General features: G+C 51.6%; 45 protein-coding genes (1 of these 45 only partly in view). 13 read left to right on the forward strand and 32 right to left on the reverse strand.

The features are described from left to right. The 5 genes from PsAD37_RS27130 to PsAD37_RS27150 form a co-directional block, all read right to left on the reverse strand. Positions 1 to 2125: the 5' portion of a HEAT repeat domain-containing protein gene (locus tag PsAD37_RS27130; protein ID WP_063298729.1), read on the reverse strand. The gene continues 242 nt to the left of window position 1, outside the view; the window shows 2125 of its 2367 coding nt (coding positions 1-2125); it begins with the start codon at positions 2123 to 2125; its stop codon lies beyond the left edge, outside the window. A gap of 196 nt (positions 2126 to 2321) precedes the next feature. Beyond that, positions 2322 to 4997, reverse strand: coding sequence for an arsenate reductase (azurin) large subunit (locus PsAD37_RS27135; RefSeq protein WP_063298730.1), 2676 nt, complete (start codon positions 4995 to 4997; stop codon positions 2322 to 2324). A 10-nt stretch (positions 4998 to 5007) separates the two neighbouring features. Then, complete coding sequence (locus PsAD37_RS27140) at positions 5008 to 5604, reverse strand: arsenate reductase (azurin) small subunit (RefSeq protein ID WP_208992118.1); 597 nt, start codon at positions 5602 to 5604, stop codon at positions 5008 to 5010. Between the two features lie 12 nt (positions 5605 to 5616). Next, complete coding sequence (locus PsAD37_RS27145) at positions 5617 to 6759, reverse strand: cytochrome-c peroxidase (protein WP_063298731.1); 1143 nt, start codon at positions 6757 to 6759, stop codon at positions 5617 to 5619. Positions 6760 to 6771: 12 nt separating this feature from the next. Beyond that, positions 6772 to 7845 (reverse strand): cytochrome-c peroxidase, encoded by a 1074-nt coding sequence (locus PsAD37_RS27150; protein ID WP_063298732.1) that lies wholly within the window; start codon positions 7843 to 7845, stop codon positions 6772 to 6774. Between the two features lie 273 nt (positions 7846 to 8118). Here PsAD37_RS27150 and PsAD37_RS27155 point away from each other — a divergent pair, with 273 nt between their 5' ends. Continuing rightward, the gene (locus PsAD37_RS27155; RefSeq protein ID WP_208992119.1) at positions 8119 to 8886 is read left to right on the forward strand and encodes a Crp/Fnr family transcriptional regulator; all 768 of its coding nucleotides are present in this window, start codon (positions 8119 to 8121) and stop codon (positions 8884 to 8886) included. 53 nt (positions 8887 to 8939) lie between these two features. On the opposite strand, the gene PsAD37_RS27160 is transcribed toward PsAD37_RS27155, so the two are convergent. The 3 genes from PsAD37_RS27160 to PsAD37_RS27170 form a co-directional block, all read right to left on the reverse strand. After that, a complete protein-coding gene (locus PsAD37_RS27160) occupies positions 8940 to 9797 on the reverse strand; it encodes an ABC transporter six-transmembrane domain-containing protein (RefSeq protein ID WP_063298734.1) in 858 nt (285 codons plus the stop codon). 81 nt (positions 9798 to 9878) lie between these two features. Beyond that, a complete protein-coding gene (locus PsAD37_RS27165) occupies positions 9879 to 11027 on the reverse strand; it encodes a DNA alkylation repair protein (protein WP_063298735.1) in 1149 nt (382 codons plus the stop codon). Continuing rightward, positions 11020 to 11412, reverse strand: a complete 393-nt coding sequence (locus PsAD37_RS27170; RefSeq protein WP_153039872.1) for a hypothetical protein — start codon at positions 11410 to 11412, stop codon at positions 11020 to 11022. The genes PsAD37_RS27165 and PsAD37_RS27170 overlap by 8 nt, the downstream gene beginning before the upstream one ends. 9 nt (positions 11413 to 11421) lie before the next feature. On the opposite strand from PsAD37_RS27170, the gene PsAD37_RS27175 reads away from it, so the two are divergent. The 3 genes from PsAD37_RS27175 (at position 11422) to PsAD37_RS27185 (ending at position 15737) form a co-directional block, all read left to right on the forward strand. Further along, a complete protein-coding gene (locus PsAD37_RS27175; protein ID WP_063298737.1) occupies positions 11422 to 12180 on the forward strand; it encodes a YafY family protein in 759 nt (252 codons plus the stop codon). Positions 12181 to 12290: 110 nt separating this feature from the next. After that, positions 12291 to 14513 carry an esterase-like activity of phytase family protein gene (locus tag PsAD37_RS27180; RefSeq protein ID WP_063298738.1) on the forward strand — a complete coding sequence of 741 codons (2223 nt, stop codon included), beginning with the start codon at positions 12291 to 12293 and terminating at the stop codon, positions 14511 to 14513. A gap of 477 nt (positions 14514 to 14990) precedes the next feature. Then, entirely contained in the window at positions 14991 to 15737 is a 747-nt protein-coding gene (locus tag PsAD37_RS27185; protein WP_208992120.1) for a hypothetical protein, read from the forward strand. A 71-nt stretch (positions 15738 to 15808) separates the two neighbouring features. Here PsAD37_RS27185 and PsAD37_RS27190 read toward each other — a convergent pair whose 3' ends face one another. After that, positions 15809 to 16666: an alpha/beta fold hydrolase gene (locus tag PsAD37_RS27190; RefSeq protein ID WP_063298739.1), complete on the reverse strand. Its 858-nt coding sequence runs from the start codon at positions 16664 to 16666 to the stop codon at positions 15809 to 15811. Between the two features lie 42 nt (positions 16667 to 16708). Here PsAD37_RS27190 and PsAD37_RS27195 point away from each other — a divergent pair, with 42 nt between their 5' ends. Next, the gene (locus PsAD37_RS27195) at positions 16709 to 16921 is read left to right on the forward strand and encodes a helix-turn-helix domain-containing protein (RefSeq protein ID WP_275078353.1); all 213 of its coding nucleotides are present in this window, start codon (positions 16709 to 16711) and stop codon (positions 16919 to 16921) included. Here the strand turns inward: PsAD37_RS27195 and PsAD37_RS27200 are convergent. From PsAD37_RS27200 to PsAD37_RS27245, 11 genes are all read right to left on the reverse strand, one after another. Further along, complete coding sequence (locus PsAD37_RS27200; protein ID WP_152986835.1) at positions 16918 to 17124, reverse strand: hypothetical protein; 207 nt, start codon at positions 17122 to 17124, stop codon at positions 16918 to 16920. The two genes, PsAD37_RS27195 and PsAD37_RS27200, sit on opposite strands and share 4 nt — an antisense overlap. A 154-nt stretch (positions 17125 to 17278) precedes the next feature. Continuing rightward, positions 17279 to 19432 (reverse strand): 3-hydroxyacyl-CoA dehydrogenase NAD-binding domain-containing protein, encoded by a 2154-nt coding sequence (locus PsAD37_RS27205; protein ID WP_063298740.1) that lies wholly within the window; start codon positions 19430 to 19432, stop codon positions 17279 to 17281. Positions 19433 to 19580: 148 nt separating this feature from the next. Then, on the reverse strand, positions 19581 to 19967 hold the full coding sequence (locus PsAD37_RS27210; protein WP_063298768.1) for a hypothetical protein: 387 nt from the start codon (positions 19965 to 19967) through the stop codon (positions 19581 to 19583). Positions 19968 to 20194: 227 nt separating this feature from the next. After that, on the reverse strand, positions 20195 to 20776 hold the full coding sequence (locus tag PsAD37_RS27215) for a Fic family protein (protein ID WP_063298741.1): 582 nt from the start codon (positions 20774 to 20776) through the stop codon (positions 20195 to 20197). Further along, positions 20776 to 20991 carry a hypothetical protein gene (locus PsAD37_RS28235; protein ID WP_152986836.1) on the reverse strand — a complete coding sequence of 72 codons (216 nt, stop codon included), beginning with the start codon at positions 20989 to 20991 and terminating at the stop codon, positions 20776 to 20778. The genes PsAD37_RS27215 and PsAD37_RS28235 overlap by 1 nt, the downstream gene beginning before the upstream one ends. Positions 20992 to 21242: 251 nt before the next feature. After that, positions 21243 to 22961 (reverse strand): ABC transporter substrate-binding protein, encoded by a 1719-nt coding sequence (locus tag PsAD37_RS27220; RefSeq protein WP_063298742.1) that lies wholly within the window; start codon positions 22959 to 22961, stop codon positions 21243 to 21245. A gap of 74 nt (positions 22962 to 23035) precedes the next feature. Continuing rightward, complete coding sequence (locus PsAD37_RS27225) at positions 23036 to 23317, reverse strand: DUF2160 domain-containing protein (RefSeq protein ID WP_057465479.1); 282 nt, start codon at positions 23315 to 23317, stop codon at positions 23036 to 23038. A gap of 13 nt (positions 23318 to 23330) precedes the next feature. After that, a complete protein-coding gene (locus PsAD37_RS27230; RefSeq protein ID WP_063298743.1) occupies positions 23331 to 24227 on the reverse strand; it encodes a carbohydrate ABC transporter permease in 897 nt (298 codons plus the stop codon). 5 nt (positions 24228 to 24232) lie between these two features. Continuing rightward, complete coding sequence (locus PsAD37_RS27235; RefSeq protein ID WP_057465481.1) at positions 24233 to 25120, reverse strand: carbohydrate ABC transporter permease; 888 nt, start codon at positions 25118 to 25120, stop codon at positions 24233 to 24235. Between the two features lie 3 nt (positions 25121 to 25123). Then, entirely contained in the window at positions 25124 to 26203 is a 1080-nt protein-coding gene (locus PsAD37_RS27240) for an ABC transporter ATP-binding protein (protein ID WP_063298769.1), read from the reverse strand. 10 nt (positions 26204 to 26213) lie between these two features. Then, positions 26214 to 27296, reverse strand: a complete 1083-nt coding sequence (locus tag PsAD37_RS27245) for an ABC transporter ATP-binding protein (RefSeq protein WP_063298744.1) — start codon at positions 27294 to 27296, stop codon at positions 26214 to 26216. A gap of 779 nt (positions 27297 to 28075) precedes the next feature. Here PsAD37_RS27245 and PsAD37_RS27250 point away from each other — a divergent pair. Further along, positions 28076 to 28840, forward strand: a complete 765-nt coding sequence (locus PsAD37_RS27250) for a sugar phosphate isomerase/epimerase (protein ID WP_063298745.1) — start codon at positions 28076 to 28078, stop codon at positions 28838 to 28840. Positions 28841 to 28924: 84 nt separating this feature from the next. Beyond that, positions 28925 to 29956, forward strand: a complete 1032-nt coding sequence (locus tag PsAD37_RS27255; RefSeq protein ID WP_063298746.1) for a hypothetical protein — start codon at positions 28925 to 28927, stop codon at positions 29954 to 29956. 50 nt (positions 29957 to 30006) lie between these two features. On the opposite strand, the gene PsAD37_RS27260 is transcribed toward PsAD37_RS27255, so the two are convergent. The 4 genes from PsAD37_RS27260 to PsAD37_RS27275 all read right to left on the reverse strand — a co-directional run bounded on the left by PsAD37_RS27260 (position 30007) and on the right by PsAD37_RS27275 (position 32720). Further along, on the reverse strand, positions 30007 to 30540 hold the full coding sequence (locus PsAD37_RS27260; protein ID WP_063298747.1) for a methylated-DNA--[protein]-cysteine S-methyltransferase: 534 nt from the start codon (positions 30538 to 30540) through the stop codon (positions 30007 to 30009). A 55-nt stretch (positions 30541 to 30595) separates the two neighbouring features. Continuing rightward, positions 30596 to 30835, reverse strand: coding sequence for a hypothetical protein (locus PsAD37_RS27265; RefSeq protein WP_063298748.1), 240 nt, complete (start codon positions 30833 to 30835; stop codon positions 30596 to 30598). 286 nt (positions 30836 to 31121) lie between these two features. Next, positions 31122 to 31967, reverse strand: coding sequence for a fumarylacetoacetate hydrolase family protein (locus tag PsAD37_RS27270; RefSeq protein WP_063298749.1), 846 nt, complete (start codon positions 31965 to 31967; stop codon positions 31122 to 31124). Positions 31968 to 31982: 15 nt separating this feature from the next. Beyond that, the gene (locus PsAD37_RS27275) at positions 31983 to 32720 is read right to left on the reverse strand and encodes an SDR family oxidoreductase (protein WP_063298750.1); all 738 of its coding nucleotides are present in this window, start codon (positions 32718 to 32720) and stop codon (positions 31983 to 31985) included. Between the two features lie 268 nt (positions 32721 to 32988). Between PsAD37_RS27275 and PsAD37_RS27280 the strand changes: the two genes are divergently transcribed. From PsAD37_RS27280 to PsAD37_RS27295, 4 genes are read left to right on the forward strand one after another with little or no spacing between them, the layout of a single operon-like run. Next, positions 32989 to 33786 carry an IclR family transcriptional regulator gene (locus tag PsAD37_RS27280; RefSeq protein WP_063298751.1) on the forward strand — a complete coding sequence of 266 codons (798 nt, stop codon included), beginning with the start codon at positions 32989 to 32991 and terminating at the stop codon, positions 33784 to 33786. A gap of 10 nt (positions 33787 to 33796) precedes the next feature. Beyond that, on the forward strand, positions 33797 to 34837 hold the full coding sequence (locus PsAD37_RS27285) for an aldo/keto reductase (protein WP_063298752.1): 1041 nt from the start codon (positions 33797 to 33799) through the stop codon (positions 34835 to 34837). Next, positions 34830 to 35675 carry an amidohydrolase gene (locus PsAD37_RS27290; protein ID WP_063298753.1) on the forward strand — a complete coding sequence of 282 codons (846 nt, stop codon included), beginning with the start codon at positions 34830 to 34832 and terminating at the stop codon, positions 35673 to 35675. The genes PsAD37_RS27285 and PsAD37_RS27290 overlap by 8 nt, the downstream gene beginning before the upstream one ends. A gap of 1 nt (position 35676) precedes the next feature. Beyond that, positions 35677 to 37200: a UxaA family hydrolase gene (locus PsAD37_RS27295; RefSeq protein WP_063298754.1), complete on the forward strand. Its 1524-nt coding sequence runs from the start codon at positions 35677 to 35679 to the stop codon at positions 37198 to 37200. 8 nt (positions 37201 to 37208) lie between these two features. On the opposite strand, the gene PsAD37_RS27300 is transcribed toward PsAD37_RS27295, so the two are convergent. Next, positions 37209 to 38069, reverse strand: a complete 861-nt coding sequence (locus tag PsAD37_RS27300; protein WP_063298755.1) for an AraC family transcriptional regulator — start codon at positions 38067 to 38069, stop codon at positions 37209 to 37211. Between the two features lie 117 nt (positions 38070 to 38186). Between PsAD37_RS27300 and PsAD37_RS27305 the strand changes: the two genes are divergently transcribed. After that, positions 38187 to 39122, forward strand: coding sequence for a phytanoyl-CoA dioxygenase family protein (locus PsAD37_RS27305; RefSeq protein ID WP_063298756.1), 936 nt, complete (start codon positions 38187 to 38189; stop codon positions 39120 to 39122). Positions 39123 to 39183: 61 nt separating this feature from the next. Here PsAD37_RS27305 and PsAD37_RS27310 read toward each other — a convergent pair whose 3' ends face one another. After that, positions 39184 to 39567: a VOC family protein gene (locus PsAD37_RS27310; protein WP_063298757.1), complete on the reverse strand. Its 384-nt coding sequence runs from the start codon at positions 39565 to 39567 to the stop codon at positions 39184 to 39186. An 86-nt stretch (positions 39568 to 39653) separates the two neighbouring features. Here PsAD37_RS27310 and soxR point away from each other — a divergent pair, with 86 nt between their 5' ends. Next, on the forward strand, positions 39654 to 40118 hold the full coding sequence (gene soxR / locus PsAD37_RS27315; RefSeq protein ID WP_063298758.1) for a redox-sensitive transcriptional activator SoxR: 465 nt from the start codon (positions 39654 to 39656) through the stop codon (positions 40116 to 40118). A 384-nt stretch (positions 40119 to 40502) separates the two neighbouring features. Here the strand turns inward: soxR and PsAD37_RS27320 are convergent, their stop codons facing one another. The 6 genes from PsAD37_RS27320 to PsAD37_RS28495 form a co-directional block, all read right to left on the reverse strand. Continuing rightward, a complete protein-coding gene (locus PsAD37_RS27320; protein WP_084408150.1) occupies positions 40503 to 40883 on the reverse strand; it encodes a hypothetical protein in 381 nt (126 codons plus the stop codon). Further along, on the reverse strand, positions 40873 to 41163 hold the full coding sequence (locus PsAD37_RS27960) for a PAAR domain-containing protein (protein WP_063288927.1): 291 nt from the start codon (positions 41161 to 41163) through the stop codon (positions 40873 to 40875). Before PsAD37_RS27960 ends, PsAD37_RS27320 begins: the two co-directional genes overlap by 11 nt. A gap of 27 nt (positions 41164 to 41190) precedes the next feature. Beyond that, positions 41191 to 41823: a hypothetical protein gene (locus tag PsAD37_RS27325; RefSeq protein WP_063298760.1), complete on the reverse strand. Its 633-nt coding sequence runs from the start codon at positions 41821 to 41823 to the stop codon at positions 41191 to 41193. 13 nt (positions 41824 to 41836) lie between these two features. Beyond that, the gene (locus PsAD37_RS27330; RefSeq protein WP_063298761.1) at positions 41837 to 43234 is read right to left on the reverse strand and encodes a hypothetical protein; all 1398 of its coding nucleotides are present in this window, start codon (positions 43232 to 43234) and stop codon (positions 41837 to 41839) included. Then, positions 43227 to 43592, reverse strand: a complete 366-nt coding sequence (locus PsAD37_RS27335; protein ID WP_063298762.1) for a hypothetical protein — start codon at positions 43590 to 43592, stop codon at positions 43227 to 43229. Before PsAD37_RS27335 ends, PsAD37_RS27330 begins: the two co-directional genes overlap by 8 nt. 10 nt (positions 43593 to 43602) lie before the next feature. Continuing rightward, a partial coding sequence (locus tag PsAD37_RS28495) for a phage baseplate assembly protein V (protein ID WP_342633610.1) occupies positions 43603 to 44432 on the reverse strand: 830 nt, incomplete at its 5' end.

The raw sequence follows: 44432 nt of genomic DNA on the forward strand, positions 1-44432 counted from the left end.
TTTTGAGATAGCTACGCACATCAATGTTAGTGTCAGGTTTTCCGGCCAAAACTTTCAGCGCTGAAGCAGAAACAGCGTCGGTTTTGTCCTTCAGCGCTGCCGTCACAACCTTCTCAGCTTCTGGATTTGAGGAGGTGCCAAGCAGCTCAACACGCATCGCACGCACAGCAACATCATTCTCTGGCGGCAAAGCAAGGATACGCTCGATAGCTTCCTCAGAAAGCTCAAGCCCATTCTCAACCAGATGAACGAGGCTCTGACTAGCCGCAAACCGAACCTGCATCTGACGATCAGACAAAGCAGACACCAGCGCATCAATCAGTTCAGGACGCTTCGCATCACCACAAATGCGCAAGGCCAGCAAGCGAATATCCAAAGCAGGATCATCCGGACGACCCGGCACAACGCGCTTCTTCTCAATCAGCTCATTCGCAAGCTCAAGGAAGTGCATGTCTTTCTTGCCAAGATCGACAGGCTCTTCAGCCAGCTTCTCAATCTCGTCTTCAGTGTTCAAGATCGCACCGAGTGTTGAGCCCGGGAAGGCAACAACATTGTCAGGAAGGTCTTCCACACGCTCAATAGCGCCCTCTGGCACATCTTCAGCAACCACTGGATCAGCACCGGCAGTGACCTTCGCAACCAGCTCTTCGGCGGAAGGCTCTTCGGCAACAACCTCTTCCTCAGCGACCACTTCATTTGGCGCCTGAGGCTCAATCACATTGCCTTCACGATCAATCTGAATGCGCGGCTGCTTGCCGTCACCCTTGCCATTGCTACCCAGATCAGACGGGTCTTTTTCTTTTGCACTATCGAGAATATCCTGATCATGCGCTTCAGGCATCAGCTTGCCAGAAACCGCCCAAACCAATTGTACAGCAGCATTGTCCGCAAAATCACCTTCACCTTCAGCCAGCTTGGCCAGAGAGTTCAGGGCAGCAAGACGGATTTCCTGTTCTGCACTTGTCACCTGCTCCTGCAAAACAGCAAGTCCATCAACGCTCGGCTTCTCGCCGTGAAGCACGATAAACGCTTTCAACACTGCTTCTTCCTGACGATGGACAGCAATCTCACTCAACAGAGCGGTCGCAGCTTCACTCTCAACCTTCGCAAGGACAGGCACAAGCGCGGCAACAAAAGCATCACTCGCACTACGCAAAGAGCGTTCAATCCGCTCGATCAGCGCATCCGGCTTGGTGATTTCAGAGGAAGCCATCCGACCAAGCGCCATAATACGCAGGGTCTCCTCCTCGTCTTCAAAAGCAACCTTTTCAAGCTTTGAGTAGGAGAGTTTACCAGATGCTTTCAGTGCCAGACGACGCATTTGCGGTTCACTATCAGCCAACAGTACAGCCAGATCAGCTTCCTCACCACGAGCCATCAGCACTTCAGCCGCAGCAACCCGCACATCAGGGTCAGCATCTGCAAACAGCACACGCAGGATCTCACCAACCCGCTCATCATTCGCAGAGGAGAGCGCACGCGCCGTATGCTCACGCACACGAGCAGACGCATCCGTCGCCAGTGAGGCCAGTTCAAGCAACCCGGCAACGCCCATCTCAGAAAGCGCCATAGTTACTTCCGGCCAAACTTCCTGACCAAATGGGTCGCGGGCAGCTTCCAACAAAGCAGCAGCAGATGCTTCACATTTCAACGTGCCCAGCGCCAGAATGGACTTGCGCTGCACATCCAGCCAATCATCCCATTCAGCACCGTAACCGTCCCATGCAACATCATCTTCGCAACGGTCTTTAGCCAGCTTTGTCAGCCATTCTTCCGCAACTGTCCCGCCAACAATTGCAAGTCCGTCAATGGCAGAAAGCTTCACTTCCAACACTGGATCGTTCTGCAAACTCCACAGCAGAACATCAGCATCCAGGCCTTTGCCTGCGCTGATCAGAGCTTCAACCGCATCACTGCGGACGTCTTCATCTTCGTCTCGCAGCGCTTCAGCAAGCGCAGCATGAGCCGTCGAAGTGCCAAATTTTCCAAGAATTTGAGCGGACAGACACTTTTCGCGCTCTTCGCCGTTTGCAAGCAACTCACACAAGATTTTCACGAGCTTATCAGTAGCTTCGGTCTGCTCCACTGCAAAATCCTGATCTAAATGCCTGATGGAAACCGTCATGATTGGCTTTTCTCCTCAAGCGTATTCCCGAGTAGTGGACTCCGGTGTTCGGGCAAGAATACGCAAAACAAAAACTTAAAGCAGGTTGAAAACAAACTGACTTAAGGCCCACTTCTGCAAAAAGGCTCAAACTTGCGAGCCCCTTGGCACAAGCGGAAAAAGAACTGGCGGGATAGCCCCGCCAGCTCCTGATTTCTTATGCAATATCGCGACGTGCGAAAGACATAGACCGGAAACTATCCTTGTATGGGCTTGTGCCGATCTTTTTGATGCGACCAACACCCATCTTGTAGTTGTAGTTACCGCTGATCCAGTCCACCACCCGGCCAGACAGAGCATTTGCTGGCTGTGCAGTGTGCAGGAAGTCCATGTAAAGCATGCCCTTCTTCAGCGCTGGGGTAACAATAGCTACCGCAGTAATAGCGCCTTCAGTCAGCTCGATATGGCCTTCATCCATCAGTTTGGTAAAGGTGAAGTCATCGCCTTCAATGCCCACTGTGGTGTCTGTCTGAACCGGAATACGGTCAGAGAAGAGCATCACGTAGTCACCGTTCTCGATACCGCGCTCTTTCGCATCATCTGGGTGGATTTCAACCCAGTTTTCAGGCCAGCGCTGCACGATGTAAGGACGACGGCGATCATCATAACCAGACTGCCAACGCTCGTTGATACGACCGGAAGTCACCCAAAGCTCATCATCCTTCGGCTTCATCCATGCCCAGTAATCGGAGAACAGGCTCCATGGGCTCTTCTGGATATTGCACTTACCAGTTTGAGAGTTGAAGTGAGTGAGCTTCTTGTTGTAGCGGTTGGAACCGGTTGGACCAGTCGCTGACAGTTCACGGGTTGTATCATGCAAGCGTTGGGTACCCTGAAGGGTTCCGTCTTCAAGCATCACAACTGGGCCCTGAATACCGTCAGTACCGAACTCAGCAAACTTCTCGTGAAGAGTCTTGCCTTCCTTCTGAGCAGCAACCTTCAACATAAAGAAGTCTTTACGGCTGCCACGTGAGAAGCGGGCTGCTTCTTCAAGCACTTCGTTGGAGTCTTTCCAATCGTAGCCTTTGAAGCCCATTTTCTTCGCGAGGTTCGCAACAATCCACCAGTCAGGTTTCGCTTCACCCGGTGCATCGTAGAATTTTGGATACAGACGCAGACGACGCTCACCGTTTGCACGGGTGAATGTGTCTTCACCCCAACCAGCAGCTGGGAAGACGATGTCTGCGAAACGTGCACCAATTGGATCTACGAGGTAGATATCCTGGTTCACAACAACCATGCCACCGCTATCTACACGCTTTTTCAGAGTGTCGATGATGGTCTGCTTGTCGTAAGAGCGCACCTGATTTGGGTTCTGAACAGTCAGCTCTTCAAACTTTGCAGCAAGAGACTGGGAACCACACATGGACTGAATCCAGGTGTTGCCAATCACGTGAGCAAAGCGGGTGTGACCACTCATCAAATACCGGTCGGTATCCATTGCGCGACGACGACGGCCTGGCAGTTTCTCAGGAGACTTGTTGCGTGGGTAAGACCCACCCTTCAAACCACCACGCTGGTGACCACCAGCACGGCCAATGACCTGCCCCGGACGACCGCCACAACCCGTGATAATACCAAGAGACGAAATCGCATTGGTGTTACCGGTGTTGTTGGACCAGTAGAAGCCCTTTTCGATCATAATGGACGTCTTAGGACGGGAGCCATCATCACGAGGTTTAGCCATCCACTCAGCAGCCTTGTAGATTTTCTCTACATCGATCTGAGCGGTTTCAGCAGCTGCAGTTGGTTCAAACTCATCCTGAGCCATCAGCCACTTAACAAAGTCGTCGTAACCTTTGGTCTGGAATTTGCCCCAGGTCGTACGCCACTGCCATGGAGTGTTACGAGTACCCTGACCGAAGCCTGATGAACTCTCCCACTTGTTGTTGACCCAATCGCGGATCCATTCAGCGTCTTGCCAACCGTTTTCGATGATCACACGAGCAATCGCGTTCACAACAAGAAGGTCAGTACCTGGCTGGATGTCGAGCCACAGACCACCATTCTTCTCCGCATAAGCCACACCAGCAGTACGGCGTGGGATCATGAAGATTGTCTTTTGACCGTTCTGGATGGCTGGCATAATCCAGTCAGTAAACAGAATGGTCTTGGACTCGTATGGGTCGGTACCGCAGATCATCAGAGTCTCGGCATCTTTCCAGTCCTGATAAGAAGGACCGAAGTTGTCGAAACCAGCATCACGGAAGCCCGGAGTGGACGTCACATCAGATGGAGTGTCGTGGAATGTGAAGTTCGCAGTGCTAACAGAGCGAAGAGCATACTTGGAAATCGCGTAGGTGTTTTCCATGTAGCCGTAGGAGAATGTTTTCACGCAGAAAGCGTTCTCGCCGTGCTTCTTGATAGTGTGCTTACCAACTTCCGCTGCAATTTCCAACGCCAGATCCCAGGTGACCGGCATCAAAGTGCCGAACATGCGGATCATAGGAGACTTCAGACGATCACGAGTTGGGGTCTGAGGGTTGTAAACCTTCTTCGCCAGCGCACCACCACGGATGGAAGAGTTACCATTGATGTTTACATGCTTGGTATCTTTATCCGGAATGATGATCACATGGTGAGGTTCGCCCTTGTGCAGCACAACGTTGTACTGGTTCGGAGCAACCCATGGGCCTAGCGGATCAACCGGGAAATCGACGCCAAAGGCGTTTTCAGCGGCTTTTTCACCACCTACTTTTCCGGCCTTAACAGGCCAGCGATAGATCTTATAACCACACGCTACGATGCAATAATCACAAGCAGTGGAAAGAACATCAGCATCTACCGGAGGCAGCGGAATGTTTGTTCCAGGAATGTAGTAGGGAGTTGGCATGATTTACTCCTCACCCTTTGAGATTGTCGTAGCGGCCATAGATCAGCCCGAACATACCAACAGCGTAAACATCGTCGCCGTCCAGCTCGAGAAGAACCTGAGGCAAGCTCTGGTAAGCCTGGCCGGAGATGAAGATACCGTGACGGGTTAGGTCAAAGGTGGTCAAATGCAGTGGGCATGGACCCAGAGCCTTATCACCTTTCTGATAGGTACCCTGCAGCGGACCACCCTGGTGAGTACAGGTGTAGTTGAACGCTACAATGTCCTTGTCAGAGCCAATACCGCCACCAGCTTCCTTGCCCAACTTAACAATCATGGACTCGCAATAAGCGCCTTCGTCCGGATAGTTAAAGTCGAGCGGTTCGTCTTCTTTCAGCTCAGAAAGCTTACAAATGAACTTGCGCTCATAAGTGGAGACCATCGCAGGCACCTTCGCAGAGGAAGGACCAGACCTGAGAGCCACCATAACGGTGAAGGTAGAAATACCGGAAGTCAGCAGGAACTGACGGCGTGTCATCACACAACGCTTGCCAGTTTTTGCAATTTCCTCAGGGCCGTTCACGACCTCAATCATCTCAGGAGAGACGGACTTAGGTTGATGTGTCATCTCCATCTCCTCTTAATTCGTTACAGCCGGAAGCGGTTCATACTCAGGAAGATCAGGTGTTTCCATGAGAAGACGCTCGCCAGTGAAGCTTTCTACGAAGGCCACCAGATCAGCTTTCTCTTTGTCGGTCAGACCGAGAGGCTTAATCAAGTCGGTTTTCGTTGCAGCCCAGTCGTTAGTGCCACCACCCTGGTTGTAGAATTCTACGACGTCTTCCAGAGTTTCCAGCATGCCGTTGTGCATGTAAGGAGCGGTGTACTTGGTGTAACGCAGAGAAGGCACACGGAACTTGCCGAGGTCAGCATTCTGCTTGGTCACGAAGTAAAGGCCCGGATCGTCCTTCCACTTGCGGTATTTCTCTTCCGTGGAGCCTTTTGCAAAAAGCTCGAAGCGGAAGGTGATTTGCGCAAGTTCATCGTCTTCCCAACCGTCATAAGCTGGAACGCCGAGGTTGTAGTACTTCTGGTTGGAGATCAGAGCACCATCATGACAGGTAGAACAACCAGCCTTACCGGTGAACAGTTCCATACCGCGCTTCTGCTTATCACTCAGAGCATCATCATCGCCGAGCATGTACAGATCAAACGGAGTATCACGCTGAACGATTGACCGCTCAAATGCAGCAATCGCCATATAAGCGTCACGCATCAGAGGGTATTCAGTACCGAACACATCGTTGAAGCGCTCACGATACTCAGGAATAAACGCAAGGCGCGCTTCCATCATGTCGTCTTCACCGTTACCGGCAACACCACCACGAGCAGCTGTACGAGCTTCAGCTTCCAAAGATTTGGAAACACCAGTCCAGAACAGGTTGCCGTAATACGCAGTATTCACGATCGTTGGTGAGTTACGCCAGTGAACAGTACCCGGATAGCCCAGAGAGATCTTGTCCGGGAAGTCCCAGCCGAGTTCAGGAAGGTGACAAGCCGAACATGGCATCGCACCGTTACCGGACAGACGTGGATCGAAGAACAGGAGCTTGCCCAGCTCAACCTTTTCAGGTGTCATTGGGTTATCTGGTGGAGAAGGAGGCTCACCCAAAGGAGCCAGTTCTGCCGGGCGTTTTTCAGCCGCTTGAACACCAGCTGCAACTGCAACAATGGAAACACCAGCAAGTGCAATCACACTAATGGTTTTTTTGAATGTTGTCATTTTAGCAGCCCCCTAGTTCTTCTTGTTTTTCCAGTCTTCGATCAACTCATAAGAGTAGTCGTCGGCTGTCCAAACATATTCAGGAGTATTGAAGCTGTCGCCAGACAAGGTCTTCAGAAACGCGACCAGATTGGCCTTTTCGCTGTTCTTCAGATTGAGAGGCTTCAGACGTGAGTCTTTGTTGACATCATCACCGCCACCCTGGTTGTAGAATTCTACAACATCTTCAAGTGTCGCCAGCATGCCGTTGTGCATGTAAGGCGCAGTGTATGTCAGCTCACGAAGAGTTGGGGTCAGGAAGGAACGCTTGTTCTCTTCTTTATGATCCCGGATGAATGCACCCTGGTCTTCACGCAGGTTCATGTAGTTGTTAACGCCCATGAACTTCGCGTAAGTCACATAGGTGATGTGACGCAGTGGATCAGACCAGATATCAGGGTTGTTAGGAACACCGATATTGTGTGGCTGATCATCTGTGAAGCGGTTGCCGGTGTGACAGGAAGAACATCCTGCTTTGCCCATAAAGAGTTCATAACCGCGTCGTTCAGAAACGGTCAGCTCACCACGGTCAAACGCGGAACCTTGAGATGTAATGGATTTAAGAAATGCTTCTAAAGCACCACGAGCACCACCGTTAGATGGTTCGCCCTTACCCGCAGCTTCAAACATTTCAACGTAAACAGGATCTTGCTTCATGCGTTCCTGCATGATGCGCATATCCATGTTCATGATGTAGGTCTCTGTGATCATACCACGAGAGACATCGTTCAGGTTTGTACCTAAACGGCCATCATGCATCCAGGCTGCCCGGTGTCCGACATTCGCCAGTGTTGGCGTATTACGGAAACCTTCTGTACCTGTATATGCAGTAGAAAGCTTTTCGCCGTCTGTGAACCCCTTAGCTGGATCATGACATGTTGAACAGCTAAGGTTAGTGTCACCAGACAAACGGCTATCATAAAATAAGCGTTTTCCCAGTTCTACAAGAGCAGGTTTCTGCTCTATCTTTGCAACAGGCCCTAAATCTGTTGCGAATGCCGCAGTGCTTGTCATCAAAGCAATCGACATACTGACGAGAAGGCGCATTGTTACCCCCAGTTTGGCTGGGATGATACTAACAAGATTCGTTGTCAGGCAGCATCGATCCCCGAATACGCATTATTTCTGCATGGAGCTGAACTGTTTTCATTGATTGCAATCAGTAGTTGGATTTAGGAGTTCTAAAGAATGATATTTTTTCACTCTCATCCGGTAACAAAATATTGAATAAAAGTAATCCTTAGAATATTGATTTATATCAATGTCCTTGACTACAGGGGACTTTACGCCAAATCACGTAATAAGCGGGGAGCTTAACGCATGTCGGGGACAACCCCTCCAAAGATAGCGTCATCACCTGACCATCTTTCGTTTGAATGTGTTCAGGAATCCTGCGGTTTTAAGGGCGAGGAATGCCTCTGTCGCCCGATGCATCATCATTTCGAAAAAGCAGAATTACGTGCCGCCAGAACCATCGAGCTGAACGAAGGTGATCAACTGGCGCCAGAAGACTTTCCGGAACCTGTTGTTTTCGCAGTTCTCAATGGTGTGATCGCTGTTGAGAGCCACTTAAGTGACGGACGCCGCTCCCTACTCACGCTTCGCTTCCCAGGTGAGTATCTGGACATGAACCGTGCAGACCGTCACGCATCTGGTGAAGTCGTCGCTCTTGCGCCAACTTCCGTGAAGCTGGTTCCACGCAATGTCTTCGAAGAGTTGTTGTTGCTGGACTCCAACCTGCGCCGCATCTACTGGCGCCGCGCGACTGATATCATGCACCAGCAGTTCGACCATTCTTCTGATCTGGGCAAGAAAACCCCAACAGAGCGTATGGCCTCCTTTATCTTTGAGCTACGCAACCGCATGAGCATTCCACGCTTTGTGGAAGAGTTCACTCTGCCAATCTCCAGGCAATCCATTGCGGATTATCTTGGCCTGCGCGCTGAGACCGTAAGCCGTGTTCTGAAGAGTTTGGAGAAGGAAGGCGCTGTAAAGCTCATCGGCAAGCACAAGATTGCCGTTCTGGACTTCAAAGGCCTGCGCAAAATCGCAAATGGTGCACGTCCGCGCCTGTCAAACCATCGCTGATCTGATCGCGCGACTTTAAGAGCTGGTCACAACGCCAGCTCTTCCCACCCTGCTTACTCTTCTTCTACATTATTTATACGCGCAGTGATCTCATTCAGGCGTGTCAGGCTTTGCATCGTCATGGGCAGCATAATGGCCGCCTCCACGAACTCCCACGAGTAAGCCACGATAGAAAAGATCATGCCTGTACTCATGTCGGGTAGCCCAGCCGCCAGGATCAGATTGATCACAATAAACGCAATCTGAAACAGGAAAATCACGCCATAAACGATGGCTTCCGTGTCAGAAAGACGAACTTCATGCATCCTTAGCGCACGCAGATGCCTCCAGACACCACGCCGACTTCCTCTCTCAAGCACATGCACCTGGTTCTCTGTCTCTGCATTCAGGGCGGAATTGAGTAAATAAAACCGGTTGTTAAACGCCGAGTAAATAAGCAGCAGCAGAACGACGACAGTAAACGCCGACGCTGACAGCCACAAATGGAAGCCAGCAAGCACCACCAGAGCGACAATAATCTGGATAACAGCTGAAAGTACTTCAGGTACTTCCCCTTCCAGATAGTCCACTAGCTCTCTGCTCATGTTCAGCCGTGCTGCCCGTTTCGAAACCGATTTATTCTGGTGCCTCTGATCCAGTTCCGCCCCTAAATGAAGCCAGATTGTGCCATAGGCGCGGGTATCATAAATCCGGCGCGCAACCGCGATCACCGTCAGCCCCACAAGGACACCACCCATTACAATGACATTGTCGAATGCCCCTTGAAGCAGGTCATCAATGGCAAACCCGATGAGCAACGGGATCAGTGCCATCAAAAAATTCTCTGCAAGAACACCTGCCCATGTAAGACAAATCCGATAAGGAAATGTCTTCACAAGGGTAGAGAGTCCAAGATGTCCTTCTAAACGCATGATGCCCTCAACACACAAACAATAGATTGTCATTTCAGATAATTTATTATCACACGGTGTCAAGGCCTGCTCATTCGGCAGTTAAGCAACCACCTCTTCAACACCAACCAATTCAAAGGACCCAATCGGCGTCTCAACTCCGTTCAGCAACACTGCCAGCCGATGTTCTCCCTCATAATACCGACGTGTTGTGATTGGCCGAATGCTGTGTTTGCCTGAAACACGCAGCGTCTGCCCAGCGCTCAACTCGCCTCTCCGCCACTTGAACACCTTTGGGGCCAGATTCCCGTTCGCTTTGCGATGGTAGATGACAAAGTCCAGCATAAACGGAACTGCCGTCTCAGAGGCATTGCTTATCTCCGCAGAAAAGGTCAGTCCTGATCCATAGACCACCCGATCAGTATCCAACACACTGCGCACCACACGCGTATGTTCTGCATCATATCCAAGCACGGCGAGGCTCGGCAGATGGGCCGCCTTCACATTGCTCCGCAACGCATGCCGCACCAACCGCAATCTACGCTCGGTTGGTTGCTCGAGCCAGCGCCCACAAACCTCCGCAGTTAAATCAGGGTGATCCTTGGAAATGTCATTCAGATGATTGGCAACAGACCGGCGCACATACTCAGTCTCATCATCTTTAAGCTTCTCTAACAATGGCAGGCACTTATCAGGGCTCTCGATAAAGCCCTTCAATCGCTGTCCCCATGGCAACCTTGGCCGTGTTCCCTCAGAAACAAGCCGCCGCACATGCGCACATTCATCCTCAGCCCACTCAGCAAAAAGCGTCATCGCCTCCTCTTCATAGCGTTCAATAAACGGACGAATAGCAAACTCAGCTGAAAAGCGACGCGTCATCTCTTTCATAGCAGCCATCGAGAGCTCAAACTTCTCCAGGCCATAAAGCAGCACGTAATCGGAAAATGGCATTGTGACGAAGCCAGAAAGCCCGCTTCCATCATTCTCCCAGACTGGCTCATCCTCCATAGCCAACGGAGCCGAGAGCGTCGCCATCATAACCCGCAGCGCTTCGCTATAGTCTTCAGGAAGATAACGGCGCAAGCAACGCGCCAGATGGAGCGAACGCTCTTTCAGCTCCAGTTCACTCAAACCATCCAGAGCTTCAGCTGTGAAACCAGAAGCAAGAAATGAGGGATGAACCCCTGCCAAAGCAGAGGCCATCCGTTCAATAGATGCTTGATTGAAAACCTCTTTAAAAGGCTCAGCCATAAGTACCCACCACACTAAAGAATTCCATTGCACCAGCTTTGCGCGGCTGATGCTCACGGCTCATATCAATCATAGAAAAGTACGCCTGCCCGGCTTCATGTTGGCCAGCGGCAACAAAAGCCTTCTCACTTGCACTACTGTGTGCCCAAACAACAATATCAGCATAAGCACCATCTTCATGCTTCACCAAAGAACGGCGCACAAACCCTTTATGCTCATTCAAAAACTCCGCTTGAAACCGCTCAGAAGCAGCAACAAGATCACTTTCACTCTTGCCCTCAGCAAGATGAAAAGGCGCAAACTCAATCACTTGGTTGGTCATCATAATTTTCCTTAAAAATTCGGATGACCTGCTTGTATGGACATATATGTCATTTAACGTCATATTTCTTTTATGAGCAATGAAAGAAGCCGAGCAACCAGAGCAACAGCCCTAAAACGCCTTGATAGGCTTGAGCAGATTGAAGCGCTGCTCAAATCTGATGAGTGCCCGACAACGCATGATCTGGCAAATGAACTCGGGATCTCCCAGAGAACTCTGTTCCGGGATCTGGAATTGCTCCGTGATCGTGGCTTGCCGATTGAGGCTGATAAAGGTCGCGGAGGCGGCATCCGGCTTCAATCCCGCTGGGGTATCGGTCGGCTTAAGTTGGAATATAAAGAGGCGATAGACCTCCTTATCAGCCTCGCCATCGCAGAAAACATGCGCTCCCCTCTCCTGCTCGCCAGCCTGAAGCCGATCCGCCGTAAGCTGATAGCCTCCTTCTCTCCAGAGCTGCGCTCTCGCGTCGATACATTGAAGTCCCGCATCTGGATTGGCGAAACAGCCTCTCTTTATGTTTTTGGATCTTTTGAGGAATTTGACAGCGAAGCAATAAGTCCGGTCAACGAAGCCTTCTTGATGAGCAAGTACATCGACATCGAGTACAGCGATCAGAACGGCAAGCTATCCCACCGAACCATCGAGCCGCACTACCTCTTCCTGAGCTACCCTGTTTGGTACATCATGGCCTGGGACCACCTTCGCGATGCCGTCCGCACCTTCCGTTTAGACCGCATAAAGTCCGCCCAAATGCACGACAAAAGCTTCACCCCAAAACCCATACAACCCTTCATAGACGCCATCGACGGCATAGAACCAACAACGCCTTAAGGGCTTTCGCATCTCGTCATCAAAGCTTCAACAAACATTCATAGGCCTGCCATGCGGGGCCCCTAACCAGAAAGCACTTAACCGCAAAACTATTCTGACAGGGGATCTTCATGCGCGTTCTTCGCACTTCACTCTTGGGCGGCATTTCCGTTGCTATGTTGGCAGCTGGTCTTTCTGCTGCAAATGCATCTGAAGCAAAGTTCTTTAAACGCATCGCGACCATGCCAGTTTATGAAACACTGGCGGAAGGTGTAGACCGCAAATCAGAAACCGTAGCAGAAATCATTGCTGCATCTGAAGACGGCAAAACCCTTGCTTTCACCGATGGTCCTCAGGAAGCAATCGTCTTCCTTGATGCAACCAACCCAGCACAGTCAAAACCAGCAGGGCGCACTGCACTAGGCGGCGAGCCAACTTCTGTTGCAATCTCAGGCAATTACACGTTCGCAGGCGTCAACACTTCTGAGAGCTACACCGCACCTTCTGGCTATGTGGCCGTTATCAACACCGCAACAAAACAGATTGATGCGAAGTGCAATGTCAAAGGCCAGCCAGACTCCGTTGCGGTGTCCAAAGACGGCAAGTTCCTTGCGATCGCCATTGAAAACGAGCGTGACGAAGACCTGAACGATGGCGCTTTGCCGCAGATGCCCGCAGGTTTCCTCACAATCTTCGATCTGGACCAAAACGGCATGCCGAAAAACTGCGATGCCGTGCGTATCGTGGAAATGACAGGCCTTGCAGCTGAAGGCGGAGATGATCCGGAACCAGAGTTTGTTTCCATCAACGGCAACAACCAAGCCGTTGTTACACTTCAGGAAAACAACCACCTCGCAATCGTTGACCTCGCTTCTGGCAAGATCACCAATCACTTCTCTGCTGGTACCGCGACAGCACAAAACGTGCCGGTCAGGAAAGCTCGCGCCTCTGATGCGTCTGGATCAAAGATAGATATTCCCCGTGAACCAGATGCTGTGGCCTGGATTGATGATAATCGCTTTGTGACGGCAAATGAGGGGGATTACAAAGGCGGGTCTCGTGGGTTCACCATCTGGAACAAGGACGGCGCCATCGAGTTTGACAGTGGCAACCAGATGGAACATCTGGGCATGTCGCACGGGCATTACCCGGCCAAGCGTGCGCACAAGAAGGGCACTGAGCCAGAGGGCGTAACCGTCGGTAAGTTCGGCGGCGAGACCCTGATCTTCGTAAACTCCGAGCGCGGGAACTTCGTAGCAGTTTACCGAGACACTGGCTCTGAACCAGAATTCGTGCAGGTCCTGCCAACTCACATTGGCCCAGAAGGCCTGCTGGCAATCCCTTCCCGGAACCTCTTCGTTGTCGCTAACGAAAAGGACAACGTAAAGGACAAAGTCCGTGCCCATGTCGGCCACTATGAGTTTGGCGCGACCTATGCAGAATACCCGCAGCTGATCTCCAACATCGATCAGGAAACCAACGCACCAATCGGTTGGGGCGCAATCTCTGGCATGGTGGCAGACAAAACCGACGCCAACAAACTCTATGCCGTCTCCGACAGCTTCTACGACAACGCCCGTATCTTTACACTGGACGTTTCCAAACAGCCAGTTGAAATCACAGGCCATATGGATCTGACCGGCGGCACCGCCAAGAGGTACGACCTCGAAGGCATCGCCCTGCGCAAAGACGGCGGTTTCTGGTTGGCATCTGAAGGCAACGCAAAAAAGGAAATGGGGCACTTCCTGCTTCAGGCATCTGCAAATGGTGTCATCGAAAAAGAGATCAAGCTACCAGAGAGTCTCATCGCTCAAGCAAAACGCTTCTCTCTGGAAGGTGTGACCGAGTTCGAGATGAACGGAAAAACCCTCGTTGCAGTTGCTGTGCAGCGTGAGTGGAACGACGATCCAAAAGGCATGACCAAGATCGGCATCTACAACCCTGCTGATGAGAGCTGGGGCTTTGTGCACTACCCGCTGGATGCACCACGCAGCGCAGCCGGTGGCTGGGTCGGTCTTTCCGAAATCACATCTCTTGGCAACGGCAAGTTCGCAGTCGTAGAGCGTGACAACAAAGGCGGCAAGGAAGCAGCCATCAAGCAGGTCACTGTGATCTCTCTGGAAGGCATCACCCCTGCCCCACATGGCGTTGAGCTGCCAGTGCTGACCAAGAAGGTCACTCTCGATCTTCTCCCAGCCATGTCCGCAACCAACGGCTGGACACCGGACAAGGTTGAAGGTCTGGCAATCACCAAAGATGGTCGCATCCTCATCTCCACCGACAATGATGGCGTGGACGATGCAAACGGCGAAACCCTATTCTTCTCCATGGGTGATGCAACTCAGCTGAACTAGCCGATTGAAATTTAAGAGACAACAAAGCCCGGTCGAGCAATCTGCCGGGCTTTGTGCTGTCTCAAGGCAACAGCGCAAAGCTGACGACGCTACGACGCAACTCAGAGCCAGTAGATATTACTACCTACAAACAATCTATACGTGCTGTATCAAACAATACAGCCATCAACTAAACTAAATCACAACAATACAACCACCAATTAATATTGATTCTCAATAAACACGGTGGCCTTATGCCCATACCAAATGTAAATACAACACAAACAACTGTTCAAATTGAAAACAACGCAAGTCTCACGCAAGTTAATACTAAAAGCGCACAATCATCAAGCTTGAATGATTCCGCCTTAAAGGCAGAACCGGAACACAAAACAGGCTTCTACTACGCACCCTTTCGCATCTGAGGATGTCTTACTTTTCGCAGCAGGTACCAATCAAGCCCGCAACACTGCTGGTAAGGAACCACGCCATATTATCGTGGCAAATGATGCTGCTAAAACCAAACTGGAAACGCTCAAGCAGCAGCTGGTAGAAAAGAACCAGGCTCAGGCCAGTGACATTCGCGAAAAGGCAAATGCAGTCATCTCGGAGCTGAACCTTGAGGGATTTGAGCTTCTGGACTTTGTATCATCAGATGCCTACACAGACATGCTGAAGCTGGCACAAAACTATTCCTTTGAAGCAGATGTCCTGCAGCAGGCAAACATTATCAGCAATGAGAAAACCGGCATTCTAGGCACGCTGAAAAACGGTGAGAACAAAATCTATGTACTCGGCCACGGCGCTAACGGCTCTAACGAAATCTCCAGCAAACGAAGCGCCAGTGAGGAAGGCTATGAAACCGTCTCCTCAAAAGGGTTGGCTGAGCAACTCTCAAAAGGCGGTCTGGATAAATCATTCACCGATATACGCGTCGAAAGCTGTTACAGCGCAGATGCAACCGCGCCAGAATCATTTGATCCGGAAGAACTGAAACTTTCCTCCGAACCCGGCTTCATAGATGCACCAGACGATCCAGAACTCGACGGGACCAAAGTTTTCCCTTTTGCGCAGTCCTTAGCGAATGAACTCAAGAGTGCTGGCTTTGAAAGCCCGGAAGTTGCCGGTTATCACGGCGCGGGAAAAGCCTACTCAGAAGATGCCCATAGATACCAGACACTCCACACAGACGATGCACCAGTGGCCAGAAGCTCTGATGTACGGCAGATATTTATTCCGGTCTGAACCTACAGCTTTCCAGAAGCGATCAGCCTAAGTGCATAAAGCCCAGCAGAACTCTTGGCAGGGCTTATTGCTTAGCCTTTACATTTTACCAGCCTGCTCAGGATAGCATCAGCTTGAGTCCAGAGGATCGCACTCCCCTCCGCTGCAATCTGATGGAGCTCAGAGCAGCTCAGACGCGTGGCAAGGGTGCTGCCAAAATCAGGCGAATGCACCGGGCTCGTATCCTTGAGGCCATACCATAACTGCACGTCCTGCTTGATGTTCTCAACGTTGAATGACCAGCGCCCCATCGCAAGCCGCGTATCACGGGCATAGCCGGCCGCTCCCTGAGCGAAGCCCGAGGCCAGCGCATCACGATAGAGAGGAGCAAACGATGCTGAGGCATAAAACGCGCGGTCCTCTTCCCCGCTCATCCCCTCAATCATCTGCCACAACCATTCTGCTGTCGCCATGCCTGCAATGTCAGCCTCAAGACGGTCCGGATCATCGCAAGCCAAAGAAACCATACTCTTCAACTCATCAGGAAGCTTGGCAAACATACCGGGGAAAGCCAGCTCATCCTGACCGGACACAACCGCAACCCCATCAACAAGACCAGAAGCTGCCAGTGCCAATGCAAAAGGCGCCCCCTGCGAAAAGCCAATCGCAAACGCCTGATCGGCCTTCACAAAATCAAGCAGTTCTTTGATATCCTCTGCCCAGCTTTCAAAGTTTTTCTCAGGATCTGCGCCGGACTTACCCAATCCCGGACGATCAACTGAGAGAACACGCAGACCCAGATCCTTTGCGGTTTGCTCTCCAAACGAAATGGCAGAGGCCATTCCTGCACCCTGACACAAAATCACAGGCCGCCCATCAGCATCACCCCATTCACTCCATGCAAGGGCGCGGTCACCGGGTAGATTTATTGTTCCTTCTTGCAGCTTCACAAGCGTATTCCTTAATGAAAATTCAAAAGCTAAATCAACGAGCTGAAACGCAGACTGCCCGGTGTTTCTCAACGCTTATTGACAGCACAACTCCGCTCTCTGGAAGAGGATGGAATTGTCGACCGTAAAGTTATGGAAGTTGTACCGCCGCATGTGGAATACTCCCTTTCAAAAAAGGGCAGGTCCCTACAGCCGGTCCTTCAGGCAATGGAAACCTGGGGCGAGAACGAGGTCAAAAACTTCCCGATCTCTTAATCCTTGCGCTCATAGTGATAAGTGATCTTGGGCTTGTTCTTGCCGAACAGGATCTTCAGGATCACAATGGGGATAGTGATGGCAATAACGGCCAGCATCAGGCCGGAGGCAAATCCGATAATGAGGAGGATAAATGCCAGTAAAGCCATCGCGAACAAAATCGCAATCACCCGCCCGGTTATATATTCCAGAAAATTCAGCATCACCATCTCCAACGGGCATATCTTCCAAAACCGGCGCCGGTTTTCGGTTCAGGATACGCAAATAAACATCCAAAACAGCACCGTTGCTATGTGTGCTGTTTTAGAGCTACCCAAAGGGTACACCACTAGAAGATGGCGATGCAACTGAAGAGAATCAAGCGTTCTCGTGCTTTTTCGCTGCCGGGTTATTCTCCCGCTCAGCATTCAGGTCAGCAAATGTTTTGCCAGAGGAAACCAGTTCCTCTAGCAGCTTTGCAGGCTGCCAGAAGTAAGCATCCTCCTGCGCATACACCTTGATATTGTTGAGGATTTTCTCAAGCCCAATCTCATCCGCATACTGCATCGGGCCACCACGCCAACGCGGGAAGCCATAGCCGTAGATCAGCGTCATATCCACGTCCAGCGGCCGCAAGGCAATGCCTTCCTCAACCACCTTTGCAGCCTCATTCACCATCGCTGCCATGTACCGATCAAGGATCTGCTCTTTTGAAAGGTTTTGTGCGTTGATATGTTTTTCTTTGCGTTCCTCTGTCAAAATCTCGAGAACAGCAGGGTTTGGCGTGCCTTTCCGCGCACCTTCCTCATAAACGTAATAGCCCTTGCTGGTTTTCTGCCCAAACCAGCCTTGCTCACACATGCGGTCTGCAAATGTGAAATAACGTTCACGTGGATCACGGGTTGGCGCCTTCCGCTTGCGGGTCGCCCAGCCAATATCCAGACCAGCCAGATCAGCCACCGCATACGGCCCCATCGGGAAGCCGAATTCCAGCATCACCTCGTCCAACTCAAACGGCGATGATCCGTCCACCACAACGGCATCAGCAGCTGCACGATAAGTCGCCAGAATGCGGTTGCCGATGAAGCCATCACAAACGCCAGCCCGAACAGCGACCTTGCGCATGACCTTGCCAAGCTGGAAACCGGTCGCAATCACATCTGGAGCCGTCTCGTCCGCAACCACCACTTCCAGCAGTTTCATGATGTGCGCTGGAGAGAAGAAATGCAGCCCAATCACATCCTGCGGACGCTTGGTCACTGCAGCAATGGCGTTCACATCCAGATAAGACGTGTTCGTCGCCAGAACAGCACCGTCCTTACAAACTTCATCCAGCTTCTGGAACACCTGCTTCTTCACAGTGATGTCTTCAAACACCGCCTCAACCACCAGATCCACATCAGAGAGCGAGGCATAGTCCGTGCTCAAAGATAAGGCTTCAGCAAAGATCCGCTGTTCTTGCTCTGCTGAAAGCTTGCCCTTCTTAACAGCACCACCAGTATTCTTGGCAATCGTCGCTTTCGCGCGGCTCAGAGCCTCATCATCCCGCTCAATCAGGGTAACAGAAAGCCCATTCATCAGTGCACCGGTCGCTATGCCAGCGCCCATAGTACCACCGCCGATCACGCCGATAGATTTCAACTCGCGTGGAGCAATGCCTTCAATTTCAGGAAGCTTGCCAAGCGCCCGATCCGCAAAGAACGCATGTGACAAAGCGCGGTGTTGAGCCGAGTTCTTCAGCTCCATAAACATCTCACGCTCTTTCGCCATGCCATCTGCAAAGCTGGTTTGACTGGCAATTTCAATGGCTTCAACGCATACCACTGGCGACTTCTGACCACGTGCCCGCTTGGCAATCGCAGCCTTAGCCTCCGCAAACACTTTCGGCTCAACAGCCGCAGCAACCAACTCAGAGCAACGGCGCAGCGGCGTCCCATTATCAATCACAGACCGTGCAAAGGAGAGGCCAGCAGCAACCGCATCAGCTTCCTCGCTCACCTCATCCAGAATACCAACAGCCTTTGCAGCATCCACCCCAACTTGCGCACCGCTCGGGATCATCTCCAGCGCGGTCTCATAACCAGCCAAACGTGGCAGACGCTGCGTGCCGCCTGCACCCGGAATGATGCCCAGATGCACTTCTGGCAGACCAACCTTGGCGCCCTTTACCCCAACGCGGAAATGACAACCCAGTGCAACCTCAAGCCCGCCGCCCAGCGCAACACCATGAATGGCAGCAATCACAGGCTTCGAGCAGGCTTCAATGCCATCAATCACATCAGGCAGATGCGGCTCAGTGGCAGGACGCTTGAACTCGCGAATGTCCGCCCCCGCAATGAACACCTTGCCAGCGCCAACAATTACCGCAGCCTTCGCCGCATCGTCTTCTTCAAACTGCTTGATACGCGCAACCAAATCCTGCCGGATCGCCAGCGACAACGCATTCACCGGCGCATTGCTCACGGTCATAACCGCAATATCACCGCGCAATTCATAGGAAACCTGACCTGATGACTTAAATGAAGAAGACACTCGAAACTCCCTGAGGCAAAGCGCACTCCCGCGCCGCACTATCACTCGCAATTCCACGTAGTTTAGCAGGGCACAGCAGGAATTCCAGTTGTAAAATACAATTCTATTATGCGGAATTATGAGAGAGAGTCTTAGTTACCCTCACCATCTACGACGGCTCATCCAACCCATTCGGCAAGGAGATCCAAAGCACAGTCTGAGCCTCAGGTGAATGCCGCGAAAGGTGACCCTTGCCATGCGTATCCTCAATAAGCACGAACTCCCCAGCGCCGACTGTTCGAACTTCCCCGTCACTGGTTTCATACTCAACGGACCCATCAAGCCTCACAGTCAAAATCCGATCAGGCACACTATGCCATTCCACCTGTCTCATACCTGCTGGAATGTGAGAGAAACGGACGCGCGAAGCCGGATAACTGGCACTCACATCAAACGGAGTTGCATCAGGATGCACCGACACTTTCTGCGTCAGTATCTCAGCCTCACCAAAATGCGACTCCCCATCCGGCGTTGCGTAAATCCGTAGACACTTCACAGCAGCAGCCCCTTCAATCTGACCAAGATATCGCAAAATCTACCTACCATGCCGCAACCAGAAGACGAAACAAGTACTCCAGATAATACAATCCCCCTTCATAGCGACATCTCGGCATACCTTTTCAGGATGTCTCGCTTGGATTTTAAGGGGGAAGCATTCAAACGCAGCACATCGCTAAAAAACGAAACTGGTATGGTGTCTCCCAGGAAGCGAGAAGAATATATCTACGCCATCAATGCCATAATTGCTTGGATAAGCGGTCCATTGTTGCCGTAAAAACTAGCAACCATAGCTGCCATGAACTGATCAGCTTGAATTTGCTCCACGTCCATCGGAAAACCTGAAATTTCAAAGAGAATGCTCAGTAAGGTTAGCTGACAACGTCCATTTCCCTCTCGAAAGGGATGAACGGCATTTATTTCTGCAACATAATAAGCTGCACGCTTCGCAAATGTTATCGGGTCCTCAATCAGCGTGAGGTGATTTTCAGATGCCAGTTGAGCAAAAATCTTGACCATTTCCTGCTCAATAAACTCAGGATAGCAAAACCAGCTATCGCCTTTTCCTGTCCGAATTTCTCTCGGCTTCCCTGTCCAGTCATAAACGTCTTGGAAAAAATGATGATGGATTGCCTTGTAGTACTCATAGTCCAATTCACCAGCTGGTAAAGGTTCCTCAGAGCGTGTCAGGAACATAAGCTGCTCGAACTGATCCAGCTCACTTTGGTCGGTCAAATCTAGTTTATTTTTAAGAACATGTGTACCTGGATAGCATAGCGGATCTTCTATTGCATTATAACGGCTCATCACCTTGATTTCTTGCTAAAACTGCGAGAAATAGCTGAACGCAAAGCATCCCCCTTCAAGCCTTCGCTTTCATGAAGGGCAATCGTCCTCTCCCATTTCTTAGTCAAAGTCATACCTTCAACAAGCGCAAACCTTGATGCTTTTTTTTTGCCAAGCGGAGAGACAGAAATCCGTCCACTTACGGTCGAGCGTTTGATAATATTACTTTTCGTCATGCGCAAAGCTTAGCATAAACAATTAAAAAAATGCAAAAGCTGCTTTCTGTTACAACTGGTTAAAAAGATAAGAACCGAATCCCTCTCAATAAGAAGATACCAATTCGATCAGTGATCCAATATTTAGAATGTTCATTCCCAAAACAAAAAACCCGGCGCCTTACGACACCGGGTTTCTCGTTTAGTCTTGGAAGTGTATCCCCGAAAAGTGGATACCGGTTTTCGGACAAAGATACGCCCGAAAACGACGCTTACTTGGAAGCGTCTGCCCAGCTCTTGATCAGCTCGTCGTAGTCAACGGTAACCGGAGTTGGTTTTTCGTTAGCCAGTTTGGCTTTCGGTGCGCCTGGCTGGTTCAGCCAGAAATCACGATCCATAACTTCGTTGAGCTTAGGACCACACTCGCCCTGAACACCAGCACGCTCAAGACGCTTCAGAACTTTGTCCTGAGCAGCAGCAAGAGCAGTCATAGCTTCCTGAGGAGTTTTCGCGCCTGAGGATGCATCACCAATGTTCTGCCACCACAGCTGAGCCAGCTTTGGATAATCAGGAACGTTGGTACCGGTTGGGGTCCACTGTACACGAGCTGGAGAACGGTAGAATTCTACCAGACCACCCAGATTAGGTGCACGCTCTGTGAAGGACGCATCGCGAACGTCACTGTCACGCACGAAGGTCAGACCAACGTGAGACTTCTTCAAAGAAGTTGTCTTCGCAACGGTGAACTGAGCGTAGAGCCATGCAGCTTTCGCACGATCTTCCGGGGTAGACTTCATGAGAGTCCAGGAACCAGCGTCCTGATAACCCAGCTTCATGCCCTCTTCCCAGTAAGCACCCTTCGGAGAAGGAGCCATACGCCACTTAGGAGTGCCGTCTGCGTTCACAACTGGAATACCCTCTTTCACCATGTCTGCGGTGAATGCGGTGTACCAGAAGATCTGCTGAGCAACAGAACCCTGTGCCGGAACCGGACCAGCTTCAGAGAACACCATGCCTGGTGCTTCAGCCGGAGCGTACTTCTTCAGCCACTCGATGTATTTGGTGATGGAGTAAACCGCGGCAGGACCATCGGTTGCACCACCGCGCTCAACGGAAGAACCAGCTGGGGAACAACCGTTTACGCGAATGCCCCACTCGTCAACTGGCAGACCGTTTGGAATACCCTTGTCGCCAGCACCTGCCATGGAGAGCCACGCATCGGTAAAGCGCCAACCCAGGGATGGATCTTTCTTACCGTAGTCCATGTGGCCATAGACTTTTTCGCCGTTGATTTCTTTCACGTCGTTGGTGAAGAACTCAGCGATGTCCTCATAAGCGGACCAGTTAACCGGAACACCCAACTCATAGCCGTATTTCGCTTTAAACTGAGCTTTGATGTCTGGGTTTGTGAACCAGTCATAGCGGAACCAGTAAAGGTTCGCGAACTGCTGTGTTGGAAGCTGATACAACTTGCCATCTGGGCCAGTTGTGAATGAGCGACCGATGAAGTCTTCAACATCCAGAGTTGGCAGCGTAACCGCTTTACCTTCGCCAGCCATCCAGTCAGTCAGGTTACGAACCTGCTTGTAGCGAGCGTGCGTACCGATCAGGTCGGAGTCGTTGACGTAAGCATCATAGATGTTCTCGCCAGACTGCATCTGGGTCTGAAGCTTCTCAACAACATCACCTTCACCGATCAGGTCGTGAGTAACTTTAATGCCGGTGATTTCGGTAAATGCTTTTGCAAGAACCTTCGCTTCGTATTCGTGGGTCGCAATGGTTTCGGAAACCACTTTGATTTCCATACCTTTGAAAGGCTCAGCTGCTTTGATGAACCAGTCCATTTCCTTCATCTGCTCTTCCTGAGAAAGAGTAGAAGGCTGGAATTCGTCGCTCACCCACTTCTTCGCGGCTTCCATGTCTGCAAAAGCAGAGCTGGATGCGCAAATCATGGCTGCAAAGCCAACGGACGCTAAAAGCTGACGTCTCATATATATTCCTCCCGACTATATTTTATTGCACTGAAAGTTCCCCTAAACATCAGTGCGGAGAAAAAAGCTCAATCCTAAACCCAGCGGAACACGCAAAACGCGTATGCCACACAGACCAACAGAGCCCACCAAAGGTTTGCGCTAACAAACCCAAGCCAAAACAGGCAGATAAACGCACTGCCCAGCAGCGAAACAAACAAGCGGTCGCCGCGTGTCGTCTCAAATTTCAAAATCCCATGCCGGGGTGTCCCCCCCGGCACAAACCATTCCCAAACCGCCATGCTGGAGATCAGCAGGCCAATGGTGATGAAGAAAATCGCAGTCGGCGACGTCCAGGCCATCCAAGAAAAATCCATAATCGCCTCCCTGTTAAACGCGGCCCAGGGCAAAGCCCTTAGCGATGTAGTTACGTACGAAATAGATCACCAGCGCACCCGGAATAATTGTCAGAATCCCCGCCGCCGCAAGTACACCCCAATCCATGCCGGAAGCTGAAACCGTACGGGTCATCGTGGCCGCAATCGGTTTAGCTGCAGTTGTGGTGAGCGTACGGGCAATCAGCAATTCCACCCAAGAGAACATAAAGCAGAAGAACGCTGCCACACCGATACCGCTTGCAATCAAAGGCATGAAGATCTTGCCGAAGAATTTCGGGAAGGAATAGCCATCGATATAAGCAGTCTCGTCAATCTCTTTTGGAACACCAGACATAAAGCCTTCCAAAATCCACACAGCCAGCGGCACGTTGAACAGACAGTGCGCCAGAGCCACTGCAAGGTGCGTGTCAATCAGACCGAAGGCGGAATAGAGCTGGAAGAAAGGCAGCGCAAACACCGCTGGCGGAGCCATACGGTTTGTCAGCAGCCAGAAGAACAGATGCTTGTCACCCAGAAACTTATAACGCGAAAACGCATAGGCCGCTGGCAACGCAACCGCCACGGAGATAACCGTATTAAGCGCCACATAGGTGATGGAGTTGATGTAACCGTTGTACCAGCTTGGGTCCGTGAAGATCACCATGTAGTTGGCGAGCGTCGGCTCATCCGGCCACAAGGTAAACTTGCTCAGAATTTCCTGGTTGGTCTTCAGGCTCATGTTGAGGAGCCAGTAGATCGGCAGCATCAAAAACGTGATGTACAAAGTTGGAACGAGGAAAGCATAGCGGCTTCCGGTTCTCTGTGCCTTTGCGCGGGTCCGGCTGCGTGGAGCCTGTCCACCAGCAGCAACACCACCATCAATGACTGCAGTTCCAGTTGTTGTCGACATGGTGCTTACTCCTCGCCTGCGTAATGTTTCTTCTCAGTCCCAATGTTGTTCATCGCGGTGTAGAACACCCATGAGAACAGCAGGATGATGAGGAAGTAGACGAGTGACATTGCAGCAGCTGGCCCAAGGTCAAACTGACCAATCGCCATCTTCACAAGGTCGATACTCAGGAAGGTCGTGGAGTTACCCGGTCCGCCACCTGTAACAACAAACGGCTCGGTGTAAATCATGAAGCTGTCCATAAAGCGCAGCAGAACCGCAATCAGCAAGACACTGTGCATCTTTGGCAGCTGGATGTAACGGAACACCGCCCAGCGGGACGCCCCATCAATACGCGCGGCCTGATAATAAGCCTCAGGAATAGAAACAAGCCCCGCATAGCACAGCAGCACAACAAGGCTGGTCCAGTGCCACACATCCATAACAATCACGGTGGCCCATGCAGCAACAGGGTCCTGTGTGTAGTTGTAGTTGATGCCAAGAGAGTTGAGGAAATAACCCAGCAGACCAATGTCCGCACGGCCAAACACTTGCCAGATGGTACCAACCACGTTCCACGGCACCAGCAATGGCAGCGCCATCAACACCAGACAAACCGGAACGCCCCAGCCTTTTTTAGGCATACAAAGCGCAATACCGATACCCAGCGGGATCTCAATTGCAAGAATGGAGAAGGAGAAAATCAGGTTGCGGACCAAGGCATCATGAAAGCGCTCGGAGCTGAGCAGTTCCTGAAACCATTCAATCCCAACCCAGAAAAACTGATTGTTTCCAAAGCTATCCTGAAACGCATAGTTCACAACAGTCATCAATGGAATAACAGCGGTAAAGGCCACCAGCAAAAGAACCGGTAAAACCATGAACCAGGCTTTGTTGTTTACGGTCTTTTCCATGGATCAGGCCCCCTCGCTTACGAGCCAGCTGTCGGCATAAAGGTTCGTCTGTGTTGGATCGAAGAGAGCTGTCGGACTTTCCGGAATGCTCATGCCTTCGCCAACAATGGCGTTCAGCGCAACACCTTCCATCTCACCACGCAGAATGCGGTAGCGGCCGATGTCTTCAACAGCGTTGACTTTCAACGGCAAACCTTCTCCGGCACCGCCGAGTTTCACAAACTCAGGACGGATACCAACCTCGGTTTTCTGAGCGACTTTCTTCGGGTCGAGACCACATGGCAGCGGTACACTGTGTCCACCAACACGCGCCATGGTTCCATCCACCTCGCACGGCAGAATGTTCATGCCCGGAGACCCGATGAAGTAGCCAACAAAGGTGTGCTGAGGTTTGCGGAACAGCTCATCCGGCGTTCCAATCTGCACAACTTCGCCGCCATACATCACCACAACCTTATCCGCGAAGGTCAAAGCCTCGGTCTGGTCGTGGGTCACATAAACCATGGTGAAACCAAACTGCTTGTGCAGATGCTTCAACTGCGAGCGCAGAACCCACTTCATGTGCGGATCAATTACGGTAAGCGGTTCGTCAAACAGGATCGCGTTGGTATCAGAGCGCACCAGACCGCGGCCCAGCGAGATCTTCTGCTTCTCATCCGCCGTCAGGCCCTGCGCCTTGCGCTTTGCCTTGCTCTCCAGATCAATGATCCGTAGAATCTCGCTGACCTTCTGATCAACTTCAGCTGCCGGAACACCGCGGTTGCGAAGCGGAAACGCCAGATTGTCGTAAACAGACATGGTGTCGTAAACGACCGGAAACTGGAACACCTGCGCAATGTTACGCGCTTCGGTAGAAAGCTCCGTCACCGGCTTACCATCAAACAGCAGATCACCTTCAGAGGGTGTCAGCAAACCGGAGATGATGTTCAAAAGTGTTGTCTTGCCACAGCCGGAAGACCCAAGAAGCGCATAAGCACCGCCATCTTCAAAGGTCAGATTAACTTCCTTCAAAGCGTAATCGCTCGGGCTTGTTGGGTTCGGCAAATAAGAGTGGCGAATGTGGTCGAGATCAATACGTGCCATGCTCGCCTCCTTAAGCCGGTTCATGCATGAGAGACGCAACAGAGCGGCCCTCATCATCAAAAATCATGAAGTTCTTGGCATCCACAAACACGTCGATCTTGGCATCCACGTCTACGTTATGAATGCCATGTTCCAGCGCCACCCAGCGGTGGTTCAGGCATGTCAGATGAATGTAGCTCTCAGAACCGGTAATCTCGGAAACATCAACAACCGCAGGAAGACAAACAGCATCTTCACTTGGGCGCTGCAGGTAAAGGTGATGTGGCCGGAAACCTGCTTTGTAATGTCCATCAGGAAGACGCTTCTCTTCTTCTGATGCCGGAATAACCGTGCCATTTGACGTGCGGAACTCACCCCCGCTCTTCGTCAGGCCCAGCAGGTTCAACGGCGGATCAGAGAAAGTCTGCGCGGTAACGATGTCCTGAGGATTGCGGTAAACGTCAATGGTATCACCAAACTGCGAAACCTGCCCCTCATGCAAGGTGGCTGTACGCCCGCCCAGCAACAAAGCTTCTGTCGGTTCTGTTGTCGCATAAACAAACACAGCACCGCTTTCAGAGAAGATCTTCGGCAGCTCGTCGCGCAATTCTTCACGCAGTTTGTAATCCAGATTCGCCAATGGCTCATCCATCAGCACCAGATGCGCCCCTTTGACCAGCGCACGCGCAATCGCAGTACGCTGCTGCTGACCACCAGAAAGGTTCAGCGGTGTTCTGTCCAGATAAGGTGTGAGCTTCATCAAGTCCGCAGCTTTGCGCACTTGCTTGTCAACATCAGCCCCTTTTACTCCCGCAACGCGCAGCGGGCTGGCGATGTTTTCATAAACCGTGAGAGCCGGGTAGTTGATGAACTGCTGATAGACCATCGCGACGTCGCGCTTGCGCACGGAAACACCGGTCACATCCTGTCCATTTACGAGCACTTGCCCTGCAGTTGGCGTGTCCAGCCCTGCCATCAAACGCATAAGCGTTGTCTTGCCTGACAGTGTTGGTCCCAACAATACGTTCAATGAACCACTTTCAAGACGCAAAGACACGTCGCGAATATGGTCCATACCGTCAACAGTCTTGCTGACGCCCCTTAATTCAAGCATGTTGCCCTCCCGGAACAGAAAGCGACCCGACTGCTTCCTGCGATACGCGCTGCTTGCACTGCGGTACCTTCATATTCCTGACTGTAATTCCAAAAAACAACTCGGTGGTCGAGCTGAATCTCTTAGTAAAGGTCCCAGCCTTTTAAAGAACTGCGCCGTTTTAGCAACGCTACGCATCTGTCAATTTTTCACGAGCCTCCTCGAACACCTTCAAGTTCTGCTTTCTTACGCAGCTCCGTCCCTACAAAGTGCCATTAGAGATCAAAATTAAACTACGTCCTAACCAACACGTCAATTTTCGTTTACAGTCGATTACGCGCATATTCGCGTAATTTCGAAATATAAGCGAAACCACTTAAGCGTCAATTCGAAAATTGACAAAACGAAACTCTTAGCTGTTATCCATTAGGATGAGAACGCACCCAGTGCGGCAGAAATGTTGAAGATCTATCATTCTTGCATCTGTCAGCCTGAACCAATAACACGTTGAAAAGACTGCGCTGTTGACGCAAACTCTGATTTAATGAGCTAGCTAATATTTTCGCGGCGAAATAATTCGAACCTAAATTCCCTATTCAGATGTTCTCCACCGGGTGTGGTCAATTCATGAAACCACCTTGCTCAAACATCGATTCTGACAACCGCTTTCGGAGAGGCTCCCCTCTCCTTGCCCTCTTTCGCAAGCCCTCTTGCTCTACAGGTAGATGCAACTCTATTGTCGTGCAGAGCAATAAAACCGGGCCAGCTAGCTTTGGTCGCTCTGGGAGGGGAACTGTATCATGGACTTTTGCCTACAGCTTTACAGCGCACGAAACTTCCAACCCTGGAAAGAGGTGTTTCAGGAAACAGCCCTCCTCGGCTACACACAGGTAGAAGGCTTCGAGGAACTCTATCCCACACTCGAAGCTGCTCAGACAGTGCGGGATCTCCTCGATCAATATGACCTCGACATGCCCTCCGGCCACTTCGATCTCAAGGATCTGGAAGAGAACCTTGATCAGTGTATCAAGATCGCAGTCCTCCTCGGCATGCACACCATCTTCGCCCCCTACCTCACACCCGAGCAACGACCGACAACGAAGAAGGAATGGACCGTCTTCGCCCACCGTTTGGAGCATATGGCCAACACACTCAAGCATAAAGGCTTCCACTTCGGCTGGCACAACCACGATTTCGAGTTCAAACCTCTCCCGGACGGCACCATTCCTATGGAACTGATCATCTCAGAAGCTCCCACCGTGGAATGGGAGGTCGATGCCGCATGGATCATCAAGGCAGGGCTGGACCCGCTGGACTGGATCGAAGCCCACGGCACCCGCATCACAGCCGTCCACATCAAGGATATCGCCCCCGAAGGCGAAGGCACAGATGAAGATGGCTGGGCAGATGTCGGCTTCGGCACCGTTCCATGGGGCCACATTCTGACGGCCTTGCAGGAAAAAAGCCGAACCAAGATTTACATTCTCGAACACGACGACCCGAACAATTTTCTCCGCTTCGCTGACCGTTCCTTAACCTCACTCAAAATGCTTGAGGGTGTGTAGGTATTTCGCCATAGACACGCCTTTCCCTTGCATTAAGGCAAGCCGATTGTCTCCACCAAGGAGACGGCACAAGGGAGAGGTAGGATGAACAGACGAGAGTTTCTCAGAGCATCTGCCCTAACAATTTCCAGCGCCTATTATATGGGCATCGTTGCTGGACCTGTTTTCGCTGAAGGCGAAAAAACAAACTCTGTCAAAAACGCAAAGGTCACCTACTTTGACGCCCGCCCTGGCGCGCGCTCCAGAGACGTTGGCTTCGATTCCGATGGCATGGTCTGGTATTGCGGACAGGCAGATGGCACGCTCACACGTCTTGATCCTGACAATGGAGAACTCCACCCGGTTTCACTGGGCGAAAATGCAGCCCCACACGGCGTGGTGCTAGGCCCCGATAACGCTATGTGGGTCACCGAAGGCGGACAAAACGCCATCGCCCGCGTTGATCCGGCGACAGACGCCGTCACCCTCATTCCACTGCCTGCCAAATTCGCAGACGCAAACCTCAACACAGGCATCTTCGATCACGACGGCATCTACTGGTTCACCGGACAAAACGGCGTCTATGGCCGTGTTGATCCCGTCAGCCAAGAAATCGAAGTCTGGCCAAGCCCTCAAGGCCCCGGCCCTTATGGCATCACTGTCACCCCGCAAGGTGACATCTGGTACGCCTCCCTCGCTGGCAGCCACATCGCCAACATCGACAGAACCAACGGAAGCGCCCGCATCGTGACACCTCCGACAAAAGAGCAAGGCGCCCGCCGCGTCTGGTCCAACTCAGAAGGTAAACTCTGGGTCAGCGAATGGCTCTCCGGTCAGGTCAGTGAGTACGATCCAAAGGCAGACACATGGCGCGCATGGCGCCTCCCCAGCAATGACCCACTGCCCTACTCAGTCTATGTTGATGAGCACGATAAGGTCTGGCTTACAGACTTCGATACTGATGCAATCGTCCACTTTGACCCGGATACAGAAGAGTTTAGCAGCTTCCCAAGCAACAAAGCAGACGCCGACGTTCGCCAGATGGCAGGACGTAAAGGCGAAGCATGGGGTGGAGAATCCGGAACAGACAGGATCGTCCGTATCCAGTTTGATGAAGCAGAAACAACACCATCCTGACCTACAGCGTATCGCCGAAAAGAGGGCGTTCAATCGGGCGCCCTTTTCATTTAAAAGGAAAATGCCATCTGGTCTTTGTTGGCACTGGTTCCATGCGGAATACCCTCATGATCCAGCAGCCAGATCTTCGTATCCAGTCCGCCGCCAAAACCAACCAGAGCACCATTCGCCCCAATCACCCGATGGCATGGAATAACAATCGGCAATGGATTCGCATTGTTCGCCAGCCCCACAGCACGGCTTGCACCCGGATTGCCAAGCGCTTTCGCAACGTCGCCATAGCTGCGCGTTTCACCAAACGGGATCGCTGCAAGCTGTTCCCAAACGCTCTTTTGAAACTCAGTGCCGATCAGCTTCCAATTGAGAGAAAACTCTTTGAGATCTCCGGCAAAATACCCCACCAACTGCGCAATCAAGTCAGTATAAGGCGTTGCATCCTCAATCCAGCCATCCACAACATACCGCCTGCGTGCACTTTCAGGAAAATGGATAAACTCTAGCCCACCGGCTTCTCCACCAATCAAAAGTTCCCCAACCGGGCTCTCATAAGTGCAGTATGTGATTGGTTCCGCATCAGCGGTCATAGTCAGTTTCCCTCGTTATTTGGACCAGCATTTCACCTCAGATTGCGCTGAGCTATTAATCCGTATCATACTCGAGAAAGTAATCGTATTTCGAGTAGTCAAAGACAATCTCCTGATCAATGTACTTTCTTAGCTGATGCTCTGTACGTCCATCAATCCGCCAGCAATCATACATTGGGTCATGCTTGGGAACGTCGAAAATAAACCGCAGTTCAGCTAAGTCAGGGTTTGCTAAAGCAATCTGCCCGCTTACTTCTTCCGTTTCTTTGTCAAAATATCTGATCAATCTAGGCATTGCATTTCTAAAGCTAAGATATGGAGGCGTGCTCCTTAATTGGATTGCTTCTTCACGTGGAATGGGATACCGAGGCGCTTCGCTATTGCTTTGACTTGGGCTGCTGTCTTACTGCGTTTGTTTTCCCTATGCCCTTGCGATTGCTGTGTTTGCGGTGACGCTTGCTTACGCTAACAGACAACCGCTCAGCCCCAAGCAAAACGTGAAAAAACTCTCCACCACGATCAGCAGCGGAGAGTTCTTTAAAGCTTAGTGAAGGCATCAGAGCTTAGCAAGCTCACGCTTCTCAATCAGCAGCGTAAGTAACCTGTTTTTGAACGCCGAGACCTTCAATGCCCAGCTCCATTTTGTCGCCCGGCTTCAGATAAGTCTCTGGCTTCTGGCCCATACCAACGCCCGGAGGCGTGCCAGTGGAGATCACATCACCCGGCTGCAAGCTCATGAACTGAGACAGATGCGAGATCACCTGCGCCACATCAAACACCATGGTTTTGGTAGAACCGTCCTGATAGCGATGGCCGTTTACTTCCAGGTACATGGAAAGGTTCTGCGGGTCTTCCACTTCATCACGGGTCACAAGCCACGGACCAATTGGACCAAAGGTGTCAGCAGACTTACCCTTCACCCACTGGCCACTGCGATGCAGCTGGAAATCACGCTCAGACAGATCATTGACCACGCAATATCCGGCCACATGATCCAGCGCGCCTTTTTCGCTCACATACTTGGTGTGCTTACCAATCACCACGCCCAATTCCACTTCCCAGTCTGTCTTCACAGACCCGCGTGGAATCTCGATTTCATCATTTGGGCCACAAATAGCTGAGGTCGCTTTGAAAAAGGTTACAGGCTCTTTTGGCACTTCCATACCCGCTTCAGCAGCATGGTCGGAATAGTTAAGGCCAATACAGATGAACTTGCCCACATTGCCAACACAAGCACCAATGCGTGGATTTCCTTCCACCAAAGGCAAGCTGGTCAGATCAAGAGCCGCAATCTTCGCAAGGCCCTCAGCACCCAGCGTGTCACCGGCAATATCTCCCACAACACCAGAAAGATCACGAATGTTGCCATCCGCATCCAGAATACCCGGTTTCTCGGCGTTCGCCTCACCAAATCTAAGGAGCTTCATGTCCTACCCTCTTTATTAAACTGACCAACCGCCATCAATGGCGTGCGTCTGCCCTGTTGTAAACGCGCTATCATCACTACCAAGGTACACAGCCAGTGCAGCAATCTCTTCTGGCTTGCCAATACGTCCCATAGGTTGACGCGCAATAAAATCTTTCATCGCCTGTTCGTAATTGCCCGTTGCCTTCAATCGATCATGCAGCGATGGACTATCGACTGTACCCGGACAAATCGCATTACAGCGAATACCTTTGGTCACGAAGTCCGCGGCAATTGCCTTGGTCAAGCCAATCACGGCCGCTTTGGAGGAGCAATAAACGAACCGGTTCGGAACACCTTTCAGAGACGATGCCACTGAAGACATGTTGATGATGGAACCACCACCATTCTCCAACATGGCAGGAATCGCCGCACGGCAAAGACGGTACATGGCTTTCACATTCAGATTGAAAGAGAAGTCCCAGGCATCTTCATCACAGTCCAGAATCGTGCCGCTATGCACAAAGCCAGCGCAGTTGAACAGAATGTCCAGTGGCCCTACCGTCTTCAGGGTGTCTTGCACCTCGTCGGCATTGGTCACATCCAGCTTCAGGCCTGTCACACCCTCAATCGCACTCAGCTCAGCAAGTGCAGCCTCGTTGATGTCAGTTGCAAATACCTTGGCCCCCTCTGCAGCATAGGCTTCCACCGTAGAGCGGCCAATTCCCTGCCCCGCAGCGGTGATAAGAGCTGTCTTGCCAGTCAATCGTCCCATGTGTCCTCCCCCGGACTGAATCTCTTAAAAATATAGGCTCGGCCAAACCAACTAGAAACTCGGATTATTAGAAAGGAAGCACTGCTTATCGTCAAAACAAAAGGCAGGTGGTGCTTTGGTCTTCTCCCAAAGACCGCAGAAATCCGTCAGTTCACCAAATCAGATAGTGTCGTAACTTAAATATAAAAACTTCTTTCAAATGTAAATTAGAAATTGACAAGGTCGAATTTTACGTCAAAAAATATGCTCACATCAAACAGAGCTGATCATGGCAGACATACAAACATCGCAAGACAAAGCTGAAAAATACCGCGCTCCCGCTTTGGAGAAGGGACTGGATATTCTGGAACTGCTGTCCCAGTACGCATCCGGCCTGTCTCAGGCAGAGATCGCAAAAGCACTCGACCGGTCCCCCAATGAGATCTACCGCATGCTCACCACACTGGTGCGCCGCGAGTATGTATCTCGCTCAATAGAAGGCGACCGCTTTCAGCTCAGCCTGAAAATGTATTCCATGTCGCATCGCCACCCACCTGTCACACGACTGTTGGAAGCGGCGGTGCCCATGATGCGCAAAACGGCCAAGGACGTTCACCAGTCCAGCCACATCGGCATGGAGCATCAGGGAGAGATCGTCGTGGTCGCCAGCGTGGAAGCGCCTGGCAACTGGAGCTTCGTACTCAAAACCGGCTCGGTCATCGGCCTCTGGAACACAGGCACCGGACGGGCAATCGCTGCCTTCCAGAAGCCGGAGATCCGCGAGCTCATGTACAACCAGCATGAGCGCGCACTCGGAGAACCGGAGATGAGCCTCGATGCATTCCGTGCCATTCTGGATGAAGTACAGGAGCAAGGTTTCGTGCGCATGCCGTCCGCCAGCACGGTCGGCGTCACCAATCTGGCATTCCCTATTCTGGGACCAGACGGAAAGGCAGTGGCAGCCCTCAGCTGTCCATTCATGGAGCGCATCGACGACTTTAAAGCGCCGGGAATTGAAGACGTTCAGAAAGCCTACGCTCAGGTAGCGAAGGACATCACCAGCATTTACGGCACAGTGCCAACATAAGGAAATTGCTATGGGCTTGGGAGGGAAGCTGGCTCATCGACAATTAGGGGGAACAAATCTGCAGTTGCCGACATTGGGGATCGGCGGCGCAGCATTTGGTGGGCTGTTTGCAACAGCCCCTCGTAAAGAGTCTATGAGCACATTGGATCGCGCCAAAGAGGTTGGTCTCACTTACATCGATACCGCCCCTTACTATGGTTTTGGCCGTTCAGAGCGTGTCATTGGAGATGCAGTCCGCAAGTACGACTACATCATCTCCACCAAGGTTGGCCGTTTGCTGAAACCGGGTATGGCAGATAATCCAGCCCAGTTCGGCTGGCCTGATCCGCTGCCCTTCCATCCGGTCTATGATTACTCGTATGACGGTATCATGCGCTCCTATGAGGCCAGCCTGCACCGCACCGGTCTTGACCGCCTCGACATCCTGTTGGTGCATGATATCGGCACAGCCACCCACGGTCCGGAAGAAAACCTGCGCCACATGAAAGACCTGCAAGGCGGCATCAGAGCCCTGCAGGAGCTTAAGTCCTCCGGTGCAATCTCGGCCATAGGCCTCGGCGTGAATGAAACAGCCATTTGCATGGAGTTGATGAAGCAAGCTCACTGGGATGCCTTCCTCCTCGCAGGCCGTTACACCCTGCTGGAACAAGCCCCTCTCAAGGATTTGCTTCCTGCTTGCATAGAGGCACAAACCTCCATCATTCTTGGCGGCCCCTTCAACTCAGGCATCCTTGTTGGCGGCAGCACCTGGAACTACGGAAGCGCACCGCCTGAAATTCTGGCCCATGTGACGGCCCTGAAGGAATGCTGTCAGGAGTTCTCGGTTGATTTGGCCGCAGCAGCACTGCACTTCCCACTCGCACACCCCGCAATCGCCAGCGTCATTCCCGGAATGCGCAATCGCAGTGAGTTGGAAGACATCCTCAAATGGATCGCTGCCGACATTCCCGTTGCCTTCTGGTCACGACTAAAAGAACGAGAGCTCCTTCCCGCAGAAGCTCCCGTCCCTTCTGGCAATCTCTTCTTCGAACAAGAGGTGAAGCATGCTTAGGATCGATGCCCACCACCATTTCTGGAAGCTTTCCCGCGGCGACTACAGCTGGCTGACACCAGACCTGAACGTGCTGTACCGCGACTTCCTCATCAGCGACATCCAACCCCTGCTCACCCAAGCCAAGATGGACGGAACCATCCTCGTGCAGGCAGCAGACACAGTTGAAGAAACCCTCTTCATGCTGGAACTGGCTGCAGAACACGACTGGATCCTCGGCGTTGTCGGCTGGGTAGACATGGAAGCAGCGAACGCACCAGACACCATCAAAGAACTCTCCCAAAACCCAAAACTCGTCGGCATTCGTCCGATGATACAGGACATTGAAGACGATGAGTGGATGCTGCAGGACAACCTGCGCCCTGCCATTCAGGCTCTCATCGACAACAACCTGACACTCGACCTGCTGGTCCAGCCCCGGCACCTGTCCCATCTTAAAACCTTCCTCAGCCGCTATCCGGACCTGCGCGCCGTCATCGACCATGGCGCAAAACCGGATATCCGCAACAAGGCCATCGAGACGTGGTCCCAACACGTCGGCGACATCGCACGCACTTCCAATGTCTGTTGCAAACTTTCAGGTCTTCTCACTGAGGCCTCCGAAAACGCAGAGATCGAAGACATCGCCCCCTACGCCTTTCACATTCTGAAATGCTTTGGACCGGAGCGCGTCATGTTCGGCAGCGATTGGCCCGTCCTTCTCCTCGCGAATACCTATCAAAACTGGGTGGATATGGTGGAGCAGCTCACAGCTGATCTGCCACAGGCAGACTGGGAGGCCATCTTTGGTGGCACCGCTGCAAAATTCTATCTCACCAAAACAATGGAAACTCTCTGAAATGTCGGCACCCATTCCAGCCAGCGTCAAACTTCAGCCAGCGGACAACGTCATCATCGCCACAAGAGCCTTGCAGCCGGGTGATAACGCAGGCAACCTTCAGGTCCTCGACAACATCTCCGCAGGCCACAAGATCGCCGAACATGACATCAAGCAGGGACAAGCCTTGATTAAATTCGGCCAGACCATCGGTTTCGCAACAACGGATATTCAGGCAGGCGCTCATGTGCACTCGCACAACATGGAGTTCTCTGACCCCGGCGTGCACCACAGCTTCTGCAAGGACTTCAAACCAACACAATACGCTGAGCACCCGGAAGAACGCACTTTCCTCGGCTATCACCGCGAAGATGGCAGCGTCGGCACCCGCAACTACATCGCCGTGCTCACCAGCGTAAACTGCTCCGCCACCGCAGCCCACCGCATCGCAGATGCCTTTAGCGACGAAGACCTGTTGCAGTTTGAGAACGTAGACGGGGTTGCCTCCTTCGCCCACGGCACAGGCTGCGGCATGGCAGGCGACAACGAAGGCTTCGCCAACTTGCAACGCGTCCTCTGGGGCTACGCCAAAAACCCAAATGTGGGCGGTGTTCTGCTGGTCGGCTTAGGTTGCGAAGTCAACCAGATCGACTTCCTGCTGGACGCCTACGGCCTCAAGCAATCACCAGTCTTCCAGTTCATGAACATTCAGGGCATGGGCGGCCTGCGCAAAACCATCGAAGCAGGCATTGAAAAAGTCAAAGCCATGCTGCCGGAGGTCAACAAGGCCTCCCGTCAACCGGCACCACTCTCCAAACTCATGGTCGGCTTGCAATGTGGCGGATCAGATGGCTGGTCCGGGGTCACCGCCAACCCTGCCCTCGGCTACGCCACAGACCTGCTTGTCAAATACGGCGGCACCTCGGTCCTTTCGGAAACCTCCGAGATCTACGGTGCTGAACACCTGCTCACCAGCCGCGCCGCCAACCAGAAGATCGCTGAGAAACTGGTGGAACGCGTCCGCTGGTGGGAGGACTACACCGCCCGCAACAACGGCACCATGGACAACAATCCCTCACCAGGCAACAAACGCGGCGGCCTGACAACTATCCTCGAAAAGTCGCTCGGCGCCGTCGCCAAAGGTGGCACCACAGCACTAGAAGGTGCTTACAAATACGGCGAACCAATCGAAACCAAAGGCTTCGTCTTCATGGACAGCCCCGGCTACGACCCAGCCTCTGTTACAGGCCAGATCGCCAGCGGCTGCAACCTGATCGTCTTCACCACGGGTCGCGGCTCCGCATTCGGCAGCAAACCATCACCCACAATCAAAGTCGCTAGCAACACACCACTCTTTGAGCATATGCCAGAGGACATGGACTTCAACGCAGGCTCCATCATCTCCGATGGCAGATCCATCGAAGAAGTCGGCACAGAGCTTTTCGAGCTGATGATCAAGGTGGCCTCAGGCGAACACAGCAAATCAGAAGCCCAGGGGCTAGGCGACTATGAGTTCGTCCCATGGCAGATCGGTGCGGTGATGTAACGGCGCAGCTACCCTCTGAATCTGGTACGGTATTCGCGCGGGGTCATACCTTTCACCGCGCGAAACTGCCTGTTGAAGTTGGCCAGTGCCGAGTACCCCACATTATGGGCAATCATTGAGACCGGTGCATCGCCACCAGAAAGCTGCGCACACGCATCACCAATCCGAATGCGTTTCAGATACTCCGAGATCGTCTGCCCCGTATGGCGCTGAAACAACCGATGTACTCCGGAAACACTCAGCGCAGCAGTCTCGGCTAACTCTTCCAGCGACAATACACGCGCATACTCGGAGTGGATAAGCGTCAACACCCTGTCGACGCGTTCATTGCCACCATCTGCACTGGAGAGCACCACAGGATCATGTGCCAGCTGCATGGCATATTCATCCTCTGAGAGATCAGCTAAAACCCTGAGGATGATAAACAAGCGCTCCAGTGGATCTTCCTCAAAGAAATTCTTGATCCTGGGCACCACGCGCCGCCGCGCCGCATCACTAAAGCTAAGCCCTGCCAACGCCCGCCGAAACAGCTTCTTCACTCCGGCCAGCTCAGACATTTCGCTGGTAATCCGCTCAATCCACTCCGGCTCAAACCAGATAACCAATGCAACATGGGGCTTACCCTCATCAGGTCGGCCCTGCGAAGCCCATGTATGCGGGAGGTTAGGCCCAAGCAGAACGAGGTCCCCATGACCATACTCTCCCACATGATCGCCCACATACCGCTGCCCTTCGGAGTTCAATGTCAGGGTCAACTCATACTCAGGATGGTGATGCCAGGAGAATGGAATGCCCTCATGAAGGCGACGGTTCATTACCTTGAATGAACCGTCTTCAGACTCCGGCACCTTCTCCAGATATGATCGCATTTCACCCTCTGAACCAACAAGACGCCAGAATAGTATCAGTATCTGCTAGTTTAGAACAACTCTCACTTGTCGGAGTGGCTAAACTTACAAGTTCATTGAAGGATCTGGGAGGACCAAATGGACGCTGAACTGCTTGCAGACAATCACTGGGGCTCGACCGCAACCGACACCCAGCTAAAAGACATCAAGAAGACCCTGCCACTTCGGGTCTTGTCAGAAGAAGACTGGCAACACTGGATCACCCGCGGCTACGTCATTGTGCGTCAGGCCGTTCCGCAGGAAAATGTAAAGAGACTGGTTGATCTACTATGGGAGTTCGATGAGAAAGACCCCAATGATCCGTCAACTTGGTACACCCCACAACGCCGCGCTCACAAAATGCAAGAACTGAACAACGCGGGTATGCTGGAAATCTATAATCACCAGTACCTGTGGGATAACCGCATGCAACAACGCGTCTACGATGCTTTCGTAGACATCTGGGACCGAGAGGACCTCTGGGTCAGCATTGACCGCGCAAACCTCAACCCACCCAGGAAAAACCGCGACGGTAAACCCGGCTTCATCCATTGGGACGTAGACACATCCCTGCACCCTCAACCAATCAGCGTTCAGGGCGTTCTCTCATTGGTCAAACAAGATGAAGAAACCGGCGGCTTCCAATGCATTCCAAAGCTCTTTGAAGAGTTCGAGGACTGGGTCAAAACTCAACCAGAAAACCGTGATCCAAAACACCCTGACTACTCTGGTTTTGAGATCGAAAACATTGAAATGGAGCCGGGCGATTTGATGATCTTCAACGCCCTCCTCGCCCATGGCATCCGCCCGAATAACTCAGAAGACAAAGTGCGCATCGCTCAATATGTCTCCATGTTCCCGTCTGAGCAGTCCAATGAAGACCTCCGGCAGGACCGCATCCACCAATGGCGCGATCTGGAACCACCTCAAAGAGCATCTTTCCCTGGCGATCCAAGAGACTGGGAAAAGAAGAATGCCAAGACAGCCGACCTGACGGAACTTGGTAAGAAGCTACTGGGATTGGAGCACTGGTAAAATAAAGAAAGACCAAAGCATTCATGGAAGCTTTGGTCTTCTTGCACCGGGGTTCGAGCAGTTATGCGTAGCTGACCACCTCAAATTCAATGCCATCATCATCGTCAAAGTAAAACCGACGGCCAGGCTCATAATCACCAGGATTACGGGTCTTGTACCCACCCGCCAAAACTTTCTTCTCAACGGCATCCAGGTCGCCAACAACCACACCTACATGGTTCAGACTGCCATGAGTGGCGTACGTGTCTTCTTTCGTGGCATTGGTGTTTCCAAAGGAGTAAACAGCAATATAGCTATCATCCGTTCCAACATGAACCGTAGTTCCCCCGGCACGCGCAGCACCCTGCCAACGAACATGCCAGTCAAACCAATCTGAAAGACGGCTTGCAGTTGCAATTGGGTCAGAAACGGTAATGTTTACGTGCTCTAAAAAACTCTTTGTCATCGCAATAGCCTTTCTTTTGACTTCTGATGACACCCTGTTTAGGAGTTCAAGTTAAGTTTAAGTCAAACACTATTTTTGAGAATTTTATGCAGCACTCAGATGTCATGACAATCGGTGAGTTAGCCGACCGCACCGGCCTCACCACTTCCGCCATTCGTTTCTATGAGACCAAAGGGATTGTTACCGCCAGTCGCAACTCTGGTGGTCAGCGCCGTTTTATGCGGGCCGACATCCGTCGTTTATCCTTTGCATTAGTCGCGCAGGAGTTTGGCTTCACCATCAAGGAAATTTCAGCCCAGCTTGGCACACTTCCGCCAGGCCGTGCTCCAAACAAAGCCGACTGGCAACGCTTGAGTCAGCAGTTCAAGATACATCTGAATGAGCGCATTGCACGCATGGAGAACCTGAGAGCGCAGTTGGAAGGCTGTATGGGATGCGGCTGCCTGTCTCTGGACAAATGCGAGCTCTACAACGCCGGAGACGCCGCCTCCAGCTACGGCCGCGGCCCCCGCTTCATCTATGGCGACAAGTCATTTAAAGATGAAGGCTAGGATGCGGTAACCGGAGTTGCCGTGTTTCAAAATTTAGACAACAAAAAACCCGTCATCGTGATGATAACGGGTTTGTATCTTTGGTTGCGGGGGTAAGATTTGAACTTACGACCTTCAGGTTATGAGCCTCTAATGTAGTAAGTTCTACTATAAGTTACTTTTCAATAACTTAGCCCACAAGCGACTGATACTGCTTAGCAACTCTCATAAAACTTTAATGAAGTATACGACATCAAAAGACGTTATGTACAGCTCAAACTACGTACAGCGGTTGACGTGGTGTTGACGCAGAACTTTTAGTTTCCGTCATCCCAACGCTTGAGCAGGACGTAAAGGTAATCAGGATACTCTTACGATACAAACTCAGGTGAAACGAGCATCGTCTTAATCGTAAGCCTTTGCCAGCTTTAATGCCCGCTTTTGACTATCACTGAGTTTTTCATCTTTAACTCCGTTTGACCATGCAACTTTGAAGACTTGATCGTTTGAACTCTGGCACCAGGACAATGCTGCCGCGCCAAGTGGTGTCCAGCCGATGCCGTCACACATCTGAGCCCATCTTTTTGCGGGGAATGCCTCCAGTCTCTTCAGAAGGCTTAGATCCGTCTCGTCAATCCGGCTCTGGTTTTCTTCGCCCCCCTCAACGCCTGCAGAGGCAATCCAGAGTGGTTCGCTGGCATGGAGGCCTTGCCATACATCCACTGGAGTTAGGCCTTCTCCCAAGTCGAATGCTCCCGGTTTTGGAGCGTCTTGATCAACCGCCAATTTCAACGTCTCCTGATCCAGCGGAAGCAGAGCCACCACACCCAACAGCATCGCCCACTCGACACACTGCACGGCCATTGACGAACACGGATCCAGATCCTGCGGACATGGAACGAGGATGAGGTGGACAATTGCCGCAACCATGCGGAATAACGCCGTCACCGACACGCACCACAGCAATAGCATTTACAAACACATCAGGGCTTCCGGCAGAGGAAGGCGTAGGCGGAAAACACCCATGACCCGCGGCAATATCGCCTTTTCTATAGGCAGCTGGCATCTAAACCTCAAAACAGCAAACTTAGACCTACCTGGTAGGGCTCAATAAAATGATTTCCCCTTCCATGAAGGCAACATTACCACCACCAACCCACAGTTTATAGAAAGGTGTATGGTCTACAGGGAAGCCCACGAGTTCTTGCATCAAATATCTTGTAATTTCGGGAGACATGGTAAGATGTAAAGTCGCCTCTTCTACTCCGTAGAATCTTTCATCTTGATCTAGGTAGTCTCCAAAATAATTTGACATCTCATCATTGATACCTAGCCATGGCAAACTTCGATCACCACGCAAATTATGATAAGTTTCATATTCTTCAACATACTTAATATTACTTATATTTACTTGAGATGCCAATTCAGATTCATTCTTTGCAAGTAAGAAATTTGCTATATTATCCCTATAACTTAACGCTAGATCATGTATCTCTTGCCTATCGAGTTTCTTCTCCTCATTTTGCACGAAGTACAATCCCGTAAAACTGCAATCAAGCCTCAATTTATTTGTTTTTTCTATTAGTCTAAGACTGTCTTTAAGCGCCTTAAATGCCTCTTCTGGCGACACAATGTCTGCAGTGTCTGTTAATAGTGCAGCAAAATCATCTGCATCAAAATGGCTAGAACCATTCAGATATTCTTTCCAATCTTCTAGCATTCCCATTTAATTATACCTTTTATCCGCCACCTGCTGTTGTTATCGCCTCTTTGAGTTTATCGGGAAAGCTATCAACTCCATTATCCAGCCAAGAATTTGCCCAATAACCTAATCGTCGCAGAAGTTCTTGCCTACTTTCTGCAGTCTCAATTATTTCATCAAGGGACTCATGCATTTTCTTGGAACCAACTCCAGAGCCACGCCCTCCTCCCTCTTTACTGTGACGCCAACGCTCGCCGGGTTGGCGAGTTGGATCTGGCCCCTCAGTGAGTTTAGTTGGAGAAGTCCAATCCATAACTTCCGCAGCACTAAAACCAAGCCGTTTTAGTTTTGGCAACTGAGAGCGCTTTAACCATTCATGCTTCTCCCCCCCGTTTAGCATTTGCCGTTTAATCGCTCTGTGATGCTTGGGAATAGCCCATAACTTATCTAACTCATCTGGACTTAATTCATCAAACCACTTTTCGAATCCTTTTGTAAGTGTCGGTACCTTACCATCTGGCAGAAGCTCCTCTATTGAGCGCGACTTTTTGTTTTTCTTGTCTTCTGCATCATTATCGTTTGATTGCTGTTCCCCACCACCCTTCGCTTCGGCAGCACCTTTGTCACGGTCCGGCGCGGTCGTGCCCTGATTATCTGACCCTAAGAGTTTTTTCTCTGCATCTGAAAGGTCAGTGGACGTGTCGATGTCACCAACACTTTTCTCAACAACCGCTGGTTTCGAAGGATCAAAACTGTCTTGTTTCAGAAAGTTCCGTTCACTGCGAACAAAGACCTTAACAAGGTTTGATCCAGGTTTTGCGACGCGCCCGACGAATTTGAGCGTCAAAGCCGCAACTCCCAGCCCTAACCCCACAAGGGCCAGCGCAATGCCTTCTTCAGTGACGGCATATCCAGCATCGACAGCTGCCTTGCATAGAGCAACCTTCCAGGTGCCGTTATCAATGGCAGTAATCGCATCTTGATAAATCGTCTTGAACGATGTCCAAAGGTTTTCAAAAAAAGCGTTGAAGCTTCCATGCATGACAGCTGTACGGTGGTCATAGGCTTGCCGGTAAGTGGCATAAGCCTTCTCTTCAGCCAGCTTTGCTGCACGCGCACGCGCTGTGTCACCCAATGCTGTTGCAAGCCCGTGTTCTGCGCGGGCTCGCTCATAGGCTCTGCGAGTATCTACTTCCGCATCTCGCGCTGAGCTTAAATTTGTCGGTAGTCCAAATTCTTCAATGGCCTGTCTGACAAGCGCACGCGCCTCTTCCTGCTCTTCAGGTGTGCCAGTAAGACAAGCAAGTAGGCCGATAAAGTGAATTGTGGCTGCGTATTCTTTGGCACGATCCGCCGCGTGACCGATACAGGATTGACCGTCAACATGCATGCCACCTGGCTGCGTGTCTGGAAGGTGGAAATCAGCGTCAGTCATTACTCTTCCCTCCAAAGAGGTTTAGAAAATGACTTGTGCCAATAGCTGGTGTAATTGTTGCATCCAGGACGGGGCGTGCGACCTTGCTTGCACCAACAACAGGGACGCTCAGTAATGAACTCACCATATCGGACTTCATCGCGACAAGAGCACTTTTATCACCTTCCTGGAGATCCATGGCCTTATCAATGAGGCCCAACACGATCCCATGTTGGGCTTTAGGATCAGGGTCGTAATCGAAGGGATCTTTCAGAGGTTTCCCACCAGCGTCTGCAAAAAACTTGCTCCGATACTGATCTCGCAACTTGCGACGTGTCGGTTCTTTGGCAACAAATTCACCATCATCATATCTGCGCATCTGACGCCCCTTAGTTCAGCTTGATTTTGCCGCCCTTCTGGACGATCTGCGAAGAACCATTGATGCTGATGTTAACGCCTTCGATTTTTATGTTGCCCGCTTCCTCCATGACGATTTTGGATTTGCCGCAGACAATCTCGAAGGTTTTGCCGACAACAATCGTCTTGTTCTGACCAACCTCTTCGTAGGCTCCCATGAGTACTGATTTGTTCTCAATGCCCCCAACGGACAACTGATAACCACCACCAACTGCCGTGGTTTTCGCTCCGCCGATGACTTCAGACGAAGAAACCATCACAGTCTCAGCTTTGTTTTTACCAACTGCGATAACCAGATTGCCTTCGCCCATGTTGAGGCCGAACTTGCCAAGGGTTCCGGCAATGCCGCCGATTTTCTTGCCGAGGGCTTTTTCTACGGATTTGAACTTCTCGGTAACAAACTGCTGTAGCTTGTTGGGGCCAACCATCAACGTCATATTGCCACCAATGACTTCGTGGTGGCTGTTGCCCACTTCAATGGATTTGTTGTGGCCGATGCTCTCTGACTGGTTCACATCGACACGCTTGGCGCGGTTGTTTTCGACGTGAATATCCTGGTCTTTTTGGGCATGGACATAGATCTGCTCCTGACCAGACTGATCCTCAAATGAGATCTCATTAAACCCATCCCCTTTATGACTATCGGACCTAATGACCATCTTGGTTTTGTGGTCTGGCAGGGTGTAGGGACTCTTGTTATTGTTGTGATACGTCCGCCCTGTGATGATGGGTTGGTCTGGGTCGCCTTCGAGGAAGTCTACGATGACTTCGTGACCGATGCGGGGGATGGCGATGTGGCCCC

The sequence above is a fragment of the Pseudovibrio sp. Ad37 genome (genome assembly GCF_001623075.1).
Taxonomy (GTDB): Bacteria; Pseudomonadota; Alphaproteobacteria; order Rhizobiales; family Stappiaceae; genus Pseudovibrio.

Excerpts from the sequence above, each read along its gene's own strand:
- PsAD37_RS27180 (WP_063298738.1), top strand. The coding sequence starts at position 12,291 with ATGCGCGTTCTTCGCACTTCACTCTTGGGCGGCATTTCCGTTGCTATG.
- PsAD37_RS27240 (WP_063298769.1), bottom strand. The coding sequence starts at position 26,203 with ATGGCACGTATTGATCTCGACCACATTCGCCACTCTTATTTGCCGAAC.
- PsAD37_RS28235 (WP_152986836.1), bottom strand. The coding sequence starts at position 20,991 with ATGACGAAAAGTAATATTATCAAACGCTCGACCGTAAGTGGACGGATT.
- PsAD37_RS27330 (WP_063298761.1), bottom strand. The coding sequence starts at position 43,234 with ATGACTGACGCTGATTTCCACCTTCCAGACACGCAGCCAGGTGGCATG.
- PsAD37_RS27135 (WP_063298730.1), bottom strand. The coding sequence starts at position 4,997 with ATGCCAACTCCCTACTACATTCCTGGAACAAACATTCCGCTGCCTCCG.
- soxR (WP_063298758.1), top strand. The coding sequence starts at position 39,654 with ATGCAGCACTCAGATGTCATGACAATCGGTGAGTTAGCCGACCGCACC.
- PsAD37_RS27170 (WP_153039872.1), bottom strand. The coding sequence starts at position 11,412 with ATGACGTTAAATGACATATATGTCCATACAAGCAGGTCATCCGAATTT.
- PsAD37_RS27310 (WP_063298757.1), bottom strand. The coding sequence starts at position 39,567 with ATGACAAAGAGTTTTTTAGAGCACGTAAACATTACCGTTTCTGACCCA.
- PsAD37_RS27255 (WP_063298746.1), top strand. The coding sequence starts at position 28,925 with ATGAACAGACGAGAGTTTCTCAGAGCATCTGCCCTAACAATTTCCAGC.
- PsAD37_RS27225 (WP_057465479.1), bottom strand. The coding sequence starts at position 23,317 with ATGGATTTTTCTTGGATGGCCTGGACGTCGCCGACTGCGATTTTCTTC.
- PsAD37_RS27285 (WP_063298752.1), top strand. The coding sequence starts at position 33,797 with ATGGGCTTGGGAGGGAAGCTGGCTCATCGACAATTAGGGGGAACAAAT.
- PsAD37_RS27140 (WP_208992118.1), bottom strand. The coding sequence starts at position 5,604 with ATGACACATCAACCTAAGTCCGTCTCTCCTGAGATGATTGAGGTCGTG.
- PsAD37_RS27245 (WP_063298744.1), bottom strand. The coding sequence starts at position 27,296 with ATGCTTGAATTAAGGGGCGTCAGCAAGACTGTTGACGGTATGGACCAT.
- PsAD37_RS27260 (WP_063298747.1), bottom strand. The coding sequence starts at position 30,540 with ATGACCGCTGATGCGGAACCAATCACATACTGCACTTATGAGAGCCCG.
- PsAD37_RS27960 (WP_063288927.1), bottom strand. The coding sequence starts at position 41,163 with ATGCCAGCTGCCTATAGAAAAGGCGATATTGCCGCGGGTCATGGGTGT.
- PsAD37_RS27325 (WP_063298760.1), bottom strand. The coding sequence starts at position 41,823 with ATGGGAATGCTAGAAGATTGGAAAGAATATCTGAATGGTTCTAGCCAT.
- PsAD37_RS27295 (WP_063298754.1), top strand. The coding sequence starts at position 35,677 with ATGTCGGCACCCATTCCAGCCAGCGTCAAACTTCAGCCAGCGGACAAC.
- PsAD37_RS27280 (WP_063298751.1), top strand. The coding sequence starts at position 32,989 with ATGGCAGACATACAAACATCGCAAGACAAAGCTGAAAAATACCGCGCT.
- PsAD37_RS27220 (WP_063298742.1), bottom strand. The coding sequence starts at position 22,961 with ATGAGACGTCAGCTTTTAGCGTCCGTTGGCTTTGCAGCCATGATTTGC.
- PsAD37_RS27290 (WP_063298753.1), top strand. The coding sequence starts at position 34,830 with ATGCTTAGGATCGATGCCCACCACCATTTCTGGAAGCTTTCCCGCGGC.
- PsAD37_RS27145 (WP_063298731.1), bottom strand. The coding sequence starts at position 6,759 with ATGACAACATTCAAAAAAACCATTAGTGTGATTGCACTTGCTGGTGTT.
- PsAD37_RS27175 (WP_063298737.1), top strand. The coding sequence starts at position 11,422 with ATGAGCAATGAAAGAAGCCGAGCAACCAGAGCAACAGCCCTAAAACGC.
- PsAD37_RS27335 (WP_063298762.1), bottom strand. The coding sequence starts at position 43,592 with ATGCGCAGATATGATGATGGTGAATTTGTTGCCAAAGAACCGACACGT.
- PsAD37_RS27235 (WP_057465481.1), bottom strand. The coding sequence starts at position 25,120 with ATGGAAAAGACCGTAAACAACAAAGCCTGGTTCATGGTTTTACCGGTT.
- PsAD37_RS27270 (WP_063298749.1), bottom strand. The coding sequence starts at position 31,967 with ATGAAGCTCCTTAGATTTGGTGAGGCGAACGCCGAGAAACCGGGTATT.
- PsAD37_RS27215 (WP_063298741.1), bottom strand. The coding sequence starts at position 20,776 with ATGAGCCGTTATAATGCAATAGAAGATCCGCTATGCTATCCAGGTACA.
- PsAD37_RS27250 (WP_063298745.1), top strand. The coding sequence starts at position 28,076 with ATGGACTTTTGCCTACAGCTTTACAGCGCACGAAACTTCCAACCCTGG.
- PsAD37_RS27200 (WP_152986835.1), bottom strand. The coding sequence starts at position 17,124 with ATGCTGAATTTTCTGGAATATATAACCGGGCGGGTGATTGCGATTTTG.
- PsAD37_RS27275 (WP_063298750.1), bottom strand. The coding sequence starts at position 32,720 with ATGGGACGATTGACTGGCAAGACAGCTCTTATCACCGCTGCGGGGCAG.
- PsAD37_RS27155 (WP_208992119.1), top strand. The coding sequence starts at position 8,119 with ATGTCGGGGACAACCCCTCCAAAGATAGCGTCATCACCTGACCATCTT.
- PsAD37_RS27160 (WP_063298734.1), bottom strand. The coding sequence starts at position 9,797 with ATGCGTTTAGAAGGACATCTTGGACTCTCTACCCTTGTGAAGACATTT.
- PsAD37_RS27305 (WP_063298756.1), top strand. The coding sequence starts at position 38,187 with ATGGACGCTGAACTGCTTGCAGACAATCACTGGGGCTCGACCGCAACC.
- PsAD37_RS27265 (WP_063298748.1), bottom strand. The coding sequence starts at position 30,835 with ATGCCTAGATTGATCAGATATTTTGACAAAGAAACGGAAGAAGTAAGC.
- PsAD37_RS27150 (WP_063298732.1), bottom strand. The coding sequence starts at position 7,845 with ATGCGCCTTCTCGTCAGTATGTCGATTGCTTTGATGACAAGCACTGCG.
- PsAD37_RS27230 (WP_063298743.1), bottom strand. The coding sequence starts at position 24,227 with ATGTCGACAACAACTGGAACTGCAGTCATTGATGGTGGTGTTGCTGCT.
- PsAD37_RS27165 (WP_063298735.1), bottom strand. The coding sequence starts at position 11,027 with ATGGCTGAGCCTTTTAAAGAGGTTTTCAATCAAGCATCTATTGAACGG.
- PsAD37_RS27300 (WP_063298755.1), bottom strand. The coding sequence starts at position 38,069 with ATGCGATCATATCTGGAGAAGGTGCCGGAGTCTGAAGACGGTTCATTC.